Below are 53,158 nucleotides of genomic sequence, written 5' to 3'. Positions count from 1 at the left end.
GGCTCTACAGTGGCTCTACAGTGGCTCTACAATGGCTCTACAATGGCTCTACAATGAAGACTGACCAAAGATTAATTGAATACTAACTGAATAACAATTGAATTTAGAATGTTACTAATATCAATCAAGAGTTGAATTAATTGATGTGAGAAGAGTGTAGCTTACGCTACAGAAATCTTACAAATCTTTACAAATAAAACAAATAGTCAGTAAGCTACCCGAAAGTCTCGCAAAGACTTCACGAATTACACAGATTTAGCACAGATAATTCTTTTGTAAAACATCATTATTCTGCGGATTGCTCAGTTAAAGCCGAGGGGAAAATTAGCAGATTAGCAAATTTGTGAATTTGCTAATTAGTTCGTACCTTTGCGCCCTGAAAATGTTAATTATTAACTGTCAATCGTTAGTTAAAAATATATGACTTCGCAAGAAATAAGAGAACAATTCCTAAAATTCTTTGAAAGCAAAGGGCACACTATTGTTCCCTCGGCTCCTATGGTGGTTAAAAACGACCCTACCCTGATGTTTACCAACGCTGGTATGAACCAATTTAAAGAGTTCTTCCTTGGTAATGCTAAACCTAAATACAAACGCGTAGCCGATACTCAAAAGTGTTTGCGCGTATCGGGGAAGCACAACGATTTGGAAGAGGTAGGTCGCGACACGTATCACCACACGATGTTTGAGATGCTTGGCAACTGGTCGTTTGGCGATTACTTCAAAAAAGAAGCCATTAGCTGGGCGTGGGAATTGCTCACCGAAATATACAAAATTCCCAAAGAAAACCTCTATGTAACCGTTTTTGAAGGCAGTGAAGAAGACGGCGTGCCTTTTGACCAAGAAGCCTATGATATATGGAAAGAACGGATTGCTGAAAACCATATACTTCTCGGAAATAAAAAAGATAACTTTTGGGAAATGGGTGACCAAGGTCCTTGTGGTCCTTGTACCGAAATTCACGTGGATATCCGTTCAGATGAAGAGAAAGCCAAAGTGCCAGGTCGCGACCTTGTGAATAACGACCACCCTCAGGTAATTGAGATTTGGAATAATGTGTTTATGGAGTTCAACCGCAAAGCCGACGGCAGTCTCGAAAAACTACCTTCTCGCAACGTGGATACAGGTATGGGTTTTGAACGCCTCTGTATGGTATTGCAGAAGAAACAATCAAATTACGATACCGATGTGTTTACCCCACTCATTCACAAAGTGGAAGAGATTACCCAAAGTAGATATACCTCAGGCGACCGTGTAACTCCTGAACAAGAAGAAGTAAATATTGCGATTCGTGTGATTTCAGACCATATTAGGGCTGTGGCTTTTGCTATTACCGACGGTCAGTTGCCCTCTAACAATGGTGCTGGTTATGTGATACGCCGTATTTTGCGCCGTGCTATTCGGTATGGTTTTACTTTCTTAAACCAAAAAGAACCGTTTATCTACAAATTAGTAGAGACACTCTCTAACCAAATGGGAGGTACTTTCCCCGAATTGGAAAAACAGCAATTCCTGATTATGAGCGTCATAAAAGAAGAAGAAGCCTCTTTCTTGCGCACGCTTGAACAAGGTTTATTGATGCTAGACGTAATGATACAAAACAGTCCTGGCAAGCAATTATCGGGCGGTAAAGCCTTTGAATTATACGACACTTACGGCTTCCCCAAAGATTTGACAGCGCTCATTCTTTCGGAGAAAGGGCTCACTATGGACGAAGCTAGTTTTGAAGAACAATTACAAAAACAAAAAGAGCGTTCACGTGCAGCAGCTCAAATAAAAGCTGACGACTGGGTAATACTCCGCGACGACGATGAAGAGGAGTTTATAGGCTATGATACCTTAGAGGCTGTGGTGCGATTGGTGAAATACCGCAGAGTGGAAAGCCAGAAAGACGGTACTCATTTTCAGCTGGTATTCAACACTACTCCTTTTTATCCGGAAGGAGGTGGACAAGTGGGCGATAAAGGTACTCTACAAAGTGCTAACGGTGAGCTTATCTATATTTTAGATACCAAGAAAGAAAATAACCTTATCATTCACATTTCAGAACACCTGCCTACTAATTTAAACGACCCTTTCAAAGCAGAAGTACATTCAATATCACGTGAAATGGCAGAAGCTAACCACAGTGCTACCCACCTATTACACCAAGCTCTACGCGAAGTGTTGGGTACACACGTTGAACAGAAGGGCTCTCGTGTAGCTCCTGAAACTTTGCGCTTCGACTTCTCACACTTTGCTAAACTTACTGAGGAAGAACTCAAAAAGGTAGAGCAATTGGTAAACAAACGCATTTTTGAGAAAATTCCTTTGCAAGAGCATCGTAATATTCCTATGCAACAAGCAGTGGAATCAGGAGCTATGGCACTCTTTGGTGAAAAGTACGGCGACCGTGTGCGTATGATTCAGTTTGGTGATAGCAAAGAGCTTTGTGGGGGAACTCACGTAAAGAACACAGGTGATATTTGGTATTTCAAAATCATCTCAGAAGGTGCTGTAGCAGCAGGTATTCGCCGTATTGAAGCGATTACCCGTGGAGGAGCTATGATGTATTTTACAGAACAAGAACAGCTGGTAGAACAAATAAAAGAAACGCTGAAAAACGCGCAAGACCCTGTAAAAGCGATTAGGCACTTGCAAGAAGAAAATGCAGCTTTACACAAAGAGCTTGAACAGTTGAAAAAAGAGCAAGCTAAGCAACTTAAAACAAGCATCAAAGCTGAATTTACAGAAGTAAATGGTGTTCAGTGTCTCGTAAAACAAGTAGATGCAGAAGTGGCAACTCTCAAAGACCTTGCTTTCGAGTTAGGTAATGAGGTAAAAAATGCTTTTGTATTCTTTGCATCAGCTCACGAAGAAGGCAAAGCACTCTTGTTATGCTATATCAATAAAGAATTGGCACAAGCCAAAGGATTAGATGCTGGTAAGATAGTACGAGAACTGGGCAAATACATTCACGGAGGAGGTGGCGGACAGCCATTCTTTGCAACCGCAGGAGGTAAAAACCCCAGTGGTATTACCGAAGCACTCTCTAAGGTAAAAGATTATTTATAATGAACTTTTTGGCTCATATTTACCTTTCGGGCGAAGGCGATGAACTGCTCACTATTGGCAACTTTATCGCCGATACCGTACGAGGCAAGGAATACTTACAATACCCCGAAGCAATGCAACGGGGTATTTTATTACATCGCAGAATAGATACTTTCACTGATGCACACGCCATTTTCCGGAAAAGTAAACACCGATTGGTGCCTACTTACAACCATTACGCAGGGGTACTGGTAGATATTTTTTACGATTATTATCTTGCTAAACATTGGAAAGAATATTCTGATAAATCCTTAGAACAATATGTTCAGCACTTTTACGATGCCTTAGAACGCCATCAACAATTGCTCAACAATAAAGCTCAAACTTTGAGTAAATACATCATTGCCGAACGTTGGTTAGAAAGCTATCAAACCTTTGAAGGTATCTCTTCCATATTATACCGAATGGATAGGCGTACAGGCTTTGTTTCGAAAATGCAATATGCCATAGAAGATTTAAAAAGAGATGAAAAATTATATGAAGAAGAATTTACTCAGTTCTTTAAAGAAATACAAATGATGTAATTACAAAAATTTTTCAGTAGAATCGATTGTTTCTTAGTAATATTTCTACCTAATACAATATCCATATAATTATCTAATAAACAAATAGATACACAGTTACAAATAAAAAAACATCTTCAAAAATCATAAAATTATTTGGCTAATTCAAAGATTATTTGTAATTTTGCCATAATTTTTTTAAGGGCATAGAGTATTAATTTATCATTATTGTTTCATTCTTTCCTATTAGAAATAGCCCTACTAAAATACTCTCGTTCCTAATTAGGAAATACAAATTTTATTATCAGCAAATGGCTGAAAACACTCAAAATCCAGAAGAGTTCTTACAGAACTTTGATTGGGACAAGTACCAAGAAGGTATTGACAGCGTACAAGAAGACCAATTGAAAAACTTCGAAGAATTGGTTAAAAACAATTTCGTTGACACTCAAGACAATGAAGTAGTAGAAGGAGTAGTAACTCGCATCACTGACAGAGAAGCGATTATCGACATCAACGCTAAATCAGAAGGCGTTATTTCTCTCAACGAGTTTCGCTACAACCCGAACCTCAAAGTAGGTGACAAAGTAGAAGTGCTTATCGATATCCGTGAGGATAAAAACGGCCAGTTAGTACTTTCACACCGCAAAGCACGTACGCTTAAAGCTTGGGATAGAATTAACTTGGCACACGAAAACGGCGAAATCGTAAACGGTTTCGTAAAAAGCCGTACCAAAGGCGGTATGATAGTAGATGTATTTGGCATCGAAGCATTCTTACCTGGTTCTCAAATCGATGTGAAACCTATCCGCGATTACGAACAATTCGTAAACAAAACAATGGAATTCAAGATTGTGAAAGTAAATCACGAGTTCAAAAACGTAGTGGTTTCTCACAAAGCGCTCATCGAAGCAGATATCGAAGAACAGAAGAAAGAAATCATCAGTCAACTCGAAAAAGGACAAGTACTCGAAGGAGTTGTGAAAAATATCACTTCTTACGGTATATTTGTAGACCTTGGTGGCGTAGACGGATTGATTCACATCACCGACCTTTCTTGGGCTCGTATCAATCACCCAAGCGAAGTGGTATCGGTAGACCAAAAACTGAACGTAGTTATCCTCGATTTCGACGACAACAAATCACGTATCCAATTAGGTTTAAAACAGCTTAGCAAACACCCTTGGGACGCTCTTGCTGATGACCTTAAAGTAGGCGATAAAGTAAAAGGTAAAGTAGTGGTAATTGCCGACTACGGTGCTTTTGTAGAAATTGCTGATGGTGTAGAAGGTCTTATCCACGTTTCTGAAATGTCTTGGAGTACTCACTTGCGTTCTGCTCAAGATTTCGTAAAACTCGGCGACGAGGTAGAAGCTGTTATCTTGACTCTCGACCGCAACGAGCGCAAAATGTCTTTGGGTATTAAACAACTTACTCCAGACCCTTGGATTAACATCACTGAAAAATATCCAGTAGGTTCTAAACATACAGGTACTGTTCGCAATTTCACTAATTTCGGTGTATTCGTAGAACTCGAAGAAGGTATTGATGGTCTTATACACATCACCGACCTTTCTTGGACTAAGAAAATTAAACACCCATCAGAATTTGTAAACTCTGGTGATAAGATTGAAGTAGTAGTACTTGAATTAGATGCCGAAGGACACAAATTGTCATTAGGACATAAGCAAACCACTCCTAACCCTTGGGACAAATACGAAACTGAATTTGCGGTAGGTACAGTTCACAAAGGTACTATTTCTAAAATGGTAGATAAAGGTGCTACTGTTCCTTTCAACGACGATATCTTAGCGTTTGTTCCTTCACGTCACTTAGAAAAAGAAGACGGAAAGAAATTGGGCAAAGGAGACACTGCTGATTTCAAAGTGATTGAATTTAACAAAGAATTTAAACGTGTAGTAGCTTCTCACACTGCTATCTTCAAAGAAGAAGAAGAGAAAATAGCCAAAGAAGCTGCTGTAAATACCAGCTCATCTACAGTCGAAAAATCAACACTTGGTGATCTTGAAGCATTACAAGAGTTGAAAGACAAGATGGAAAAAGAGAAGTAATTTAGTTTTTTTCATAATTTTTTGTTTTAATGAGGAAAAGTCGTTGCTGGGAAGTGACGACTTTTTTTATTATTTATGATATATCTATTATTCATAAAAGAAAGCCTCAGTATTTTTATATACTGAGGCTTTCTTTTATTAAATATTGGAGATTACTTAAACTCCTTTTCGTGGCGTTTGCGTTCATTCTCATCTAAGTAGATTTTACGTAAGCGCATATTTTTAGGAGTTACTTCTACATACTCATCTTTTTGGATATATTCCAAGGCTTCTTCTAAAGAAAACTTAATAGGCGGTGCTAATTTTACTTTTTCATCAGAGCCCGCAGCACGTACGTTAGTAAGTTTTTTAGTCTTCGTTACATTTACTACTATATCTCCACTACGAGAGTTTTCACCGATTACTTGTCCTGTATAAATATCTTCACCAGGGAAGATAAAGAATTTGCCTCGGTCTTGCAATTTGTCGAGAGAATAAGGAATAGCAGTACCTTGTTCCATAGAAATAAGCGAACCATTAATACGCCCTGCTATTTCACCTTTGAAAGGTTGGAACTCCAAGAAACGGTGGTGAATAATAGCTTCACCAGCAGTAGCTGTAAGCAATTGGTTACGCAAACCAATGATACCGCGAGAAGGAATGATAAACTTAATAATCATACGTTCACCTTTAGGTTCCATACTTAGCATTTCGCCCTTGCGAAGGGTAACTAAATCTACTGCTTTACCACTTACATTCTCAGGCAAATCAATAGTAAGTTCTTCTATAGGTTCGCATTTTACGCCGTCAATCTCTTTGATGATAACTTGTGGCTGACCAATTTGCAATTCATAACCTTCACGACGCATTGTTTCAATGAGTACTGAAAGGTGCAATACCCCACGACCATAAACGATAAACTTATCGGCACTATCAGTAGGTTCTACACGTAAAGCAAGGTTTTTTTCTAATTCACGCTCTAAACGTTCTTTGATATGGCGAGAGGTTACAAACTTCCCATCTTTACCAAAGAAAGGAGAATCGTTGATAGTGAAGAGCATACTCATAGTAGGTTCATCGATAGCAATAGTAGGAAGTGCTTCGGGTTTTTCGTAATCGGCGATAGTATCACCAATTTCAAAGCCTTCTAAACCTGCAATCGCACAAATGTCGCCTGCTTGTACTTCTTCTACTTTCTTACGACCTAAACCATCAAAGAGGTGTAGCTCTTTAATTTTAGATTTTACAATTGTTCCGTCGCGTTTTACTAATGAAATATTCATACCCGATTTTAGGGTACCACGGTGCAAACGACCAATAGCAATACGTCCTGTAAAACTAGAATAATCTAATGAAGTAATAAGCATTTGCAAGCTACCTTCTTCTATTTGAGGAGCTGGAATATACTTTACCACCATATCGAGTAGGGGTGCAATACTATCAGTTCTCTTATGCCAATCTTCTGACATCCAATTTTGTTTAGCTGAACCATATACCGTAGGAAAATCTAACTGCCAATCTTCAGCACCGAGTTCAAACATAAGATCGAATACAGCTTCGTGTACCTCATCAGGAGTACAGTTTTCTTTATCAACTTTGTTGATTACCACAATGGGTTTCAACTTCATCTCTATAGCCTTTTGGAGTACAAAGCGCGTTTGAGGCATAGGACCTTCAAAAGCATCAACAAGCAAGAGCACGCCATCAGCCATATTGAGTACACGCTCCACTTCCCCACCAAAATCGGCGTGGCCAGGTGTATCGATAATGTTTATTTTGATGTCTTTATAAACTACTGAAACGTTTTTAGAGAGGATAGTAATTCCTCGTTCGCGTTCGAGGTCGTTATTATCTAATATCAGTTCGCCTGAATCTTGATTTTCGCGGAAGAGAGCGCAGTGGTGTAAAATCTTGTCTACTAAAGTAGTTTTGCCGTGGTCTACGTGGGCAATAATAGCTATATTTCTAATAGCGGTCATAGATATAATTTGTGTTTTAAAAATTTGAGGGTGCAAAAGTACGAAGTAATTAGCAATTTAGCAAATTCGTAAATTGACAGTTATTGTCTTTTCTGAAATTATTGGAATTATTTGGTATTTATTTACTATCTTTGCTCCCTATTCAAACCGTTATGTTTCAATCTATAAAAAAAGAAGCCTTATTGCTGTTGCGCGATGTGGGGGCACTTATCATTCTCTTTGCAATGCCATTGCTATTGGTGGTAACCATTACACTTTTGCAGGACGGGGCTTTTAAGAATATCAGTGAGCAGAAAACAGCCGTTCTGTTAGTGGATAACGATGGCGGTGAAATTGCCGAAAATATCAGTAAGAGTTTAGAAGGAAGTGCTTTCGAAATGGTGAAAACGTTGGACGGTAAACCTATTAGCGAAGCTATGGCGCGTGAGCAGGTGTTGAAAGGCAACTACCTACTGGCTATTGTAATCCCTGCTGAACTCTCCTCCAGCTTGCAAAATAAAGTGCAACAGAATGTAGAGACAATTATCAACACTTTTGCAGGCGAGACAGTAACGCCTACTGAAACGGCTTATACTACCAAAGAAATACGCCTTTATTTTGACCCGACTTTGCAGACTTCGTTTAAAGAAAGTGTGAAGAGAGGCATTGACAAATTGCTATACCAAATAGAAAATCAGTATATTTATAAAGCCTTTGAGAGTCAGTTAGAGGAAGGAGTGAGTTTACCAAAAACTGAAGTATTAGTGAGTTTTAGAGAAATCAATCCTAATACGGCTACTGCTGCTATCCCCAACGCTACCCAGCACAACGTACCCGCGTGGGCTCTCTTTGCTATCTTCTTCATTGCCATACCGCTATCGGCGAGTATTGTAAAGGAAAAAACACAAGGCACAGGACTCCGACTCTTCACGAGTCCCCTACCCTACTGGGCATTACTCACCGCTAAAATCATTGTTTTTCTGATGATTAGCTTACTACAATTCGCTTTGATGGTAGTAATGGGCGTATTCGTATTTCCTTACTTAGGCTTACCAATGTTAGAAGTGGGAGGTAAACTTTTACTCTTGTTGTTAGTCGCCATAGTCTCAGGGCTTTCGGCTATAGGTTTGGGGGTACTCTTAGGGACTTTAGCAAAAACCCAAGAACAATCAGCACCCTTGGGAGCTACCCTCACAGTGTTTTTTGCAGCTATTGGGGGCGTATGGATACCCACCTTTGCAATGCCCCACATTATGCAATTGCTTTCTAATATTTCCCCTATGAACTGGGGATTACAAGCCTTCTACGAGGTATTGCTAAGAGGCGGTTCTGCGAGTAGTTTGCTGCCTAAAATAGGAGCTTTACTACTCTTTTTCATCAGTTGTATTCTTATCTCTATTTATTATGACAAAGCCAAAAGAAACGTATAAACCTGTGAATTTATCTGAGAATCTTATTATTACGGTGCGCTTTAGCGAAACCGACCCACTTGGTATTGTGTGGCACGGCAACTACATCAAATATTTTGAAGACGGAAGAGAAGCCTTTGGGAGGAAATACGGTATTTCTTACCTTGATGTAGAGCGCGAAGGCTATGCAACTCCTATTGTGAAGAGTGTATGCGAACACAAGAAGATGGTGCGCTATGGCGAACGCTTGCGCATAGAAACTCACTATATTCCTACCAATGTAGCGAAACTCATCTTTCAGTATTTTATATACAACGAAGCTAATGAGTTGGTTTGTACGGGAGAAACTGTACAAGTATTTACTTCTCTAAAAGATAATAACTTATCGCTGTATAAGCCTAAGTTTTTTGAAGAATGGGAAAAACAAATAACAAGTAACAAGTAACAGGTAACAATACACTTTGTCAAAGTCTTAGAGACTTTGACAAAGTGTATTGAAGTTAAAAGTGTTGTAATTATTATTATTTTTTAAGGCGTTTGATGATGAGCTTTCCAAAGGATTTAGCGGTTTTAGCAAAGCCCTCCCCTATACGTGATTCATTGCTGAAATTGTTACCCAACTGGTCACCTGGTGCCTCAATAGAACGCAACTGAAATAGTTCGTTATCTCTATTTTGTGTTTCTACAAATTTCAAGACCATTGTTACTTTAGCAGCTTGTTTCATTACCCAAGCATCCCAACCTGGATATATCCATTGTACATCTACAATGAGAGTATAAGGGGCATCAGTTGCTCCTTCTTTAAATTCAATACCCTTAGACGATGTAATAGTCTTTACCATAAGCTCTAAAAACTTGGGTTGCCAAATGCCTTCTTTAGCATTTTCCCACTTCTTGAACCAAACATCGCCATTCCCCTTATCTTTATTATTTAGGTACTCACGACGTTCATCTACGTATTCTTTTTCGGTAACATTGTCTTTCATTAGTCGCAAATTATCGTATTTGAACTCTACATTCACGACTTTTTGATCTTTTAGAAAAGATAAATTACCTCTTTCTTCTTGAAAATCTTGGGCTGTTACAGCTAAAGTAACGCACAAAAATAAGACAGCTAATAGATTTTTTGTCTTCATATATAATTAATTTAATGGTTTGCGTTTATCTACAAATTTCATCGGTTTGCGACTGCCCAACGGGTAGAGCTGTTGCTCAATAAGGGCTATGTCGCAGAACTCAATCTTAGGAACTACCCTGAGTTTAGCGCGAAAATGATGACTTATTTGCTCGCGAAGGGCTTCGGTAGGAGTTTTTGTCCCTATTTTGATAAGGATTTCATCGGTTAGGATATCATTCGTATTGATTTCTATAATGTAATTCTCTATAGCCTCAAAGCCTGTAAGTAAATCCATTAGGGCTGGCGGGTAAAGAGTAGTTCCTTTGTATTTAATCATCTGCTGCTTGCGACCCAGTACAGGACTCACTCGTGCCGTATGTCGCCCGCACTTACAAGGGGTACTGTGCATCGCTACTATATCGCCTGTGCGAAAACGCAACAATGGCATACCTTCCACTCCCAAAGTAGTGATCGTGAGCTCTCCACTCTCACCATCGGGTACGGGGTGTCCTTCGTCGTCTAATACCTCGGTGATGATGAGCTCTGGGTGGTGATGCCCTCCGTGTTGGTACTCACACTCGGTGAAAGTAGTGCTCATCTCGGTAGAAGCATAAGTGGAGTAAAGTTGCAATCCCTGCCATTTTTCGGTAATCTTTTTCGCTAAGAGTGTAGGGCTAAAATCCTGATTGCGCAACGCCTCGCCTATACACACCACTCCCTTTACGGAAGAAGCGCGATAGTCGATACCATTCTTTTCGGCATATTCTATCATTTTCAGCACAAAGGAAGGAACCGCAATAAGATATTTAGGTTCGTACAATCGGATAGAATCCCATTGCAATTCGGGTATTCCTGCCCCTACCCTAATGATGCTTGCCCCCATTTTGCGTATGCCTAAGAAATAAGCTAAGCCTGCCATAAAACGGCGGTCGATAGTGGTCATCAGTTGAACTACATCGCCTTTTTGAATGCCTGCACAAGCTAATGAGATAGCTTCATTGTACGCCAAACGGTCTAAATCCTTATCGGTGAGACCGAAAGTAACGGGCGTTCCCATAGTGCCTGAGGTAGAAGCATAGTCTACAATAGCAGTTTTAGGCACACAAAGAAAAGCATCGTTTTCGCGTTGCAAATCGTCTTTATGGGTTGTGGGGATTTTTTGTAAATCGGCAAGGGTGTAGATATCCTCTATACGGATATGGTGCTTGCGGAAGAGATTTTGATAAAAAACCGATTTTTCATTGAGATATTGCAATAGCTCTCGCAGTTTTTCTTCTTGAAAAGCTACAATCTCGGCTTCCGATTGGGTTTCTATGGTTGGAATAAGTGCACTCATTATATTTTGTTAATAAAATTTTGCCAAAGGTTCTAATGCCCGTGTGGCTCGCTCCTTTGGCAAAGTTGTATGTAAATTTCCTTATTTAAAAAGTCGTTTTAAGGAATTTAAGAATCCTTTTTCTACCACATCGATACCGATACCGAAGTTGCTATCAGCCATAGTGTGATAATCTTCGCGAATAGGTTCCAATTTATCTAATGGCAATTCGATATTCGTGAGCGGATTGTACTCCACAATCACCTTACCAGAGTTTTTAGTGATAAACTTTTGGGTTTTATGGGTGAAATACTCGTTTTTGATATCGCACTCTTGTACGGTGTATTTTTCCTTAGTATCGATATTCTCATCGGTTTTGAGTTCTATTTCGTAACGCTCGCTATCGAAGTTATGCCAAAAGCTCGCATCGCTGTGCTGGTGTTCACGAATGCTGTTTTTCAACACACTACCATCGTAGTACATCAAGAAACGACGACCTTCATTGTCTATAAAATAAGGCTGTTCAATAGTTGCTTCGTACTTCACTACAAATTCATTTTCCACCTTATCGTCCTTCACTATTTGCAAAGTAGCATCTTTGAAAATCTCGCGGAAATCTTTGCCTTTGCGGTCGTTCACATAGTTGAGCGCATAAAACAAAGAGTTGTTCCAGCTGTCCAAACGTTCGTTTTTGTTGCTCGACTTGAAGTAAGCTCGCATAGAGTTTGCACGATTGTAACGATAAGTAGTAAGCAGTTGTATTTTGCCCGTATTGCCTTTGGCTTCTAAGGTGATGTGCTCATCTATACAAAAATTGTCGAAATAGGTAGGTTTGCGCACTTGTAATTCTTGGTCAGGCAATATCTCCATAAAGTGACAAAAAGAAATCACTGCGCGTTTCTCCAATTTACCAAACTCGTTACGAGCAGTTGCATCTACAAAGTATTCTTTACCTTTGTAGTTAATTTTCACCACTACGTGATTAAACGAAAGCAACGAAGGGAGATAGAATTGCAAGTAATAATCAGAATTGTAGTTCACCAATATCACTGAAGCCTCTACACCGAGATAGTTGAGGATAGATTTCAACAATACGCATTTCGCTTTACAATCTCCTTGCTTATTTTGGTAAGTAAGTGCAGGTGCTTGTGGTTTGTGTCCATTCATCTCATCGGCGTTGTACACGTAGTAGATGTTGTTTTGCACGAACTCTATGGCGTATTGCAATTTCTCGTCGAGGGTAGCCATACCGTTGAGTTTCTCCACCAAATCGGGGGCAAAATCAGCAGGTTGTGCTTTGAACACTTCTTCGTAAAGCGGATAGATATAGTTAGAAAGTTCTTTCCAAGTACTATCAGTAGCGAAGTCTATAAAAGGGAAGATTTCGCGGTTAGGGTCTACTGGATTTATGTAGTTTTCTTGTACTATCTCAAATGCCTCTCCTTGTGCTAAGTACTTCACCTGACTTGGGATTACGTTACCTTGCTCGTCGCGGAAGAACACATCTTTATAAGCCACGCGTTTGTCGCGATTATTGATGAGTTTGAAGTGGTATTTACCGTACGCCCAATAAGTATCGGGGGTTACATATACGTATTTCATAAAGTCCCGACGCAAGAACTCTTTCTCAGTAAATACCTTTTCTTTGGTGTCTTCCAAAATAAGGATATCGTCTAAGTGAAGGTCTTTGATAGAGAAGTTCAGTTTTTTAGAACTGCTGATAATACCACGACCGCTTTGCCCTTCGTTATCCAATACTTTTATAGTAGTATCAGCTGTTTTGTCAATCAGCTGACCGTTGCGATACACACTGATGCGGTGTATACTGAAATACTCATTTTCTTCGAGTATCATATCATACATCGAAGCGCGTTCCAAGTTTTCGGGTTGGGTAAGGGTATAAGCCATCAACGTATAGTCAGAGGCACTATTATCGTCTATTTTGCTGTATTTATGTAAGAAATAGCAGTAGTCACGTCCCTCGTCGGTTTGCTCTCGAGAGAAATCAGTCTCTACTAAAAGTTTTTCCATTTCACTATCTGAAAGGGAATTTGTCCAATCTCCCGCTTCTACAAAGCGGTACAATTCTTTTTCTTCTGTTTGCACTTTTTTAGTTTAAAGTTTAAAATTAAGAGTTATAAGAGTATTTTAGTGGGCACAAAGGTACTACTTTTTTACCATTTAACCAAAAAAACTTATGTATATAATCGGCATATTTCTTTTGTCAATCTACTTTTTCTCCTGCAAGTTCGCATTTTACTAATTTAGCCGTCAACATCTGTTACTTCTTTTTTCATAGATATCCTTTTTTTGAGTACAGAAGAAAATATGCTACCCTATTTGTAAAACTACGCTTCTTCGTCGTGAATAAAGCGTTTTTTAGCCAAAAGTTCTTCTTCTGTTTCTTGGTAGGCATCATCGGGCACACAGCAATCCACAGGACATACAGCAGCGCATTGGGGTTCATCGTGAAAACCAATGCATTCAGTACACTTGTCTGCCACGATAAAGTAAATATCATCACTGATAGCTTTCTGGGGCTCGTCTGCGTCTACTTCCAATCCGCTCGGTAATACCACACGTCCCTTTAAGGTCGTACCATCGCTATAACGCCAATCGTCAGCACCTTCATAAATAGCATTGTTAGGACATTCGGGTTCGCAAGCCCCGCAATTGATACAATCGTCAGTTATTATTATAGCCACTTGAGTTTTATGTTTTTAGTTATGAATTATCAGTTAAAAAGGGTGCAAAGATAATACTTTTATTTCTATTATTCAACAACTACCCATAATCACCTTCTACAAACTCCACTTTTTCTACTATTTTGCAAGCCTTATCCTTCATCATTTCTCCACCTTTCCTTCGTCTTTTGTTCATTCTTTCTTCGTCTTTTGTTCGTCTTTTGTTTATATGCCTGTGCGGCTCGCACCGTCTTTTCTCTAACTGCCTGTCGTGCTACGACTGCCTGTGCGGCTCGCACCTGCCCGTGTGGCTCACACCTGCTTGTGTGACTCACACCGTCATTAACTTGGTATTATTGGCATTTTTGGCATTATGGTATAAAAAAAGACTGCCAGATATTCTCTAACAGTCCTTTTTACCTTTTACCTTTTACCTTTTATCTTTTACCTTTTACCTATTTACCTGAATCCGACCATTCCACTTTCCGCGATACGTACATCACAATAGCCAAAATGGTAAATAAACCTATACTTCCCACTAATAAAGCATAACTTTCCAGCTGAATAATCACGTAAATAAAACCGTAGAGTGCTGCTAATGAAAGTCCTATAAAAGTAGGGAACTTCTTGTTTTTCAGTATAGAAACCGAATACAAACTGATAAGTCCTACCGTCATTACCGACGATATAAAGTAAGCAAACGAGAAGCTACTGTGTTCTGTAATCGATATGAGCAAAGTGTAAAACAACACCAATGCCAAGCCTATCATTGAGTATTGGAAGATGTGAATCTTTATCTTGCTAATGCTCTGTATTAAAAAGAATATCAAGAAAGTGAGGAATATCACCAAATAACCGTATTTAGTAGCGCGTTCATTCTGCTGATATTGGTCTACGGGAATGATAAAATCTACATCGTAAGTGTATTGCGAAATGTTCGGTAAACTCCCAAACGATTGTTGTGCAAACGGACGGTTGATGTGCAATACCTTCCACGAAGCGTTAAACCCATTGCCGTTTATCTGTTTGGTGTAAGGCAAAAAGTTACCTGTAAAGCTGGGGTTAGCCCAGTTAGAGGTAAGGGTACTCTCAGTAGTCTTCCCTATGGGCACAATGGCTATTTTCTTACTACCGTCGTACTGCACCGTAAAACTAAACGAAGGGTTAGCCAAAAACTCCTGATAGTTGATAAAGCCTGTTTCAAGCGATGCCACCTCATTAGCTTTACTATCATTCTCATAGTAATAATCCTCGTTGTCTTTTTGCTCATAGATAGGTTCAAAAGCGTGATCCTTGCCACCTAATTGAATGCTTACCCCATTCTTAATACTCGCGAGGTTAGTAGTGCGAATGAGAATCGTAGCCTTATCCCAACTGATATCTTCGTTAGGAATTCCTTTAGTTACAAAATTAGGAGCTACATAACTACCCGTAAAGTCCATAGACGCATTAAACACCACCGATTCGTAGTTGTTGCGCTTCTTCACCTCAGTCTTTACATTCGAAGTATTTTTCAGTTCCTCGGGGAAAAAATAAGCGTACTGTGTCTCAAAAGCGTTTTTATTCTTGTCGCTGTACACTTTGTAAGGAATTTTGAGGATAGGTCCATAGAAAAAGACCTCGCGCCCCCACTTGCTATCAATCTCATTGATAACCTCCTGCTGACGTTCTTTGCGCTCTCTCACTAAGTTTTGCACTAATAAGAGCGGAATGAGCAATACCAAAGTAAGTGCCCCAATAAGCACCAAACGAAAAGTGTTTGATTGCCATACATTAGATGTTGTTGATGGTTTTTCTGGATACATAATATTTGAATTTACAATTAATAATTAACAATAATAAAAGCACTTTGCGTTTCAAAGTGTATCTATAAAAAAGAAAGGAGTTAATATTTCTCCTTTACGGATTGTCCCCTTCGGGGGTTCGGAAGCAAATTGACAAATTGGCAAATTTGCTAATTTTCTAATCTGCTAATTTCCCAATAATCTTCTCGAGTGCATTCAAATGTTCTTGAAACGCCTCTTTCCCCTTTTCAGTTACCTTATAACTCGTATTCGTCTTCCTTCCCACAAACGATTTTTCAATAGTGATATACTCCTCAGCTTCCAAGGCACGGGTATGGCTTGCCAGATTGCCATCGGTTACCCCTAAGAGTTCTTTCAGGGTATTAAAGTCGGCACTGTCATTCACCATCAACACCGACATTATGGCTAAGCGAATGCGGTGGTCAAAAGCCTTATTGATATGTGCTAAAAAAGTCTTCATTTTTATCCGTCCCACCCTATATCAGTGATTTCTTTATTGTCAAAATCTATTTCTAACGAATGGTCAGGGGTGAAAATATCCCCAGCAGATATATGAGCAGCGACTCCTGTACTCCAAACATTCATACGACCTCTATATACCTCTAAAGTATCATACCAATTATCATCAGCTTGAGGTGTATATTCAGTACAATGCTCATTATAATAGCTAAAGAGTGTCTCCTTAGCATCTGAAAGCCACTCTAAGTATTCTTTTATACTATGCAAACAACTTTCTAAAGGAGTATCTTTGTTTACAAAGAATGAAAAATACTCTCCTTCTACCTCTTTGTTAAAAATAACTACTTTTTTCTTTGAGAGTATATACTCGTATTCCGACTTAAAATCTTCTACTTTCTTGAAATCACTAATTTGAAAAGGTTGCTGTTTTTGCTTTGCTCTCAGTTTGCGAATATCCTTGATACAAAAAGTATTTTTATGCGTTTTAGCTTTATCTTCTAAAACTAATAGTTTGCTTTTCTCCTTATAATTAGTAAGGTCGGCAATACGTGCGAAAGTCTCATAAGCCGAAAGATGGTATTCTAATAAGGTGTACGTATCAGCGAGGATACGCTCCTCTTCTTTAGTACGTTCTGTTTTGGCTTGCAAATCGTACAACAAGTCGTATAATGCGATAGCTCCTTCGTGAGAGCCTCCTGCTTTGCGAAAATCATTAGAAGCATCTATATAACGTTTTAAGATTTCGGTCATAGTATCATACTCTATTCTACTCCTTTTGTAGATTGTCCTCCTTCGGGGGTTCGGGGGCTCGTTCATATTTAAAGTGCATTACGCCACCATAGAGAATATGGCATACACCAAAGCCCAATGTCCAAAACAAGAGTCCGTAACCAGGGAAATATACCGCTAACAAGCCTAAAACAATCTCGGTAATACCGAGATAATGTACATCTCCAAAGGTGTATTTGCTCACATTCACACACGCCAATCCGTAGAAAATAAGCGTCATTGGCGCAAGCAGTCCATAGTACCCATTTTTGATGAGCAATACACTGAGTAGCCCACCCGTAAGTAGCGGAATAGCAAAGTTATACAAAGCCCTTTTAGCGGTAGCATTCACAAGGCTTTCTCCACTGCGCTTCGCCTTACGCGCCGAAAACAAGTAAGCCGTCACCAATGAGGCTACTAACACCGCTAATGCAATTGCCATAATAGCTTTAAAGGTACGACTTTCTATAAGCACATAAGGATAATAGATGTAATGATATTCCAACAACATATATACTCCTGCTGCACCTATTAGGGCATACACACCTGCCAATACCCCCGAAAGTCCGCTAAGCGAAAGAAAAAGGGTAGACTTACGCATCATCTGGCGTATCTCGTGTAGGTCGTTTAAGTATTTATTCTCTTCCATAATGAAGCACTTTGTGGCGCAAAGTAAAGGATAATAATAATAACTACCAAATATTTTTATCACAAATCTTTAAAATATTTTAGATGAGTATTGTAAATGAGTGTATTATATATAAATAATCAGTGTTAAAGTCGCACGACTTTAACACTGATTATGAGAAATAAAAATATTTTCTTATTCTAATATCCGAAGAGTTCTTCTAATGAAAGCTTCTTAAAGTCTCCTATTTTTTGGAGGTCATCTTTTGAGAGTTTCTTTTCAGAAGCTAAAATCACATAAGTATAAGGTTTTTTAGAGAGATATTTATCGTGGAAAGCTTTGATGTCTTTCATTGTAATACCATCTACATTTTGATATACTTGCTTGCGTATATCGTCTTTAAGACCCAATTCTTGTGTGGCTAAATAGCTATAAATAATACCGTCTTGTGTAATGCGCTCGGTTTCTATTTCTTGCTTGATTTGTAGTTTAGCTAATTGGAGATTAGCAGGCAATTCAGGCATTGTATTGAGCAGTTCATTCATTGCTTCAACGGCTTCTTTAAACTTATCAGCTTGTGAACCTACATAGGCAAGCATATAGTATTTATCAGCTTTCTTTCTTGGGGAAACGTAGAAACCATAAGTGCTATATGCCAAAGCTTTACTTTCGCGAATGGTTTGGAATACCAAAGAGCCCATACCCCCACCGAAGTAGTTATTGAACGTACTAATTACAGCGCTTTCAGCCGGATTGAAAGGAACGGTATTGCGTATCCAACGGGTTTCAGCTTGTACCATTTCATAATCGGCAAAGAGCACTTGGTTTTTTGTTTGCTCTACTTGTTTAAACTCTTTTTTAGGAGCTACCTTGGCAAACTTAGCAGGCACTTTATGCAAAGTTTTTAGTTTATTAGTAAGTTCTGAAAGGGTAGCAGGTCCATAATAAATAACTGTTTGTTCTACATTGTTTAGGTTTTTGAGTTTATCTACCAACTCTTTCCCTGTAATAGCCTCAATTTCGGCATCAGAGAAGGTGTAGTTAGATTGGTTCTTAGCCCCATACATTGCGTAGTTTGTTAAGGCTTGCATAATAGCATTTCTATTAGCTTTGGCATCTATACGCGATTTAACTACACGCGCTTTCAAGGCTTTAAGCGCTTCTTCATCTACTTTAATATTGGCAATAAAGTCTTCGTAAAGTTTCACTGCTGTCTCAAAGTTTTCTTGCAAACCTTCTATATTTACAGTGGTATACTCTCTACCCGATGAGATTCTAAAGCTTGAAGCTATTTTATAGAACTCTTTGGTAAGCTGTTCAGCTGATTTTTTATCAGTACCCAAAAACTGACTATAATTAGTAGCCATTGCTAATTTCAAATCATTAAGAGTACCTACTTTATAACGGAAAGTAAGGCGATACAATTCATTGTCTTTGTTTTGCACGTAAAGTATTTCTGCTTTGCCTAATTTTCCTTTTTGTAGGTCTTTATTATAATCTAAGAAAACAGGCTTTACAGGAGTACTTGGCATCTCGTTCACCATTTTCACAAAAGCTGATTGTTTATCGGCATTAGTCTCAACGGGAGTAATAGCTGGTTTTTCAATCTTCTCTACATTAGGGCGAGTTCCTTTCTCTTTATACACAGCTACGTAGTTATTGCCGAGGTATTTATTGGCAAAAGCTACGATATCAGCTTTGGTGAGTTTAGAAAGGTTATTCACATACGCTACTTGGTCTTTCCAGTCTAAGTTATCAGTAAAAGCTGACATTAGCATATTAGCGCGGTTGCCATAAGACTCAGTCCCTTGAATGGTTTGCTTTTTCAAGTTGTTGATGATAGAAGGAATAAGGTCATCATCAAAGTTACCTTTTTTGAGGTTTTCTATTTCCCCCAACATAAGGTCTTTTACTTGTTCTAACGACTGCCCTTGTAGAGGTCTTCCAGAGAGATATAATACGCCATAGTCTATAAGCGTATAAGCAAAGGCACTTGCCCCAAGGAGTTTTTGTTTTTTTACAAGGTTCAAGTCAATAAGACCTGCTTTACCATTAGTAAGAATTTCCCCTACTAAATCGGCTAAGAGAGCATCTTTATCTTGGTTACCAGGCAAGCGGAATGCCATCGAAACGCTTTCGGCATCAGGTCCTACTACCTTCTTAATGATAGGTGCTGTAATAGGAGCTTCTTTCTCAAAAGTATATTGAGGCACTGCTTTGGGTTGCATATAGCTAAATGCCTTATCAATTTGAGCAATAACAGTATCAGGGTTGAAATCTCCTGCCAATATTACTGCCATATTGTTGGGCACATAATAAGTATGGAAGTATTTGCGAATTTCTTTCAGTGAAGGATTTTTCAAATGCTCTACTGTACCGATAGTGGTTTGCAAGCCATAATTGTGCTTTTTGAATAGCTCAGAGAAGAGAGTTTCAAACACCTCGCTATTATCGCTATCCAAAGAGCGGTTTTTCTCTTCGTATACAGCTTCCAATTCAGTATGGAAGATACGCAGTACAGGGTTGCGGAAGCGTTCAGCTTGTACAGTAATGTACTTATTGATAGCATTAGCAGGCACATCGTCAGTATACACTGTTTTTTCAAACGAAGTAAAAGCATTGGTACCTTGTGCACCCATAGCAGTCATCATCTTATCGTACTCATTGGCGATAGCATACTTACTAGCTACTCCTGAAACCGAATCTATCAGTTTATAGATAGCTTTGCGTTTAGCAGGGTCTTTGGTGTGATTGTACTCTTCGTAGAGGGCGTCGATTTTGTCGAGTTCTACTTTTTCCTTAGCCCAATCAAGTGAACCGTATTTATCAGTTCCCTTAAAGAGCAAATGCTCTAAATAATGTGCAAGCCCTGTATTAGTTGCAGGGTCGGTTTTACTACCTGCTTTCACAGCTACATAGCACTGAATGCGAGGTTCTTTATTCGTAGGACTCAAAATAACTGTAAGTCCGTTTTTCAAGGTATAAAACCTTGCATTGGTGGGGTCGTGTGTTACATATTTATAAGTGTAACCGCCTCCTTGAGCTTCTTTCCACTCATAGTTTTGAGCGGAAGCACCGAATGTTATAGCTACTGTAAAGAGCCATAAGAATAGATTCCTTTTTAACATATTTGGCGAATTAATATTTAAACAGTGCAAAAGTAGTAATTTAATGCTCAACTACAAAATACTTCTCAATATTTTTTATCTTTCTTATGCAAATGGTGCTAATACTACTTCCAAACCATCTATTTCAGGTGTAATCGGAATTTGGCAACCTAATCTACTATTAGGTTTCACGTAAAAAGCCTCCGAAAGCATTGCATCTTCTTCTGCTGACATCTCAGGAAGCGACACCTCTTCTGCATTCTGAATATAGCACTGGCAAGAGGCGCACATTGCCATACCACCACAGATGCCTATCTCGCCATCTTGGGCAATTTCATAAGCACGCATTACCTCCATAAGGTTCATATTCATATCAGTAGGGGCTTCTATTTCGTATAGAAGCCCCTCGCGATCGGTTATTTTAAGATGTATCTCGTTCATTTATTTTGCGGGGAAGTACTCTATTCTGCGAACGCGAGCGCAAACGGGCTTGTCGTTCTCAAACATTATAATCTGTGTCCAGTTACCCATTTTATCAAAAGTATAACGGTATCTATAATTGAAATCAGGAGTAGTATAAGCAGTAAGCAAATTGTGCTCATCATACACTTTGGTCGAGGCTACCCCTTTCCGTGTTTTAATAATCTGCGTCTCTCCAAATTTGTTAAACATATAATTCGTCTCTACGTAAAAGTTAGGGTCATCATTAGCCGTACAAATGGTCTGTATGAGTTGCCCTGCTTTGTTGTATTTGTGCTGGCATACGGTCTCTTGTCCTGCTTGATTAATATACGTCGCTTTGGTTAAATTCTTATCCTTGTCGTATTGGTTCTTTGTTTTTAAAAACACATTCTTGTTAAGCACTTTTTCCTCTGTCTCGCTCACCTTGTTCATATTGTTGTATTTATACGACTTCTCTTTGGTGTACTCCGGACGTATTTTCTGTTCCAATACAAGGTTCTTCTGCTCATATCGTTGAATATCTTTCTCCAATGCCGATACACTAGCTACCTTATTCTTCTCAATGCAGTTACCTAAATCGTCGTATTTATACGTGATAGTGATAAGCCACTCATTGGTCACCCCATCATTCTCATCAATCTTTACCAACTGATTCTTCTCATTGTAAAAATACTGTCGGTTCACCGTCAGTTCTCCGTCTCCCAAGGTAAACACCGACTGACTTTTATTAATTTTTCCCTTCTTGTCATAAAAGAAGCGCATTCCTCCAAAAGGTCGATTTTCAGCATTATAGGTTTTAATTTCAAGATTGCGCCCTCCGTTGTCAAACAGATAAGATATATTAGTTTTAGAATACTTCTTTTCGTCTTTTTCCACCTTCCATTCTTCGGAATAAGGAAAAACGTTATAAGTGTTCCCATCAAAGGTTTTAGTACCTTTCGGACTCGCTTCCAGAAGAAATGAATAATCCTCTACTTTCTTTACTTTCCCTTTCAGTTGTAGGGATTTACTACCCAAAGTATCTATCTGGGCGTGTAGCGAAACACCACCTGCCAATAAGACACTTGTTAATAGTACATTTATGCTCTTCATTTTATATTTAGTTATTAGTATTTTTTATCTCTCTTACCTCATCTAAATCGCTTTCACCACTGCCTTTTCAGCCTCTTTCCGAGACCCATCAAAACCGTCTATACCCACTACCGTAGTGTATTTTAACACGTATTTTTTATTAGGGTAAATGCGGTTGTACACACTTTGGCACATTAAGGTCGCTTCGTGAAAGCCACAAAGTATTAGTTTCAGTTTCCCTGGGTAAGTATTTACGTCGCCTATGGCGTATACTCCCTCTATACAAGTTTGATAGTCTAAGGCATTGTTCACCTTCACAGCATTTCTTTCAATCTCCACGCCCCACGTAGCAATAGGTCCTAATTTAGGAGTAAGTCCAAACAAAGGTATAAAAGCATCAGCTACAAGAGTTTCTCTTTCGCCCCCTTCCTGCTCCAATACTACCGACTCCAAATGCTTTTCTCCACCTAATCCCACTACCTCATAAGGCGTTTTTAAGTTGATTTTCCCCGCCTCTTTGAGGGCTCTCACTTTCTCAACCGAATCCAATGCCCCGCGAAACTCATTACGTCGGTGCACTAAGGTAACCGAAGCCATTGCTACTTTCTCGGCTAAGTAAATACTCCAATCGAGTGCAGAGTCGCCTCCTCCGGCTATCACCACGTGTTTACCTGCGTAACTCTCGGGGTGTTTCACAAAGTAAGCCACTCCCCTATCTTCGTATTGTTCAAGGTTCGGCAGTTCAGGCTTGCGAGGTTCAAAAGTACCCAATCCTCCTGCAATAGCTACAGCTTTCCCTTTTATTTGGGTGCCTTTATCAGTAGTAACCACAAAAGTATCATCATCATTTTTAGTAAGAGTCATCGCTGTTTCGCCAAGCGTAAATTCAGGCTGAAACTGCTTGATTTGCTCCATTAAATTATCCACTAATTCCGAAGCCCCTACACTCGGGTATCCTGGTATATCAAAAATAGGCTTCTTGGGGTACAACTCAGTAAGCTGACCGCCCACCTGAGGGAGCGTGTCTATCAAATGACATTTTAACCTAAGCAATCCTGCCTCAAACACAGCAAACAATCCCGTAGGTCCCGCCCCTATAATGATGATATCCGTTTCTTTCATTCATTGTTATTTTGGGTGCAAAATTACTAAAAAAAACTGAAAAGCAAAAAGCAAAACAGCAAAATAAGTATATTTCTCGTATTTCTATTCACCAAAATACCTATTGATTACCAGCATCTTCTTAATACACGTTTTGCATACTATCCCATAAGGTTCATCTTTTGTCTCTCTGTCCGTATATTGTTCGTCTTTTCATTATATGCCTGTCGTGCTACGACTGCCCGTGTGGCTCGCACCTACCTGTGTGCTCACACTGTCTTACCTTTGTTTTTGCGTCGCTACACTCTCTTTTCTCAGTATGGACTTTGCCAAAATTTCAGACTTTACCAAAGCTGAAAAGCTCCCAATAGTCTCTTTCTTACCTCCATTATATCCTTAATTTAAATTTGTTATTTGTTCGTTCATTGTTCGTCTTTTCTTCGTCATTTGTTCGTCTTTTGTTCGTCTTTTGTTCGTCTTTTGTTCGTTGTAGACCCACTGTAGAGCCACTGTAGAGCCACTCATCGTTCGTTTATCTTATAAGCTTTATATAATCCTCTCCCAATTTCTCCATTAACCATTAACCACTAACCATTAATCATTAACCATTAACCTTGCTTCTAAAGTGAATAACAAAGATTTTTAAACATCTATCTTTTTGGTCAATGAATATTATTTTATTACTTTTGCACCCGTTAAGTTCAATATTGAAACAGAAACCGTTCTTTATGAAACGCACATTTTTAGATTACTTTTTTATCACCCTCAAAGGGCTCGCTATGGGTGCTGCCGATGTAGTACCAGGAGTCTCAGGGGGAACTATTGCCTTTATTTCGGGCATCTATGAGGAGTTAGTCGATTCTATCAGCAAAGTAAACTTACAAGCCTTCAAACTCCTTTTTACAAAAGGTATAGTTGCTTTCTGGAAACACATCAATGGGAACTTTTTTGTAGCTCTCTTTGCAGGGATAGGTATCAGTATCCTCTCACTTGCCAAAGGTATGAAATGGCTGTTAGAAAATCACCCCATAATGGTATGGTCTTTCTTCTTCGGACTAATGATTGCAAGTGTCTTTTTCCTAACAAAAGAAATAAAACGTTGGAATCTCGCCGCTGTCTTAACTATGATAGTTGGAGGGATTGTTGCTTATATTATCACCGTCGTTCCTCCTTTGGTAAATGGCAGTAACCAAAGTATTATCTTTATCTTTTTCTGTGGTGCCTTAGCCATTTGCGCTATGATACTCCCAGGTATATCAGGAGCTTTTGTATTGGTGCTTCTGGGGGCTTACCACACTGTTTTAGATGCGCTTAGTTCTTGGAATTTTAAAGTGATTGGCGTTTTTGCTATTGGGGCTATCACAGGTATTCTTAGCTTTTCAAAAGCCTTAAAATGGTTATTTGCTAAATTCCGAAACCTTACCTTTGCAGGACTCACAGGCTTTATTATTGGGTCACTAAACAAAGTATGGCCTTGGAAAGAAACTCTCGAAACAGACCCTACTAATGGCAGTGTGATATGGGAAAAAAGCATATCGCCTTGTGCTTTCAAAACAATCACCAATACCAATCCGCAAATCCTAACCGCTATCTTATTGGCTATTATAGGTTTCTGTGTGATTTACTCTATTGAAAAGTTAGGCGCAAAACGCACTCAAAATTAATATGAAACCATTAGAACGAGGACATAAAAAACTACTCAATGCGTGGGCTTTTTACGATTGGGCTAACTCTGTCTATTCTCTCACCATTGTCTCTACTATCTTCCCTATTTTCTACGGATTGTTATTTCGCATTGCAAAGCTCACCCATATTGAGCTCTTTGGAATGGTGATTAAAAGCACTTCTGTGATTGCTTTTGTAACCGCTTTAGCTTTTGCAGTAGTGGTAGTACTCTCCCCTATCCTCAGTGGTATCGCCGATTACTTAGGGAATAAAAAGAGCTTTATGCGCTTTTTCTGCTATTTAGGAGCTATCTCTTGTGTAGGGTTATATTGGTTTTCCTTAGAACATATTTACTTCGGACTCTTGTGCTATTTTTGTGGCGTAGTAGGCTTTTGGGGGAGTATCGTATTCTATAATTCTTATTTACCCGATATCGCTCTCCCTGAACAGTACGACGCTGTAAGTGCCAAAGGATACAGCTTAGGGTATACAGGTAGTGTATTATTGCTTATTTTTAACCTCATAATGGTAATAAAACCACAATGGGTAGGCTTTGCTACTGCTGATGCTGAAACGACTCTCACCACTATGCGCATCTCGTTTATTACAGTAGGAATATGGTGGATAGGTTTTAGTAGTATCCCCTTCTATTATCTTCCCTCTTATAAAAAAGGCAGAGGGGAGTTCAGCAAAAGCATTCTTTTCAACGGTTTTAAAGAACTGCGCAAAGTATGGCAATCTCTCTCAGCTTCTCCTCGTTTGAAGTGGTATCTTATTGCTTTCTTTGTGTACAGTATGGGTGTACAAACCGTTATGCTGATAGCCACTTATTTTGGAGAGCAAGAAATACAATGGGCAAACTCCGAAGAAAGCACTATGGGGCTCATTATAAGTGTACTCATTATTCAATTAGTAGCTATTTTAGGAGCACACCTTACGGTTTTAACAGTGCGCAAATGGGGTAATATTGCAGTGCTCATTGGGCTTAATGTTATATGGGTAGGCATCTGTTTGCTTTCATATTGCGTATATAAACCTACTGAGTTTTATGCAATAGCTATTTTAGTAGGGCTTGTAATGGGGGGCATACAAACGCTATCACGTTCCACCTATTCTGCTTACTTACCCGAAACTAAAGATACTACTTCCTTTTTCAGTTTTTACGATGTAACTGAGAAATTGGGTATTGTAATAGGAATGGGTGTTTATGGTATAATAGACCAATTTACCAATAATATGCGCAATGCTACTATTTCACTAATAGTTTTCTTTGTTTTAGGAATGTTACTGCTTTTTAAAGTCCGAAAAGTAAGTCGTGTAGCTAATGAATAATTATGAAGATATTTTCTGAATTTAGGTTTTTCCTTGAGAAATACGGCTTTGCAGTATCATCGCGTTTAGCCGAGAAGTTAGGAATGCGTGCTAAAGACGTTCGTATTGTTTTTATTTACGGTACCTTTGCCACCTTAGGAGCTTGGTTTGGTGTATATTTGCTTTTAGCATCACTTTTGAAAATTAAAGATTTGTTCTTTGCTAAACGCACCTCTGTATTTGATTTGTAATTATTTTTTTCTTTAAATTTGCACCTTTCAAAAATACTTTGTATATTTGTGCGTTTATTAGAGTATAACTACTAATAACTTCAATCATAAGTAAAACTAAAATTTATTATATTATGGCAAAAACAGGAAACATATTATTAGGATTGGCAACAGGTGTTGCTATTGGAGTGGGCTTAGGTATTCTCTTTGCTCCTGATAAGGGTAAAGTTACCCGCGAAAAGATTAAAGGTACCGTAAGTGACAAGGCTGAAAAGCTAAAAGAACAACTTGACCATTTAACTGAGAATGTAAAAGAAAAATCAGCTGAGCTAAAAGGCTCTTTGGAAGAAAAAGTAGACACCCTGCTTTCCAAATCAAGCTATAAAGCTGAAGACGTGATTACTTTCTTAGAAAAGAAATTAGCCGCCTTAAAAGCAGCTAACGCTAAATTGCAGAAATAAGCACATATGTCTATCCACTCTATCAAAGAAACTTTTGAGGAAGTTCCTACAAAAGCAAGTTCTGCTCTCAATTCGCAGATAGCTTACTATAAATTATTCCTTTTTAGGTTTATAGGTAAATCGTCTTACGGACTTATAACCTTTTTTATAGTAGCCTTTACGAGTTTGTTGGTATTGTTCTTTTTGTCTTTCGCCGGAGCGTATGCTATTGGTGAAGCACTTGGTAGCAATGCCTTAGGTTTTGTTATTGTAGGAGCTTTCTATGTGTTGATTGCGGTAATAATATTGGCTTTCCGCAAAAAACTTATTGAGAAGCCTCTATTAGAAAAACTCTCTGAAATCTATTTTAAAACTGAACCCGATGACGAAGAATAAAATCTATAGCTCTTTTGAAGAAATTGATAACGACCTTAAAATACTGCGCTTAGAAAAGGAAATAGACCGACTATCTCTTACCAATCAAGTATCGGCAGTGGCAGAGAGTTTAACTCCTAAAAACTTACTTGCTCATACGTGGCTTTCTTTTTTGTTTAACGAAAGAAGATGGCTAAACTTAGCTATTGAATACGCTATGTTTTTCCTTTTCAGAAGAAAACGCAAATAACATACTTATAACTTACAATGAGACATAGCCTTGTAAAGAACCTCGATTGGACTTCAGTAATACTATACTTACTATTGGTAATGTGTGGTTGGATAGCTATCTTTTCCACTACTTACAGCGATTTAAACGTTACTTCTATCTTCGACCTCAATCAGTTTTACGGAAAGCAGTTGCTTTTTATTGGGCTTAGTTTCTTGCTTATTATCTTTATCTTAGCCATAGATAGCAGGTTTTATATCAACTTTTCAGTAATATTCTACATCATTTCTATTATACTATTAGCTGGACTGTTCGTCTTTGGTAAAGAGACGAATGGAGCTAAAGCTTGGTATGCCTTTGGCTCTGTTACGGTACAACCCAGTGAGTTTGCTAAAGTAGCTACAGCTCTTGCCTTTTCGCGTTATGTGAGCGATATCCACACCGATATTCGCCGTACTCCTGACCTCTTACGGGCTATTGCAATTATTTGTATTCCTGCCGTACTCATCTTATTACAACCCGACGTAGGGAGCTTATTAGTGTTCTTTTCATTAGCTTTTGTACTTTTCCGCGAAGGTATGCCCTCTGCCCTACTCTTCTATCTATTTCTTTCAGGAGTAGTATTTGTTTCCTCACTAAAGTTTGGAACGACTTTCACTCTGTTTGCTTGTGCAGCTTGTATTGGATTTTACGGCTTTTGGCATAAGAGAAGAACAAAACGCATTCCGTTTCAAAATATATTTATCTTATCGGTTATATGCTTGCTTACGGCGTTTGTTACGCACCCAGTATACGATAACGTACTCAAACAACACCACCGCAATCGTTTGAACTTATGGCTACGTCTTGAAACTGACCCTCAGAAGATAGCTGCAATGAAGCGCGACTTTGCCTATAATACTAATATGGCTGAATCGGCGATAACCTCAGGAGGTACTTTTGGAAAAGGTTTCTTGGAAGGTACTCGTACCAAAGGGAGCTTTATCCCTGAACAACATACCGACTATATCTTCACAACCGTAGGTGAAGAATGGGGCTTTATGGGTACTGCCTTAGTGGTCATACTCTTCTCATTTTTACTATTGCGACTTATAGTACTTGCCGAGCGACAGAAATCTAAGTTTAACAGGGTGTATGGGTATTGTGTGGTATCAATACTGTTTGTGCATTTCTGTATCAATGTCGGTATGGTGATTAGCTTAATTCCTACCATCGGGATTCCGTTGCCTTTCTTCAGCTATGGAGGTTCTGGGCTTTGGGCGTTTACTATTCTGCTGTTTATCTTTTTACGATTAGATGCTAACAGACTGAACGATTGGATTCGATAATAATGACGAATGACAAATTACGAATGACAACAAATTCATATAAAGAAAAACTTTCAGAGGCAACACAGCAATACCTAAAACTTACTAAACAATACAACCAAATTAGCTTCCTCCGATTAGCTGAAATGCTACTTATCATTTGGTCAGTATACAAACTTATAAAAGCTCCATCAGTAGTAATGGGGCTATTTTGTATGCTTACTATTGTGGTTTTTCTTCTTTTGATAGTAAAACACAAGAAAATAAGTGCGTTGCGCAGTATTGCCCAAACTAAAATACGCCTCAATGAGCAGGAAATTGCATTTTTAGAACAACATACTTTCTTCACCGATAACGGCAAAGATTTTCAAGAAGAAAACCACCCTTATGCTTACGATTTGGATATTTTAGGTGAACATTCACTTTATCATTATCTTAACCGTACGCATACTTTCTTAGGCAAAAAACTTTTAGCCAAGCGACTTCTCTCTCCTTCTTCTGAGGAGATTATCAACACACAAGAACAGATAAAAGCACTCACTCCCGGCCTAAACTGGCGACAAACCTTTACTGCTTATGCTCAACAAATAGATGACAGCAAAGATTTTTACATCAAACTACGCACTTGGGCAAGCAGTACTGCAAAACTATTGAGCAAAACAATGCAATATACTCTCATTGTTCTACCTATATTCCTCATCATAAGTCTTTTGATAGGATATGGGAACGACAACGAACTACTAAAAAGCGTTGGAAAGCTCTTAATCACTGTAAACTTACTACTGTTTTTCTCTTTTATTGGTAAAATGACGAAAGAAAAACTCGGTTTTGAACGTACTTATACGATGTTATATGCTTTTAAGGAGTGTATTGCGCAAGTAGAAGCGCGTTTCCCTGAGAAAAACAAACAAGCAAGCGCTAAAATAGCTCAACTTTCCCGATTGTTAGACGATTTGGACAACGTGAGTAATATTTTAGTCTCTATACCCCTAAACCTTTTCTCTTTTTATCACGTACATCGCTATCAGCAACTTTTGCAATGGAAGGCGCAATATGCAAGCTGTATTGAAGAATGGTTAGAGTCGGTGGGGGAAACGGAAGTGTTGTGCAGTTTTGCTAATTTTAGTTATAACAACCCTGAATTTGTTTATCCTACCCTCAATAATGATTATGAAATAGCTTTTGAAGCCGTAGGACACCCACTTATCCCTTCTGAACATCGGATTACCAATGATATTACACTGGGAGAACACGCTTTTGTATTGCTTACAGGCTCTAATATGTCGGGTAAGAGTACTTTCTTGCGCACTTTGGGAGTTAATATGTTGCTTACCCTTGTTGGGTTACCTGTTTGTGCGCGCAAAGCCAATGTACACCCTTTGCGTTTACGCGTCTCTATGCGTCTTGCTGATTCGCTTAACGACGGCAAATCGTATTTCTTTGCTGAAGTCAATCGTATACAGCAGATAATGGAGACCTTAGAGGACGAACGTTGCTTTGTGCTCTTGGACGAAGTACTACGGGGTACTAATTCAGAAGACAAACAGTACGGCACTATCAAGATTATCGAACGATTGCTTTCCTTACAAGCTTTGGGCGTGCTGGCTACTCACGATATAGAAGTGTGTAAACTTACTGAACAATATCCTCATCAACTTCAAAATAAATGCTTTGAGTCTGACATCACCAATGGAGAACTCACTTTCGACTATAAGTTAAGAGAGGGCGTTTGCCAAAACAAAAATGCTACTTTCTTGATGAAGAAATTGGGAATCATTGAAGATAGAAATGATTAATGATTAATGGTTAGTGGTTAATGATTAATAATAGAATGTGGGTGGAGAGGCTTGAAGAGTTTGGGTGACTTGGAGGAGTTCGGAAAATATCGGAAGAAGAAAATAAAAGAGTTGCTAAAAGGAATAAAACGCCGTATTTTCGATAAAAAGATGAAAAGTACCGGAGAAGGGATTGTGATACAGTTAGCTTATAGGAAGCTTATAGGATAAACGAACAAAGAGTGGCTCTACAGTGGCTCTACAGTGGGTCTACAACGAACAAAAGACGAACAAAGAACGAACAAAAGACGAACAATGAACGAAGGAAGAGTGTAGGTAAGTTAGTACTAAGTAGAAGAATACTTGAACGTGTAAGGCAAGTTTCTTCTTTTTTTTATGTCTTTAAACTAACATTTTAGGCTTTAAATATTGTTAGTTGGTAATTATTCACTACCTTTGCACCAAATTAAATAGAAATGGCAAATACCAAATATATATTTGTAACTGGGGGCGTAACTTCTTCTTTGGGGAAGGGCATCATTGCGGCTTCGCTTGCCAAGCTCTTGCAGGCTCGTGGCTATAGGGTGACGATACAAAAATTTGACCCTTACATCAATGTAGACCCTGGTACGCTCAACCCTTATGAACACGGCGAATGTTTCGTGACCGAAGACGGTGCTGAGACTGACCTCGACTTGGGACATTACGAACGTTTTCTAAACGTATACACTTCGCAAGCTAATAATGTAACCACAGGGCGCGTTTACCAAAGCGTTATCGAGAAAGAACGCCGTGGTGAGTTCTTGGGCAAAACGGTGCAAGTAATACCACACATTACCAACGAAATTAAGGAACGCATTCAGATACTTGGCAAAACAGGCGAATACGACATTGTGATTACCGAAATAGGCGGTACGGTGGGCGACATCGAATCGTTGCCTTATATAGAATCAGTAAGACAGCTTTTGTGGGACTTGGGAGAGCACAATGGCATCGTGATACATCTTACCTTAGTACCTTACCTTGCTGCGGCGGGTGAACTGAAAACCAAACCTACGCAACACAGCGTAAAAACCCTGATGGAAAGCGGTATTCAAGCCGATATACTGGTTTGCCGTACCGAACACGAACTTTCGGACGAGCTTCGATACAAGCTGGCGCTTTTCTGCAATGTGAAGCGAGAGGCAGTAATCCAGTCTATTGATGTGCCTACTATTTACGATGTACCCAATATGATGCTTTTAGAAGGGTTGGACAAAGTGACACTCAAGAAGTTAGACCTCCCTTGTAAAAACGAACCCGACCTCACCCAATGGAACACTTTTTTGCAACGCTACAAGAACCCCAAACACCGCATAAAAGTAGGGTTAGTAGGCAAATACGTAGAGTTACAAGATGCGTATAAGTCGATTTTAGAAGCCTTTATACACGCTGGAGCGGCGAACGAAGTGCGCGTGGATGTGGAGAGTATTCACTCAGAACACCTCAATGAAGAAAATATAGAAGCCAAATTAGGTCATTTGGATGCTGTGCTCGTAGCCCCAGGTTTTGGCGGTCGCGGTATTGAAGGCAAGATAAAAGCTATTGAATACGTGCGTGAACACCGCATTCCGTTTTTGGGAATTTGCCTTGGGATGCAAATGGCAGTCATTGAATTTGCGCGACACATAGCTGGACTTAAAGGCGCTAATTCTACCGAGATGAACGAGCAAACACCTTATCCGGTAATCAGCTTGATGGAAAGTCAGAAGGAAATTACTCACAAAGGAGGCACTATGCGCCTGGGGGCTTGGGCTTGTGAACTTAGCAAAGGCAGTAAGATATACGAAGCCTATGGCAAGAAAGAGATTTCGGAACGACATCGCCACCGCTATGAGTTTAACAACGACTACAAAGAACAGCTCGAAAAGGCAGGCTTGCAGTGTACCGGTATCAACCCCGATACGGGTTTGGTGGAAGTGATAGAATTGCCAAATCACCCTTGGTTTGTGGGCGTACAGTATCACCCCGAATACAAGAGCACCGTTGCCAATCCGCATCCGCTATTTGTAGCTTTTGTGAGGGCAGCCTTAAACAATAAACTAAAAAAGAACTAAAACACGGATAAAAACACTTATATGGAAGAAAAAAAATTCGATTTAAAGAGTATTATAGGTTTTACCTTGATTTTTATACTTTTGATGTGGTTTATGAATAACAATAAACCAAGTGAAGAAGAATTAGCTAAACGCAAAGCTCAACAAGAACAACAAGCAAACCAAGCTACTAACACCCAAAAAGACACCCATACCGCTACCTTCCAAGGTATCCCTACTGATTCGGTAGCCTTAGAAAAGTACAAAGCCAGCTTAGGTGCTTTTGCCTATTCGGCTACTCTACCGTCGGCAAAAGACGGGGTAACTGTATTGGAAAACAAAGACATCAAGCTCACTATCAGCAACCGTGGCGGACAACCCAAGGAGGTTTTACTCAAAGAATTTAAAACTTATGATTCTTTGCCTGTTTACTTAATTAAAGATTGGAATGCTACTTTTAACCTCAGTTTTACTACCGCTCAGAACCAAACCCTAAGTTCTAAAGACTTATACTTTGAGCCCACGCTAAGCGAAAACAACAGCAACAAAGTGCTTTCGATGAAGCTCAAAACTTCAGAAAACGCTTATTTAGAATATGTGTACACCCTACCAAAAGAAGGTTATATGTTGGACGTGGCAGTGCGCTCACAAGGTTTATCGGGTGTTGTGAATACTTCTAAGCCTATGAACATCGACTGGAAGTTACAGGCACGCCGTATGGAGAAGAGCGTCACCTATGAAAACCGTTATACGCAAGCGACCGTGCAGTACGACGGCGACCGCATCAACCGCTTAAGTCAAGGAGGTAATGACGAGCAAAAAGAAGAGAAAGTGAACTGGGTGGCTTACAAACAGCACTTGTTTACATCGGTGCTCATTTCTGACAACCCGTTTGCCAAAGGCGATTTCGTTTCTCACAATATCGCTATGAGCGAAGGAAAAGATGTAAAATACACCAAGAACTTCCTCACTTCTTTGCCTATACAAGCAAAAAGCGGAGAGCTAAGCGAGTCGTTGCACTTCTATTTTGGACCTAGCGATTACAACGTGCTCAAACAGTACAACGACAAGTATGAACTTACTGAGCTCATTCCGTTAGGCTGGGGTATTTTTGGTTGGCTCAACAAATGGTTGTTCATTCCGCTTTACAACTTCCTCACTGATTATTTCTCGGTAGGATTGGTGATTATTTTGATGACCATTATCGTGCGTTTATTATTGTCGCCTATCGTTTACAAATCGTACGTATCACAGGCTAAGATGAAGGTATTGCGCCCTGAGATTGAGGAAATCAACAAGAAATATGAAGAACCTATGAAACGCCAACAAGAAACTATGGCGCTCTACAACAAAGCAGGTGTGAACCCGCTCAGCGGTTGTATTCCTGCTCTGTTACAGTTGCCTGTGTTCTTAGCACTCTTTAACTTCTTCCCTACCGAATTTGGGTTGAGACAAAAGAGTTTTTTATGGGCTCACGACCTATCGTCATACGATGCTATTTTTGAACTTCCTTTCTCTATACCGTTCTACGGAAGTCACGTGAGTCTGTTTCCATTGTTGGCTTCTGTGGCTATTTTCATCTACTCAATGATGACAATGGCACAGACTGCACAACCTCAGCAACCTGGAATGCCTAATATGAAGTTCCTCATCTACTTATCACCAGTGATGATGTTGTTCTTCTTTAACAACTACGCCAGCGGACTGAGTTTGTACTACTTTATATCTAACCTATTGACCATAGGCATTATGTTGGCTATCAAGTATTGGATTATAGACGAGCAGAAGATTCACGCACAGATACAAGAAAACAAGAAAAAACCTAAGAAGGAAAGTAAATTTCAAGCTAAGATGCGTGAGATGATGGAGCAAGCCGAAGCCCAACGCAAGGCACAACAGAAGAGATAACCAAAAGATTAAAAAATAATTATAAGGTACTCCGAGCCCTTAACATAAGGGGGATGGAGTACTTTATAAGTTGTGGAGAATATCCCAAAAGCCTTTAACAGAGTAGGAAAGAAGATTAATAATTAAAAACAAATGAGAAAAGTTATTCTTATAGCAGTAGCAGTGCTAGTAGCACTGACTGTTAGCAATTGTGGGAAAGGGGGCGATGATGCTCCTAAGGAGCCAAAAACTAAGATTTACGAGAATTTTGAAATTACTGAAGATGGCTCAACATTAGTGAAATGGCTTACTGATGAAGAAACTACCATTGATATGGCAGCAGACGAGATGCTGAGCAAAGTAACTGCTATCTCAGATTATGCTTTTGCAGAACACCGAGAAATAACCTCAGTGACTTTGCCCAAAGGCTTAAAGAAAATGGGGAAATGTGCTTTTAAGAGCTGTTCAAAATTAACTTCCATTGTTATTCCTGAGGGGATAACAAGCATAGAAGAGGGTACTTTTGCGTGGTGTGGAGCCTTAACTTCGGTTACTATCCCGGGCAGTGTTACAAGCGTAGGATATGCGGCTTTCTCCCAATGTACAAATTTAGCCAAAATTACTATTCCTGACAAAGGTTTAGTAACCATAGGAGAGCGCGCTTTTTCGTGCCCTGCCTTAAAATCGTTTACTATCCCTACTACGGTAACAAGTATAGAGAAATGGGCTTTTTTTGATTGTCAAAAGCTTACTTCGTTAGTTATTCCTACTTCTGTAAGAAGCATAGGAGAGGGTGCTTTTGCAAACTGTAAGGCTATAACCTCTATAATAATTCCTAAGGAAATAAAAAAAATTGAAGATTCAACTTTTATGAATTGTGAAGCCTTGACCTCGGTTACTATCCCTAATACTGTAACAAGCATAGGTAGTGGTGCCTTCAGTTCTTGTAAGTCCTTACCTTCTATTGCCATTCCTAATACTGTAACAAATATAGGAAAAAGTGCTTTTAGTTCGTGTTCTGCATTGAAATCGTTCACCTTCCCTGATAATAATAGTATTACTAGCATTGAGAATGATACTTTTTTAGGAGCAGGTTTAACTTCTATTACTATTCCTAATACTGTAAAAAGTATAGGAGATGGTGCTTTAGCTGGATGCTCAGCATTAAAGTCGGTTACTTTAAAAGGAGGTACACCTCCCTCCATAAACATTAAAGATTGGTATGGTACTTTTATCGATACTGAGCTTAATGCTATTTATGTGCCTGCTAATAGCGTAGAGACTTATAAAAAGGCTGATGGTTGGAACAAATTTGCCGATAAAATACAAGGTATTAAATAAGTTATTTGATAGATAACCTATTTTTTCTTGCTTTTTAGCAATACAATTTGTATCTTTGGTACATTATATAAAAAAGCATACAATGACACAGATATTAAACCACACTGATATTGAACACAAGATAAGACGGATTGCTTATCAGATTTACGAAACACACCTCAATGAAGAGGAGATTGTGCTGGCAGGCATTAATGGCAATGGCTATGTGTTTGCTGAGAAACTTGCAGTAGCACTTGCAAGTATAGCCCCTCTGAAAGTAGTTTTATGCCAAATTATAATGGATAAGAAGAACCCATTGGCAGGCACTGCTACTTCTATTCCTGCGGAACAATACACCAATAAAGCAGTGATAGTGGTAGACGATGTGCTCAATTCAGGACGTACGCTCATCTATGGGGTAAAACACTTCTTAGAAGTCCCCTTAAAGCGACTTACTACCGCTGTATTAGTTAATCGCAATCACAAGGACTATCCTGTAAAAGCCGATTTTAAAGGCATATCACTATCTACTTCACTGCAAGAACACGTTTCGGTAACATTCGACACAAGTAAGTATAGTGTTGATTTATCAAATTAATAAGCTAATCTGTTCATTTGCTAATTAACTAATTTGTTATGTATACCACTCTTATCATTCTTTTTATATCGGCTTTGTTTTTTATGAGCGGGAAGGTGCGCTCCGATTTGGTAGCTATGTGTGCCTTAGTGCTCTTGGTGCTCTTTGGCATATTAACCCCTGAGCAAGCTTTATCGGGCTTTTCGGACAAGGTAGTAGTGATGATGATAGGGCTCTTTGTAGTAGGAGGCGCTATCTTCCAAACGGGATTAGCAAAGATGATGAGCAGTAAAATCTTACGCTTGGCAGGCGATAGCGAGGTAAAACTCCTTATCTTGGTAATGCTCGTTACGGCTTTTATTGGGGCTTTTGTAAGCAATACAGGTACGGTAGCCTTGATGATGCCCATAGTGGTGAGTATGGCAATGAGTGGTAACATCAACAGTAGTCGCCTGCTGATGCCTATGGCTTTTGCCAGTAGTATGGGCGGTATGATGACGCTCATCGGTACGCCTCCTAACTTGGTAATCGATGGAGAGTTAGTGAAAAACGGCTACGATAAACTCACTTTCTTTTCCTTTACTCCAGTGGGATTGGTGTGTTTGGCAATAGGACTGTTAGTTTTAATTCCCACCAGTAAGTTTTTTCTTTCTAAAAAAGGTGATTCTAAGCAAGAAGGGAACCGAAATGGCAAATCACTTACCGATTTGGTACGTGAATATCAACTCTCTAACAACTTATACCGCGTATTAGTAGAAGGAAACACTCTATTTATAGGTAAAACGCTCAAAGAAATCAACCTTTCGCAACGTTATCACATTTCGGTATTAGAAATCAGGCGCAAACCTACTTCTAACAATCCTTTTTTCAAAACAGGCAACCAAGAGGTAGTAAATGCTGATACCGTAATTTATGAAGGAGATATTCTTTATTTGCGCGGTAGCTTTGAGTCGATTGAACAAATGAACGCCGAAAATCACTTAAATTTTCTCGACACACACCACCCCGAACAACGCTTACCTAACGAGTTGCACTTCCACGATATAGGCATAGCCGAAGTACTGATAATGCCTGCTTCGAAATTGGTTAACACCCGCATCAGTGATAGCAAACTGCGCGAACACTTTGGGCTCAATATCTTAGGTATTCAGCGCAAAGATAACTATATTTTGCAAAACTTAAAAGACGAAAAGATGCACGCTGGCGACATACTATTGGTGCAAGGAACTTGGGAGCACATTGCTAAAATGGACGCTGAACGCAGTCAGTTGGTAGTATTAGGGCAACCTCTTGCCGAGGCATCTAAGGTAACCCTCACCCACAAAGCTCCTATCGCTGCGCTAATAATGGTAGGAATGGTAGTCGCGATGATGTTTGATTTTATCCCCATAGCACCCGTTACTGCTGTGCTTATCGCCTCTTTATTGATGGTTATTTCAGGAGCTTTGCGCAATATTGAAGCTGCTTACAAGACGATTAACTGGGAGAGTATTGTACTCATTGCAGGTATGCTTCCTATGGCATTAGCCTTGGAAAAAACAGGAGTATCAGCCTTAGTATCGAATGCATTAGTAGGGAGTTTAGGCGATAAGAGTCCATATATACTCTTGGCAGGCGTGTATTTTACCACTTCGCTTATGACGATGTTCATCAGTAATACCGCTACAGCCGTACTCTTGGCACCCATTGCTATTAAAACCGCCTTATCATTAGGCTTACAACCCCACGCTTTTATGTTTGCAGTAGCCGTAGGTGCAAGTATGTGTTTTGCTTCCCCTTTCTCCACTCCGCCCAATGCATTAGTAATGTCGGCTGGGCGTTACACTTTTATGGATTACGTGAAAGTAGGCTTACCTCTGCAAATCATTATGGGGATTGTAATGGTATTCGTATTGCCATTATTATTCCCATTTCAATAAAAAGTTGTATCTTTGCCGAAATTTTTAAAAGTAAAGAATGAAAAAAAGAATTTCAGATTTTTTGTTAGACGTTTCTAAATACGTATTTGCGGGCTTATTAATCGCTCCACTATTTAACTCAACTTTCGCGTACAACGATGCTTATTGGTGCGCTTTTACTGTAGCTATTTTAGCTCTTATAGTAGGGCTTTTCCTCTCTAAACAGAAAAAAGGAGCGGTGAATAAAAACAACAATAACAACCGCAACAAAAACTATCGCAAGAACAATAATAGCAGAAATAATACAACTTCTAACAGAGCATAACTATTTCTTCCTCTCAAAACTATGAAAGTCTATTTCGATAATGCGGCTACTACCCCCGTCTATCCAGAGGTAATACAGAAGATGACGGAAGTACTGAGGGATACTTATGGCAACCCCTCTTCTACACACGCCTTTGGGCGTAAAGCCAAGTCGCTTATTGAATATAGTCGCAAACAAATAGCTAAACAACTGAATGCTTCACCCTCTGAAATTATTTTCACTTCAGGGGGTACTGAAGCTAATAACCTTATCTTGCGCAGTTGTGTGCACGATTTAGGTGTACAAATTGTCATTTCTTCCCCAATAGAGCATCACGCTGTATTGCATACCTTAGAGGTATTAGTCAAAGAATATCCTATAAAAATAGTTTACGTAAATCTTACTAACAAAGGGGTCGTAGACCTCTCTCATTTAGAATACTTGCTCCAGCAATATACTGAAAAAAAGGTATTGATAAGCCTAATGCACATAAACAACGAAATAGGAAACATTTTACCTTTAAAAGAAGTAGCTACACTCTGTAAACAATACAATGCTTATTTCCATTCAGATACCGTGCAGTCTGTGGGGCATTACTCTATCGATTTGGAGGAAATCCCTGCCGACTTTATCACGGCTTCAGCTCATAAGTTTCACGGACCTAAAGGAATAGGATTTGCTTTTATTAGAAAAGGCATTGCGCTACACAGCAGTATCACAGGGGGCGAACAAGAAAAAGGCTTGCGTGCAGGTACCGAAGCTGTTCATAATATAGTAGGAATGGAAGTTGCTTTTAGTCTATCATACACTAATTTAGATAGAAACACTGAAAAGCTCAAAGACCTGAAGCGTTATTTTATTAAACAACTCAAACATCATTTCCCAGAGGCGGTATTTAACGGAATGTCGGATACTTTAGACGAAAGCAGTTACACCATTGTGAACATAGGTTTTCCCTCATTGAAAAACCAAAATAGCACCCTGCTTTTTCAGTTAGACTTAAAAGGCATTGCTTGTTCCAAAGGGAGTGCTTGCCAGAGTGGAAGCGTGCAAACCTCTCACGTACTATCGGCTTTTTTACCTGAGGAAGCTCTACAATATCCCTCACTCAGATGCTCTTTTTCCATCTTTAACACAGCAAAAGACGTCGATTTTCTTATCGAAAGCCTTAAAGAAATCTCCCATAATAATCACTGATAATAAACTACTTACATTTCTATTACACATTAAGCAGAAAAATATTTACAGAAAAATAGTAGGTAATTCAAAATATTGTTGTAATTTAGTAGCGTTTTTAAACAATAGTTGCATTTAAATCTTAGATATGTCAGAGGAAAAAAACACATTAGCCATAGAGGATAACCGCGAGGACAACCGTTTAGAAGATGCGTCATTAGTAAACTATGAGGCAATGTCTCTTAGTGAATTAACCAAAGAACTAAAAGAACTACTCCAAACTGAGAAAACCCAAGCTATCAAAAAGCAAGTGGACGCTATTCGTTATGAGTTCGACAAAAAATACGACGCTCTTGTAGAAGAGAAAAAAGAAGAGTTCATAGCCGACGGAGGAGAATTGTATAATTTTTCTTACGAAATTCCTGTTTATAGAGAATTCTACACTGCTTTCAACGATTATCGCGAAAAGCGCAATCAATACTATAAAGAGATTGAGAAAACCCATAAAGAAAACCTTGCTAAACGCCGAGAAATCATCGAAGAACTCAAAAGCCTTCTCAATGCGGAAGAACATTTGGGTACTACCTTCAAGCAGTTTCAACAATTGCAAGAGCGTTGGCGCAAAGCAGGAGCCGTCTCTAATGCCGATTATGAGGATTTGTGGAATACTTATCACCACCACGTAGAGAACTTCTATGACTTTATCCACCTCAGCAAAGACTTACGTGATATCGACTTTAAGCGCAATTTAGAAGAAAAACTAAAAATTATTGAGCGTGCCGAAGCACTTGCCCAAGACGACGTAGATGCTCTCATTGCCTCTCGTGAGCTACAAGTGTTACACCGCATTTGGAAAGAGGAAATAGGTCCTGTAGATAAAGAACACCGCGAAAGCATATGGCAACGTTTCAGTGAACTTACTAAGAAAATACACGACAAACGCCAATATTACCTCAAAAACTTAGATAAGATATACGAAGAAAATGCAGTGAAGAAGCAAGGTATCATTGAGCGGATTAAGAAACTCGGTGAGAAAGAACCTACTACTCACAGTGCTTGGAAACAGCTTTCTAAGCAAGTAGAAGATTTACGTCAGTCGTTCCTAAATGTAGGAAAAGTACCTTTACAACAAGCTGATGAGGTATGGAAATCTTTCAATATAGCTTTACGTGCTTTTAACAAGAAGAAGAACCAATTTTACAAAACACTCAAAAAAGAGCAACAAGAGAACCTCACTAAGAAATTAGCCTTATTAGAAATAGCAAAAGCTAACCAAAATAGCACCGATTGGGAAACCACTACTGAACTGATGAAGAACATTCAGAGAGAGTGGAAAGAAATAGGAAGCGTTCCTCTTAGAAATACCGAAAAAATTTGGAAGGAATTCAAGAGAGCTTGTGATACGTATTTCAGTAGATTTGCTGAGACTATTCAGCATTCTAAAAATAAAGAGTCTGATGCGCTTGAACAAAAGAAAGCCTTTTTGGATAAGCTGAAAGAATATCAATTAGGCACCGATAGAGATAAAGAGATAGCAACCTTACAAAACTTTGTGAATGAATGGAATGCTATAGGAAACACTCATCATTCTAAGAGAACCATCGACATCAAATTCCATAAGATTATTGATGCACTGTACAAGAAACTCAATTTTGATAAGCAAGAAATTGAGCTTATCAAGTATAACAACAAGTTAGAACGACTTATCAACGATGATAACGAGAACTCCCTTAACAATGAGGTGATTTTTGTAAGACGTCGTATCGATGAGCTCAAATCGGAGATACTACAGTTAGAAAACAACTTAGCTTTCTTTGGTAATATCGACGAGAAGAACCCATTAGTACGCGATGTGATTAAGAACATCAACAACCAAAAAGAAGCTCTTAAAACGTGGGAAAATAAACTTCGTGAGCTAAAGCATTTGCAAAAAACACAATTAGCTGAAGCCTCTGAAGAAAAAATAGAAGAAAAGGAATAATTTTATTGTTTTCATATTTAGAGAAGAGGTTATGCTTGCTAAGTAACCTCTTTTCGAGTTTTATATCTGTATGAAATTAGTATTTGCTACCCATAATCAGCATAAATTAAAGGAAATACAAGCCCTTTTACCTAAAAATATCGAACTACTAAGTTTAAGCGACATAGGTTGCAATGACGATATAGCCGAGACTGCTACTACTATTGAGGGCAACGCTTTGCTGAAAGCTCAATACATCAAAGAGCATTATCATTGCAACGTTTTTGCTGATGATACAGGCTTAGAAGTACAGGCACTAAACAATGCTCCTGGGGTATATTCGGCACGGTATGCAGGTGAGCACAAAAGTGATGCAGACAATATGTATTTGCTACTAAAGAATATGGAAGGAATCTCACACAGAGAGGCTCAGTTTAAAACGGTTATTGTTTTATGTTTAGATGGCTCTATATATACTTTTGAAGGTATCGCAAAGGGACGTATAGGCACTACCCCTGTAGGCACTAACGGTTTTGGGTATGACCCTATATTTATTCCTGAGGGTTCTGACCAAACTTTTGCCGAGCTGACCCAAGAAGAAAAGAACCGTATCAGTCACCGTGGAAAAGCCTTTGAAAAGCTATTACATTTCTTAAACCAAAATATTCAGTAAGAAAAATGAGTTTATTAGAGATTAAAAATATCAAACGAGATTTTAGATTAGGGTCTGAAATACTGCACGTACTGAAAGGCATCAACCTATCTATAGAGAAGGGAGAATACCTTGCGCTTATGGGACCATCGGGCTCTGGTAAATCTACTTTGATGAACATCTTAGGGTGCTTAGATACGCCTACCTCAGGCGAGTATATTCTGAACGGTAAAGATGTAAGCAAGATGAGCGACTCGGAATTAGCCGACATTCGCAATAAAGAGATAGGCTTCGTATTTCAAACCTTCAACCTAATGCCACGTACTACGGCTTTAGACAATGTAGCTTTGCCTATGGTATACGCAGGCGTTAAGAAAGAAAAACGACACGAGCGCGCTAAAGAAGTACTGAAATTAGTAGGATTAGAAGACCGTATGCTTCACAAACCCAATGAACTATCAGGAGGGCAACGCCAAAGAGTAGCTATAGCAAGAGCTTTGGTAAACCACCCTTCAATTATCTTAGCCGATGAGCCTACTGGGAACCTTGACTCTAAAACTTCTTATGAAATAATGAACCTTTTTGACGAAATCTACCAAAAAGGGAATACCGTTATCTTGGTAACCCACGAAGAAGACATTGCTCGGTATGCCAAACGGATTGTCCGCTTAAAAGACGGACTTATAGAAACTGATAGCGCTAAGTAAATGAATATCGGAATTATTATCCCTGCTTATAACGAAGCTGAAAGTATTGGTATTACCTTGCAATCTCTGCTAAATCAGACCTATCTTCCCTATCAAATTATAGTAGTAGACGACGGTTCTAACGATACCACTGCTGAGGTAGTGAAGCAAATTGCTACCCAATATCCCGTAGTACAATTGGTGCAACGCAGTGAGAAGGGTGAACATCTACCAGGGGCTAAAATAGTGCAGACTTTCAACTATGGGCTTCCTTACCTAAAAGAAGCCGTAGAGGTGATTTGCAAGTTTGATGCCGACCTCATCTTCCCTAACAACTATCTCGAAACAATGTGCAAGCAATACAGTGAAAATCCACAGTTGGGAATGTTTGGAGGCTTTTGTTATATTGAGAGAAATGGCTCTTGGATACTCGAGAATCTCACTAATAAAGACCACCTAAGAGGTGCTGTAAAATCTTATCGGAAGGCGTGTTTTGAAGCGATAGGTGGACTTAAAATAGCTATGGGCTGGGACACCGCCGATGAGCTATTGGCACACTACCACGGTTGGACAGTACAAACTGACGATACTCTTCACGTAAAACACCTACGCCCGACAGGTGCTGGCTATAAAAGCAATGCCCGTTACCTGCAAGGAAGCGTTTTCTACCGTCTGCGATACGGTTTCTTCCTCACTTTACTCGCTGCCATAAAATTAGCCATAAGAAAACGCAATGGTAAACTCTTCTTAGATTATTGCAAAGGATTTTATAAAGCTAAACAAGAAAAACAACCTTACTTACTCACTCCTGAAGAAGGTAAATGGGTAAGACAATACCGATGGAAAGGGATTTTCAGTAAAGTAGTGAAAAGCAAAAAATGAAAAAGTAATAATATCAAAAATGCCAATAATACCAATAATACTAAATCGATGATGATGCGCAGTCGTAGCACGACAGGCAACTAAACAAAGTGCGAGCCGCACGGGCAGATAGAGAAAAGACGAACAATGAACGAACAAAAGACGAACAATGAACGAACCTAAGTAGAAGGTAAGTTAAAGCTAAGATAGACATAAAAAGAGAGTTATTAATAGATTTCAACATTGCCAAAGTTTGAAATTTTGGCAATGTTCATACAAATGACGGTGCGAGTAGGACGAGCAGATGAAGAATAAACGAACACAAAATAAAATAAGACGGAGGTAAGAAGAGAGACAATTGGGTGTTTTCAACTTTAGCAAAGTTTGAAACTTTAGCAAAACCCATACCGCAAAAGTAATAGTATACAAAGGATATCCCTACCCCACTCCTAATTAAATGCTTTTCAGTTATTTTTATGCGTCAAATGGCATATTTGGCAAAAAATTATTATCTTTGCCCCAACTAAGAAACTAAAAAAACAAGGTTCAAGAATGATAAAACACAAGTATGGCAGAACGCAAACCAGTTTGCCCACTGAAATTATCGACCTACTGAGCGACCAAGTGAGTAAAGAATTGGTATGTTCTATTCTTGACCCCTTCGAGTTCTACGACGAAAAAGATTCGCCTATAGCTCTTAAACTTATTGATAAACACATTCTTTTAGACGAAAAATAATGATTTTAGTAACTGGCGGAACAGGGCAGATTGGCAGTCGTTTACTTTTTCACCTTACCCAAAACAAGGCGCATAAAGTAAGGGCTATCTATCGCAATGCCCATTCATTAGAAAAAATCGAACAACTTTTTATACAACAATCCCCCAATGGAGCGGAACAATTCCGCTCTATTGAGTGGGTAGAAGCCGATATAAGTAACATTCCCGCACTCGAACAAGCGTTTACGAATGTTTCTTTTGTTTTTCACTGTGCAGGCTTTATCTCTTACCAACCTAAAGATTTTGCTCAGCTCATCAAAGTGAATGTCGAAGGAACTGCTAACATCGTAAACTTGTGTCTTGACTTTAAGGTAAAAAAACTCTGTTATGTGAGCTCTGTAGCTACCCTTTCGGCTTTGCCTCACACACCTATTGATGAGGAAAACGACTGGAATAGTGAGGACAATAACACCGATTACGCTATCAGTAAGAACGGTGGCGAAATGGAGGTATGGCGTGGCTCGCAAGAAGGATTGCCAGTGGTTATTGTAAATCCTTCAGTGGTGTTGGGTGCTGATTTCTCTGAACAAGGCTCTGGCTTGTGGTTTAAAAAAGTAGCTGATGGACAGAAATATTACCCCACAGGGGGTACAGGTTTTGTCGCGGTAGACGATGTCGTACGTGCAATGATTGCCTTACAATTCTCCGAAGTTACGGGAGAACGCTTTGTGCTGAATACGGCTAATCTTACTTATCAATCACTTTTTGAGAAGATAGCCAAAGGATTAGGAGTGAAAGCTCCTACTAAAAAGATTTCTCATAAAGTATTGCGTCGTTTGGCACGTTTAGACGGCTTTTTGAGTTTCTTGGGTATCAAAAAACGAACCCTCACTCTCCAAACAGCCGATGCTCTCGGCTTAATAAGGACTTATAATGGCAATAAAATAAAAGAGTTTATCAATTTTCAATACAGTGATATCGATGAAGTAATCCAAGAGATTTGTGCAAAATATCCACTATGAGAAAATGGTTAAAATATCTTTTTAAAATACTTCTTTCCCCTTTGGCGTGTTTGTATGGTGCAATAGTTCGTCTGCGCCATTGGTGCTACAACGTGGGTATCTTTAAAGAACATACTTTTGCCGTACCTACTATTTGTGTTGGCAATGTAGCAGTAGGAGGGACAGGTAAGAGCCCAATGGTGGAATACCTCATCAGACGATGGCATAAACAGCGTAGAGTGGGCGTGCTCAGTCGTGGTTATAAACGCAAGACAAGGGGCTTTATATTAGCTACCAAGACTTCTACGGTATTAGATTTAGGTGATGAACCTTCCCAATTTTGGTGGAAATTTAAGGATATTATCTTAGCTGTTTGTGCCAACCGAGTAGAAGGTGTAGAACGAATGCTCGCCTTGCCTATGCCTCCTGAACTCATTATATTAGACGACGCTTTCCAACATCGCCCCGTAAAAGCAAAAATCAACATAGTGCTCACCGCTTACGGACATCTGTTTACTGACGACTGGCTACTGCCAATGGGGCGACTCCGCGATGTAGTAAGCCGAGTGCAACAAGCCGATATAGTGGTTGTAACTAAATGTCCTTCCTCATTGTCAGAAAAAGAACGTACTCAACTCATAGCGCGTTTACAGAAGCATTGCCTTTGTCCTATCGTCTTTGCAACCATTGCCTATGATAAGCAAGTATTTTCAGAGATGGAAAACATATCTTTGACGACTTTCATTCAAGAACCTTTTACTTTGGTAACAGGCATTGCCAATCCGAATCCGCTACTCACATTCTTGAAAGAACAAGGAGCAGATTTTCAGCATTTAGCTTTTGCTGACCATCATCATTTTACCAAAAGAGAAATACAGCAATTGCAAGGCAAGCGAATCCTGACCACTGAGAAAGACTACGTGCGCCTGCAACCTCATTTGCAAGACTTGTACTACCTGCCTATCGCAATGCAATTCCTCACCCCCACTGATGAACATACATTTGGCACGGTTTTTGAAAATCTATAAGCACGAAAAAATTACAAACTTTTATCAGTATGACAAGAAAACTCATCGCTATTGTAGCTTTTGTTTTGGTAGCTACTGCTACTCTTGAAGCTCAGGAAATTAAATGGATGACTTTTGACCAAGCTATTGCTGCTCAGAAGAAAAAACCTAAAAAAATATTTATTGACGTATACACTAATTGGTGTGGACCTTGCAAAATGTTAGCGAACAACACTTTTAAGAACAAAGACTTAGTAAAGTATGTGAACGATAATTACTACGCTGTAAAGTTCAATGGTGAAGGTAACGAAGTAGCGAACTACAAAGGACAAAAGTTTGAGAACAAAGGCTATGACCCCGCATTGGCTGAACGCCGTAACGCCACACACCCACTTACCGGCTATATGCAAGTACAGGCTTACCCAACAATGGTGTTCTTAGACGAAAATAACGATTTGATAACAGGTATCACCGGCTATATGTCGCCTACTCAATTAGAACTCTACTTGAAGATGTTTAACAACAATGATTACAAAAAAATCACTACTCAACAAGAGTTTCAAGTATATCAATCGAAGTTCAAACCTACATTTAAAAACTAATAAATACACTTTTTCATAAACACACGTCAAAAACTCTTGGCAGAATGTCAAGAGTTTTTTATTTTTTTACTACCTTTGCGGAGTAATTAGCAGATTATTCAAATTGGCAAATGGAAAGATTGAATTTATGGCAAAAATACTCATCATAGAAGACGAATCGGCAATTCGCCGTGTACTTACCAAAATATTGGTAGAAGAAAGCAAAGAGTACGAAGTAGAAGAAGCAGCTGATGGTGTAGAAGGCGTTGAGAAACTCAAAAAAGAGGACTACGACTTAGTGCTATGCGACATCAAAATGCCTAAGATGGACGGTATGGAAGTACTCGCTGAGGTCAAGAAACTCAAACCCGAAATCCCCTTTGTGATGATATCAGGTCACGGCGACCTCGAGACAGCAGTAAACGCAATGCGCTTAGGGGCTTACGACTATATCTCAAAACCACCTGATTTAAACCGCTTACTCAACACTGTGCGCAATGCTCTCGACAAGAAGAAATTAGTGGTAGAGAATAAACACCTCAAAAAGAAGGTGAGCAAGAGCTATGAGATGATAGGAGAAAGTGCACCTTTGCAACAAATCCGTCAGATGATAGAAAAAGTAGCACCTACGGCAGCGCGTGTACTCATCACGGGCTCTAATGGTACAGGTAAAGAGTTGGTAGCTCACGCCATTCATTACCAAAGCGAGCGCAGTGAAGCTCCGATGGTAGAGGTGAACTGTGCCGCTATTCCTTCTGAACTGATAGAAAGTGAACTCTTCGGACATATCAAAGGGGCGTTTACTTCGGCGGTAAAAGACCGTGCAGGTAAGTTTGAAGCCGCTAACAATGGTACTATTTTCTTGGATGAAATAGGCGATATGAGTCTCTCTGCCCAAGCCAAAGTGTTGCGTGCGTTGCAGGAGAACAAGATTACCCGCGTGGGAAGTGATAAGGACATCAATGTAGATGTACGTGTAATAGCAGCGACCAATAAAGATTTAAAAAAAGAAATAGCCGAAGGTCGTTTCCGTGAGGATTTGTACCACCGTTTAGCAGTAATTCTCATCAGAGTACCGTCACTTAACGAACGCAGAGACGATATCCCACTACTTATTGATTATTTTTCAGCAAAAATAGCCGAGGAACAAGGTATTAGTCCGAAGAAATTTAGCAAAAAAGCAATAGAGCTTCTTCAAAAACAAGATTGGACGGGTAATATTCGCGAACTGCGTAATGTAGTAGAGCGACTCATTATCTTAGGAGGCAAAGAAATCTCAGAAGATGATGTAAAAGCGTTTGCAGGAAAATAGTGCGAGCCACACTGGCACTTTAAATTAGAAAATAAGTAAGCGTTACAAAATCTTACCGATTAACTATGAACAAAATAAAATTCCTCTTTATAACTATTCAGAAATAAAAAATGACGGCAAGGAGTTCTCTCTACCGTCATTTTCTTTATATATAACCCTTCTTATAGAATAAGCATCGCATCACCGTAAGAATAGAATTTATATTTCTGCTCTACGGCTTCTTTATAAGCACGCATAATGAGGTCGTGCCCCGCAAAAGCCGAGACCATCATTAACAAGGTAGATTTAGGAGTGTGAAAGTTGGTAATCATTGCATTGGCTATACTAAAATCATATGGAGGAAAAATAAACTTATTTGTCCAACCGTCAAATGGATTTAGAAAACCATCAGATGAAACTGAGCTTTCCAACACGCGCATTACAGTAGTTCCTACCGCACATACACGTTTTTTATTCACCTTAGCTGCATTAATGATTTTTGTTTGACTTTCAGGAATATGTATCTCCTCACTATCCATTTTGTGCTTAGAAAGGTCTTCTACCTCTACAGGATTGAAAGTTCCTAACCCCACGTGTAAAGTTACCTCAGCGAAGGTAATACCTTTTATTTCCAAACGCTTCATCAAGTGCTTAGAAAAGTGCAAACCCGCAGTAGGTGCAGCAACGGCACCCTCGTATTTAGCATAGATAGTTTGGTAGCGTTCTTCATCTTCAGGTTCTACCGGACGAGAGATGTATTTAGGCAGAGGTGTTTGCCCTAATTCTGTAAGATGTTGGCGAAACTCTTCATAAGTACCATCGTATAGGAAACGAAGAGTACGACCACGAGAGGTAGTATTGTCTATTACCTCGGCTACCAATTCAGCATTTTTGCCAAAATAGAGTTTATTACCTATCCGTATTTTGCGAGCAGGGTCTACAAGTACGTCCCACAAACGTTGTTCAGCACTGAGTTCACGCAACAAAAATACTTCTATCTTTGCCTTTGTTTTTTCTTTATTCCCATACAAGCGAGCAGGAAATACTTTAGTATTATTCAGTACAAACACATCTCCATCGTCAAAATAGTCGATTACATCTTTAAATAGTCGGTGTTCGATTTCTCCTGTTTTACGATGTATTACCATTAAGCGTGCTTCGTCGCGGTTCTCACTGGGATACTCAGCTAATAGCTCTTTAGGAAGTTCAAAATTAAAGTTTGAAAGTTTCATATATTTTCTATATAATAATCATCAGTTTATAAATGGTATCCTAACTTTTATGCTGAATTTAGAACAATCCATATTGTTCTCCACCATAAATATCCGTAGATATACATTCAAGAAATAGACGCTAAATAAGGGTAAAATAGAGATATAATAACAAAGGAAGATATACCTTATTCATTTCAAATAGCTATTGTATAAAAAGAAAAAGTCGGGATGACTGGACTCGAACCAGCGACCACACGCACCCCATACGTGTACGCTACCAACTGCGCCACATCCCGATTTTTAATTTCAGAGCGCAAAACTACTACCTTTTACAGAAACTACCAAATAAATAGATTAAAATATTTTACAACAAGGGCTATTTATTTGATATACTGAAAAGTCCTATTTTTCTATCTTCCCTAATGAAACTGTAAAGATTCCAAAATCATCTATCAGCATATCCTGCTTTTGCACTCCATTAAGAGAAAATATTCCGTCTAACTCTCGCTGACTACGGCGACGCATCACCCAATCTTTCTCTTGATGACTTTTTAGTACAAAGGCTATCGTTTTGAGTTGTGGGTGCCACGGCTGTCCTGTATAAATCAAAAAACCGTTTTCTGAAATCGACACAACTCCCTTTACCGCCTCATTAGCTAATTTATTATCACCAAAAAGTTCAAAAATACCAGATATGATAGTGATATTAGGATTATAGTCTAAACTTGTGTAGTTATCGGCTTTAAAACAATTGTAGTTAGTGAATCGTATATCTTGAAAGCCTCTTTCTCTGACGGTTTGCTCCCCTTTTTCTATATTAGCTGGTAAAAACTCATTGATGACAATTTCTACCTCTGGGTGCTTTTCTTTGATGTCAAACAAATAATTACCTACTCCTCCAGCAATATCAAGTATCTTTACTTTCTTCCCTTCGGCTTGCAAAGCTTGTATCGCTTTATCTACTTGCTCCAATAAGTGTGCTTTGCGTATACGTACGCCTCGCCACCCAATGGCATTGAGATAACTTTTGTCCATCAGTTTACCTATACCCCATTTCCCTTGAGAAATATTCTTGTAAACGTAATCCATTGAAGCTCCTGAATCAAATCCATATTCCAGTCCTATCGCCATTCCGCCACTGAGGTGTCCTAACTTACTCAGTGCCCATTTCTGAAATCGGTAATAGTACTTTTCTCTATTGGGAATGAGCTCGTATTGCATTATTTCGTACTCTTTTTGAGTAAAAGTATCGGGTTTCAAAGAAGGTGATACAAGAGGTGTTCCAAAAGCTCTACTGATAAACTGTTCAAGTAATTTATATACCTCTTCTCTGCCTTGCTCAAACAAAATGCCGTGGTGGAACCCGTCTAAGGTAACAAATTCTTTTATTTCAGAAGATAAGTTTACATAGAATTGTTTCTGCTGCTTGTTAATCACCACAAAGTCTTTTTCAGCTGAAAGCAGTAGTGTAGGAATAGTAATAGCAGCAGCATCTTCGACCAATCGCTTACCTGCATTAGCTAAATCTATAAGCAGTTTGCCGTTAATAGATCGCGTGATAAACCTATCTGTATCATAGGCGCGTTGCTGTTCAGGGTCACGAGTGAGCATTTTAGACTTAACATAGCTCTTTACAACAAGATTAGGTTTCACTTTTAGTGCTAATTCTATAGCTTGCTTGGCTAAGGGAACTATTAAATTGATTTCAAAAGCAGGTGCTAAAAGTGCCATTCCAGCAATACGTGGAGCAAAATCGTGTACCCAAGCCGATACAATCACCCCTCCTATGCTGTTGGCTACTACAAATATATCCTCCTCTTGCACGTCGTATTCTTGTTGCAAAAACTTAGAAAAAGCATCTAAATCTCGTACTGAATCCATAAAAGCAGGCGATACTGAAGCTTTAGTATGCCCGTGTCCTCTCATATCAAAAGCAAAAATATTATAGGACGCAAACAGCGGGTGCGTAGCAAATTCCTGTAAGCGCTCACCATACTCGTGACCGCGATGTATTACAATAAGTGTTTTTTGTTGAGGCTTGTAATTCCATTCGTAGAAGTATAACTCTGCCCCTTGATACCCCTTGAAAAAACCTGTATTCATCATCTTGTTATTTTATTGTGCAGGCAAAGGTACGCTTTTTAATGATAAAAACAATAAAAGTGAAGGATAATTACTTCATTACATTAATATTTAAGAAGTATGTAATAACAAAAAAATCACTACCTTTCTTCGTAAGTAGTGATTGAAGATTGTATTCATAAGGCTACCTAAACAAAAATTAGATAACTTTTTATTCTTTTATTCAGGGTATTTGCTGGTATCTTGATAGGTATTAAAAATACCTTTAATGATAATTTCTCTTTCTATATCATCTACTACATAGAATACAATGTAAGGGTATTTCTTCATAGGGACACCTCTTAAATTATCTTTGTATATTCGCTGAAAAGGGAAGTGCTTTATAAAATCCAAGATTTTTACAAACTCATTGATAAAGTTCTCAGCTACTCTATCATTAGCAACTTCTTGGTAATAGTTGATTGCACTCTCAAGCTCAGACTCAGCTCGTACTGTATTACTAATTTTGTAAGGTAAGTCCATATTTAGATGCAAGTCTATTAACCATTACATACGAATCTTCACATTGGTCAAAAGGAGTGTTATCAGCTTCCAACTCTTCCAAGTATTTCATTAATCTTGGCGTCATTTCAATAGGCTGAGGTATGTCCTCTTCTTGAATGATAGAGACATTTAAAGACTTTATAAAATCTTTTATTGAATTTAATTTATCTACATCAGAGGTAGCAAAGGTTACAGCTGTTTCCATAGTCAAAATATTTTTAAAGGTTACATAAAAGCAAAAAATCACTACCTCTCTTCGTAAGTAGTGATTGAAGATTGTACTCGGAGCGGGACTTGAACCCGCACAGGCATTACTGCCCACTGGATTTTAAGTCCAGCGTGTCTACCGATTCCACCATCCGAGCCTTCTATGATAAACATAAAAAAAGAGCGAAAAACGGGGTTCGAACCCGCGACCTCAACCTTGGCAAGGTTGCGCTCTACCAACTGAGCTATTTTCGCT

General features: G+C 39.1%; 46 protein-coding genes and 3 tRNA genes. 29 read left to right on the top strand and 20 right to left on the bottom strand.

Annotated features, from left to right (window positions below):
- The first annotated feature begins 420 nt into the window (after nt 1-420).
- The 3 genes from alaS (at nt 421) to rpsA (ending at nt 5,668) form a co-directional block, all read left to right on the top strand.
- On the top strand, nt 421-3,054 hold the full coding sequence (alaS, locus tag HMPREF9072_RS04285; protein ID WP_009410706.1) for an alanine--tRNA ligase: 2,634 nt from the start codon (nt 421-423) through the stop codon (nt 3,052-3,054).
- Nucleotides 3,054-3,617 (top strand): ACP phosphodiesterase, encoded by a 564-nt coding sequence (locus tag HMPREF9072_RS04280; RefSeq protein ID WP_009410705.1) that lies wholly within the window; start codon nt 3,054-3,056, stop codon nt 3,615-3,617. The genes alaS and HMPREF9072_RS04280 overlap by 1 nt, the downstream gene beginning before the upstream one ends.
- Nucleotides 3,618-3,907: 290 nt before the next feature.
- Nucleotides 3,908-5,668 (top strand): 30S ribosomal protein S1, encoded by a 1,761-nt coding sequence (gene rpsA / locus HMPREF9072_RS04275; RefSeq protein ID WP_009410704.1) that lies wholly within the window; start codon nt 3,908-3,910, stop codon nt 5,666-5,668.
- 152 nt (nt 5,669-5,820) lie between these two features.
- On the opposite strand, the gene typA is transcribed toward rpsA, so the two are convergent.
- Complete coding sequence (gene typA / locus HMPREF9072_RS04270; protein ID WP_009410703.1) at nt 5,821-7,626, bottom strand: translational GTPase TypA; 1,806 nt, start codon at nt 7,624-7,626, stop codon at nt 5,821-5,823.
- Between the two features lie 152 nt (nt 7,627-7,778).
- On the opposite strand from typA, the gene HMPREF9072_RS04265 reads away from it, so the two are divergent.
- Together HMPREF9072_RS04265 and HMPREF9072_RS04260 are read left to right on the top strand one after the other, a co-directional pair.
- A complete protein-coding gene (locus HMPREF9072_RS04265; protein WP_009410702.1) occupies nt 7,779-9,035 on the top strand; it encodes an ABC transporter permease in 1,257 nt (418 codons plus the stop codon).
- Nucleotides 9,010-9,459, top strand: a complete 450-nt coding sequence (locus tag HMPREF9072_RS04260) for a thioesterase family protein (RefSeq protein ID WP_009410701.1) — start codon at nt 9,010-9,012, stop codon at nt 9,457-9,459. Before HMPREF9072_RS04265 ends, HMPREF9072_RS04260 begins: the two co-directional genes overlap by 26 nt.
- Before the next feature lie 76 nt (nt 9,460-9,535).
- On the opposite strand, the gene HMPREF9072_RS04255 is transcribed toward HMPREF9072_RS04260, so the two are convergent.
- The 12 genes from HMPREF9072_RS04255 to HMPREF9072_RS04200 all read right to left on the bottom strand — a co-directional run bounded on the left by HMPREF9072_RS04255 (nt 9,536) and on the right by HMPREF9072_RS04200 (nt 23,552).
- A complete protein-coding gene (locus HMPREF9072_RS04255; RefSeq protein ID WP_009410700.1) occupies nt 9,536-10,150 on the bottom strand; it encodes a hypothetical protein in 615 nt (204 codons plus the stop codon).
- Nucleotides 10,151-10,156: 6 nt separating this feature from the next.
- On the bottom strand, nt 10,157-11,467 hold the full coding sequence (locus HMPREF9072_RS04250) for a phenylacetate--CoA ligase family protein (RefSeq protein ID WP_009410699.1): 1,311 nt from the start codon (nt 11,465-11,467) through the stop codon (nt 10,157-10,159).
- Nucleotides 11,468-11,548: 81 nt separating this feature from the next.
- Nucleotides 11,549-13,552: a hypothetical protein gene (locus tag HMPREF9072_RS04245; RefSeq protein WP_009410698.1), complete on the bottom strand. Its 2,004-nt coding sequence runs from the start codon at nt 13,550-13,552 to the stop codon at nt 11,549-11,551.
- Nucleotides 13,553-13,794: 242 nt separating this feature from the next.
- On the bottom strand, nt 13,795-14,151 hold the full coding sequence (locus HMPREF9072_RS04240) for a 4Fe-4S dicluster domain-containing protein (protein ID WP_002672952.1): 357 nt from the start codon (nt 14,149-14,151) through the stop codon (nt 13,795-13,797).
- A gap of 434 nt (nt 14,152-14,585) precedes the next feature.
- Entirely contained in the window at nt 14,586-15,935 is a 1,350-nt protein-coding gene (gene creD, locus HMPREF9072_RS04235) for a cell envelope integrity protein CreD (protein ID WP_009410696.1), read from the bottom strand.
- 157 nt (nt 15,936-16,092) lie between these two features.
- Nucleotides 16,093-16,395, bottom strand: a complete 303-nt coding sequence (locus tag HMPREF9072_RS04230) for a transcriptional regulator (protein ID WP_009410695.1) — start codon at nt 16,393-16,395, stop codon at nt 16,093-16,095.
- Nucleotides 16,396-16,397: 2 nt separating this feature from the next.
- Nucleotides 16,398-17,144, bottom strand: coding sequence for a hypothetical protein (locus HMPREF9072_RS04225; protein ID WP_009410694.1), 747 nt, complete (start codon nt 17,142-17,144; stop codon nt 16,398-16,400).
- Nucleotides 17,145-17,160: 16 nt separating this feature from the next.
- Nucleotides 17,161-17,811, bottom strand: coding sequence for a hypothetical protein (locus HMPREF9072_RS04220; protein WP_009410693.1), 651 nt, complete (start codon nt 17,809-17,811; stop codon nt 17,161-17,163).
- Between the two features lie 179 nt (nt 17,812-17,990).
- Entirely contained in the window at nt 17,991-20,918 is a 2,928-nt protein-coding gene (locus tag HMPREF9072_RS04215; RefSeq protein WP_009410692.1) for a pitrilysin family protein, read from the bottom strand.
- Between the two features lie 84 nt (nt 20,919-21,002).
- A complete protein-coding gene (locus HMPREF9072_RS04210; RefSeq protein WP_009410691.1) occupies nt 21,003-21,338 on the bottom strand; it encodes a 2Fe-2S iron-sulfur cluster-binding protein in 336 nt (111 codons plus the stop codon).
- The gene (locus tag HMPREF9072_RS04205; RefSeq protein ID WP_009410690.1) at nt 21,339-22,451 is read right to left on the bottom strand and encodes an RHS repeat protein; all 1,113 of its coding nucleotides are present in this window, start codon (nt 22,449-22,451) and stop codon (nt 21,339-21,341) included.
- Between the two features lie 42 nt (nt 22,452-22,493).
- The gene (locus tag HMPREF9072_RS04200) at nt 22,494-23,552 is read right to left on the bottom strand and encodes an NAD(P)/FAD-dependent oxidoreductase (RefSeq protein WP_009410689.1); all 1,059 of its coding nucleotides are present in this window, start codon (nt 23,550-23,552) and stop codon (nt 22,494-22,496) included.
- Between the two features lie 707 nt (nt 23,553-24,259).
- Here HMPREF9072_RS04200 and HMPREF9072_RS04195 point away from each other — a divergent pair.
- From HMPREF9072_RS04195 to HMPREF9072_RS04080, 24 genes are all read left to right on the top strand, one after another.
- Nucleotides 24,260-25,195, top strand: coding sequence for a DUF368 domain-containing protein (locus HMPREF9072_RS04195; protein ID WP_034556341.1), 936 nt, complete (start codon nt 24,260-24,262; stop codon nt 25,193-25,195).
- 1 nt (nt 25,196) lies between these two features.
- Complete coding sequence (locus HMPREF9072_RS04190; protein ID WP_009410686.1) at nt 25,197-26,528, top strand: MFS transporter; 1,332 nt, start codon at nt 25,197-25,199, stop codon at nt 26,526-26,528.
- Nucleotides 26,529-26,530: 2 nt separating this feature from the next.
- Nucleotides 26,531-26,758, top strand: coding sequence for a hypothetical protein (locus tag HMPREF9072_RS04185; RefSeq protein WP_002672970.1), 228 nt, complete (start codon nt 26,531-26,533; stop codon nt 26,756-26,758).
- A gap of 113 nt (nt 26,759-26,871) precedes the next feature.
- A complete protein-coding gene (locus tag HMPREF9072_RS04180) occupies nt 26,872-27,198 on the top strand; it encodes a YtxH domain-containing protein (RefSeq protein ID WP_009410685.1) in 327 nt (108 codons plus the stop codon).
- 6 nt (nt 27,199-27,204) lie between these two features.
- The gene (locus HMPREF9072_RS04175; protein WP_009410684.1) at nt 27,205-27,573 is read left to right on the top strand and encodes a phage holin family protein; all 369 of its coding nucleotides are present in this window, start codon (nt 27,205-27,207) and stop codon (nt 27,571-27,573) included.
- A complete protein-coding gene (locus HMPREF9072_RS04170; protein WP_002672980.1) occupies nt 27,560-27,802 on the top strand; it encodes a DUF6327 family protein in 243 nt (80 codons plus the stop codon). Before HMPREF9072_RS04175 ends, HMPREF9072_RS04170 begins: the two co-directional genes overlap by 14 nt.
- A 17-nt stretch (nt 27,803-27,819) precedes the next feature.
- A complete protein-coding gene (gene rodA / locus HMPREF9072_RS04165; protein WP_009410683.1) occupies nt 27,820-29,109 on the top strand; it encodes a rod shape-determining protein RodA in 1,290 nt (429 codons plus the stop codon).
- Nucleotides 29,110-29,111: 2 nt separating this feature from the next.
- A complete protein-coding gene (locus HMPREF9072_RS04160; protein WP_009410682.1) occupies nt 29,112-30,884 on the top strand; it encodes a MutS domain V protein in 1,773 nt (590 codons plus the stop codon).
- Nucleotides 30,885-31,339: 455 nt separating this feature from the next.
- A complete protein-coding gene (locus HMPREF9072_RS04155) occupies nt 31,340-32,959 on the top strand; it encodes a CTP synthase (protein WP_009410680.1) in 1,620 nt (539 codons plus the stop codon).
- A gap of 21 nt (nt 32,960-32,980) precedes the next feature.
- Entirely contained in the window at nt 32,981-34,846 is a 1,866-nt protein-coding gene (gene yidC, locus HMPREF9072_RS04150) for a membrane protein insertase YidC (RefSeq protein ID WP_009410679.1), read from the top strand.
- A gap of 132 nt (nt 34,847-34,978) precedes the next feature.
- A complete protein-coding gene (locus HMPREF9072_RS04145; RefSeq protein WP_009410678.1) occupies nt 34,979-36,166 on the top strand; it encodes a leucine-rich repeat domain-containing protein in 1,188 nt (395 codons plus the stop codon).
- Nucleotides 36,167-36,248: 82 nt separating this feature from the next.
- Nucleotides 36,249-36,743, top strand: a complete 495-nt coding sequence (locus HMPREF9072_RS04140; protein ID WP_002676355.1) for a phosphoribosyltransferase family protein — start codon at nt 36,249-36,251, stop codon at nt 36,741-36,743.
- 38 nt (nt 36,744-36,781) lie between these two features.
- On the top strand, nt 36,782-38,641 hold the full coding sequence (locus HMPREF9072_RS04135; RefSeq protein WP_009410677.1) for an SLC13 family permease: 1,860 nt from the start codon (nt 36,782-36,784) through the stop codon (nt 38,639-38,641).
- Between the two features lie 37 nt (nt 38,642-38,678).
- Nucleotides 38,679-38,945: a DUF6722 family protein gene (locus tag HMPREF9072_RS04130; protein WP_002673029.1), complete on the top strand. Its 267-nt coding sequence runs from the start codon at nt 38,679-38,681 to the stop codon at nt 38,943-38,945.
- A gap of 21 nt (nt 38,946-38,966) precedes the next feature.
- Nucleotides 38,967-40,121, top strand: coding sequence for a cysteine desulfurase family protein (locus tag HMPREF9072_RS04125; protein ID WP_009410676.1), 1,155 nt, complete (start codon nt 38,967-38,969; stop codon nt 40,119-40,121).
- Between the two features lie 127 nt (nt 40,122-40,248).
- Nucleotides 40,249-42,081 carry a DUF349 domain-containing protein gene (locus HMPREF9072_RS04120; RefSeq protein WP_009410675.1) on the top strand — a complete coding sequence of 611 codons (1,833 nt, stop codon included), beginning with the start codon at nt 40,249-40,251 and terminating at the stop codon, nt 42,079-42,081.
- A 70-nt stretch (nt 42,082-42,151) separates the two neighbouring features.
- Entirely contained in the window at nt 42,152-42,733 is a 582-nt protein-coding gene (locus HMPREF9072_RS04115; RefSeq protein ID WP_009410674.1) for a non-canonical purine NTP diphosphatase, read from the top strand.
- 5 nt (nt 42,734-42,738) lie between these two features.
- A complete protein-coding gene (locus HMPREF9072_RS04110; RefSeq protein ID WP_009410673.1) occupies nt 42,739-43,419 on the top strand; it encodes an ABC transporter ATP-binding protein in 681 nt (226 codons plus the stop codon).
- A complete protein-coding gene (locus HMPREF9072_RS04105) occupies nt 43,420-44,280 on the top strand; it encodes a glycosyltransferase family 2 protein (RefSeq protein WP_009410672.1) in 861 nt (286 codons plus the stop codon). It abuts the gene before it with no gap.
- A 531-nt stretch (nt 44,281-44,811) separates the two neighbouring features.
- A complete protein-coding gene (locus HMPREF9072_RS04100; protein ID WP_009410669.1) occupies nt 44,812-44,997 on the top strand; it encodes a hypothetical protein in 186 nt (61 codons plus the stop codon).
- Nucleotides 44,997-45,998: an NAD-dependent epimerase/dehydratase family protein gene (locus HMPREF9072_RS04095; RefSeq protein ID WP_009410668.1), complete on the top strand. Its 1,002-nt coding sequence runs from the start codon at nt 44,997-44,999 to the stop codon at nt 45,996-45,998. Before HMPREF9072_RS04100 ends, HMPREF9072_RS04095 begins: the two co-directional genes overlap by 1 nt.
- Nucleotides 45,995-47,005: a tetraacyldisaccharide 4'-kinase gene (lpxK, locus tag HMPREF9072_RS04090; RefSeq protein WP_009410667.1), complete on the top strand. Its 1,011-nt coding sequence runs from the start codon at nt 45,995-45,997 to the stop codon at nt 47,003-47,005. The genes HMPREF9072_RS04095 and lpxK overlap by 4 nt, the downstream gene beginning before the upstream one ends.
- Before the next feature lie 29 nt (nt 47,006-47,034).
- A complete protein-coding gene (locus HMPREF9072_RS04085) occupies nt 47,035-47,586 on the top strand; it encodes a thioredoxin fold domain-containing protein (RefSeq protein ID WP_002673044.1) in 552 nt (183 codons plus the stop codon).
- A gap of 127 nt (nt 47,587-47,713) precedes the next feature.
- Nucleotides 47,714-48,877 carry a sigma-54 dependent transcriptional regulator gene (locus HMPREF9072_RS04080; protein ID WP_034566153.1) on the top strand — a complete coding sequence of 388 codons (1,164 nt, stop codon included), beginning with the start codon at nt 47,714-47,716 and terminating at the stop codon, nt 48,875-48,877.
- Between the two features lie 161 nt (nt 48,878-49,038).
- Here HMPREF9072_RS04080 and queA read toward each other — a convergent pair whose 3' ends face one another.
- The 7 genes from queA to HMPREF9072_RS04045 form a co-directional block, all read right to left on the bottom strand.
- Nucleotides 49,039-50,088, bottom strand: a complete 1,050-nt coding sequence (gene queA, locus HMPREF9072_RS04075) for a tRNA preQ1(34) S-adenosylmethionine ribosyltransferase-isomerase QueA (protein ID WP_009410665.1) — start codon at nt 50,086-50,088, stop codon at nt 49,039-49,041.
- Nucleotides 50,089-50,293: 205 nt separating this feature from the next.
- Nucleotides 50,294-50,366: transfer RNA gene (locus HMPREF9072_RS04070), tRNA-Pro, on the bottom strand.
- A gap of 106 nt (nt 50,367-50,472) precedes the next feature.
- On the bottom strand, nt 50,473-52,173 hold the full coding sequence (locus HMPREF9072_RS04065; protein ID WP_034566151.1) for a bifunctional alpha/beta hydrolase/class I SAM-dependent methyltransferase: 1,701 nt from the start codon (nt 52,171-52,173) through the stop codon (nt 50,473-50,475).
- A gap of 198 nt (nt 52,174-52,371) precedes the next feature.
- Complete coding sequence (locus tag HMPREF9072_RS04060; RefSeq protein ID WP_009410663.1) at nt 52,372-52,674, bottom strand: type II toxin-antitoxin system RelE/ParE family toxin; 303 nt, start codon at nt 52,672-52,674, stop codon at nt 52,372-52,374.
- Complete coding sequence (locus tag HMPREF9072_RS04055; protein ID WP_009410662.1) at nt 52,652-52,900, bottom strand: hypothetical protein; 249 nt, start codon at nt 52,898-52,900, stop codon at nt 52,652-52,654. The genes HMPREF9072_RS04060 and HMPREF9072_RS04055 overlap by 23 nt, the downstream gene beginning before the upstream one ends.
- A gap of 74 nt (nt 52,901-52,974) precedes the next feature.
- A tRNA-Leu gene (locus tag HMPREF9072_RS04050) sits at nt 52,975-53,060 on the bottom strand.
- A 24-nt stretch (nt 53,061-53,084) separates the two neighbouring features.
- Nucleotides 53,085-53,157, bottom strand: a tRNA-Gly gene (locus tag HMPREF9072_RS04045).
- Between the last annotated feature and the right edge of the window lies 1 nt (nt 53,158).

This window comes from Capnocytophaga sp. oral taxon 324 str. F0483, assembly GCF_000318315.2.
Taxonomy (GTDB): domain Bacteria; phylum Bacteroidota; class Bacteroidia; order Flavobacteriales; family Flavobacteriaceae; genus Capnocytophaga; species Capnocytophaga ochracea.
Note: the sequence above shows the minus strand (reverse complement) of the source record. Positions and strands in the feature narration are given on the sequence as shown.

What these genes read in the sequence shown, in the direction of transcription:
- HMPREF9072_RS04170 (WP_002672980.1), top strand. Translation starts at nt 27,560, where the DNA reads ATGACGAAGAATAAAATCTATAGCTCTTTTGAAGAAATTGATAACGAC.
- rodA (WP_009410683.1), top strand. Translation starts at nt 27,820, where the DNA reads ATGAGACATAGCCTTGTAAAGAACCTCGATTGGACTTCAGTAATACTA.
- HMPREF9072_RS04175 (WP_009410684.1), top strand. Translation starts at nt 27,205, where the DNA reads ATGTCTATCCACTCTATCAAAGAAACTTTTGAGGAAGTTCCTACAAAA.
- HMPREF9072_RS04055 (WP_009410662.1), bottom strand. Translation starts at nt 52,900, where the DNA reads ATGGAAACAGCTGTAACCTTTGCTACCTCTGATGTAGATAAATTAAAT.
- HMPREF9072_RS04205 (WP_009410690.1), bottom strand. Translation starts at nt 22,451, where the DNA reads ATGAAGAGCATAAATGTACTATTAACAAGTGTCTTATTGGCAGGTGGT.
- HMPREF9072_RS04210 (WP_009410691.1), bottom strand. Translation starts at nt 21,338, where the DNA reads ATGAACGAGATACATCTTAAAATAACCGATCGCGAGGGGCTTCTATAC.
- HMPREF9072_RS04105 (WP_009410672.1), top strand. Translation starts at nt 43,420, where the DNA reads ATGAATATCGGAATTATTATCCCTGCTTATAACGAAGCTGAAAGTATT.
- HMPREF9072_RS04135 (WP_009410677.1), top strand. Translation starts at nt 36,782, where the DNA reads ATGTATACCACTCTTATCATTCTTTTTATATCGGCTTTGTTTTTTATG.
- HMPREF9072_RS04200 (WP_009410689.1), bottom strand. Translation starts at nt 23,552, where the DNA reads ATGAAAGAAACGGATATCATCATTATAGGGGCGGGACCTACGGGATTG.
- HMPREF9072_RS04250 (WP_009410699.1), bottom strand. Translation starts at nt 11,467, where the DNA reads ATGAGTGCACTTATTCCAACCATAGAAACCCAATCGGAAGCCGAGATT.
- HMPREF9072_RS04185 (WP_002672970.1), top strand. Translation starts at nt 26,531, where the DNA reads ATGAAGATATTTTCTGAATTTAGGTTTTTCCTTGAGAAATACGGCTTT.
- HMPREF9072_RS04120 (WP_009410675.1), top strand. Translation starts at nt 40,249, where the DNA reads ATGTCAGAGGAAAAAAACACATTAGCCATAGAGGATAACCGCGAGGAC.
- HMPREF9072_RS04155 (WP_009410680.1), top strand. Translation starts at nt 31,340, where the DNA reads ATGGCAAATACCAAATATATATTTGTAACTGGGGGCGTAACTTCTTCT.
- HMPREF9072_RS04260 (WP_009410701.1), top strand. Translation starts at nt 9,010, where the DNA reads ATGACAAAGCCAAAAGAAACGTATAAACCTGTGAATTTATCTGAGAAT.
- HMPREF9072_RS04085 (WP_002673044.1), top strand. Translation starts at nt 47,035, where the DNA reads ATGACAAGAAAACTCATCGCTATTGTAGCTTTTGTTTTGGTAGCTACT.
- rpsA (WP_009410704.1), top strand. Translation starts at nt 3,908, where the DNA reads ATGGCTGAAAACACTCAAAATCCAGAAGAGTTCTTACAGAACTTTGAT.
- HMPREF9072_RS04280 (WP_009410705.1), top strand. Translation starts at nt 3,054, where the DNA reads ATGAACTTTTTGGCTCATATTTACCTTTCGGGCGAAGGCGATGAACTG.
- HMPREF9072_RS04080 (WP_034566153.1), top strand. Translation starts at nt 47,714, where the DNA reads ATGGCAAAAATACTCATCATAGAAGACGAATCGGCAATTCGCCGTGTA.
- HMPREF9072_RS04225 (WP_009410694.1), bottom strand. Translation starts at nt 17,144, where the DNA reads ATGACCGAAATCTTAAAACGTTATATAGATGCTTCTAATGATTTTCGC.
- HMPREF9072_RS04180 (WP_009410685.1), top strand. Translation starts at nt 26,872, where the DNA reads ATGGCAAAAACAGGAAACATATTATTAGGATTGGCAACAGGTGTTGCT.
- HMPREF9072_RS04125 (WP_009410676.1), top strand. Translation starts at nt 38,967, where the DNA reads ATGAAAGTCTATTTCGATAATGCGGCTACTACCCCCGTCTATCCAGAG.
- HMPREF9072_RS04100 (WP_009410669.1), top strand. Translation starts at nt 44,812, where the DNA reads ATGATAAAACACAAGTATGGCAGAACGCAAACCAGTTTGCCCACTGAA.
- creD (WP_009410696.1), bottom strand. Translation starts at nt 15,935, where the DNA reads ATGTATCCAGAAAAACCATCAACAACATCTAATGTATGGCAATCAAAC.
- queA (WP_009410665.1), bottom strand. Translation starts at nt 50,088, where the DNA reads ATGAAACTTTCAAACTTTAATTTTGAACTTCCTAAAGAGCTATTAGCT.
- HMPREF9072_RS04255 (WP_009410700.1), bottom strand. Translation starts at nt 10,150, where the DNA reads ATGAAGACAAAAAATCTATTAGCTGTCTTATTTTTGTGCGTTACTTTA.
- lpxK (WP_009410667.1), top strand. Translation starts at nt 45,995, where the DNA reads ATGAGAAAATGGTTAAAATATCTTTTTAAAATACTTCTTTCCCCTTTG.
- HMPREF9072_RS04115 (WP_009410674.1), top strand. Translation starts at nt 42,152, where the DNA reads ATGAAATTAGTATTTGCTACCCATAATCAGCATAAATTAAAGGAAATA.
- alaS (WP_009410706.1), top strand. Translation starts at nt 421, where the DNA reads ATGACTTCGCAAGAAATAAGAGAACAATTCCTAAAATTCTTTGAAAGC.
- HMPREF9072_RS04130 (WP_002673029.1), top strand. Translation starts at nt 38,679, where the DNA reads ATGAAAAAAAGAATTTCAGATTTTTTGTTAGACGTTTCTAAATACGTA.
- HMPREF9072_RS04215 (WP_009410692.1), bottom strand. Translation starts at nt 20,918, where the DNA reads ATGTTAAAAAGGAATCTATTCTTATGGCTCTTTACAGTAGCTATAACA.
- HMPREF9072_RS04190 (WP_009410686.1), top strand. Translation starts at nt 25,197, where the DNA reads ATGAAACCATTAGAACGAGGACATAAAAAACTACTCAATGCGTGGGCT.
- HMPREF9072_RS04065 (WP_034566151.1), bottom strand. Translation starts at nt 52,173, where the DNA reads ATGAATACAGGTTTTTTCAAGGGGTATCAAGGGGCAGAGTTATACTTC.
- HMPREF9072_RS04220 (WP_009410693.1), bottom strand. Translation starts at nt 17,811, where the DNA reads ATGGAAGAGAATAAATACTTAAACGACCTACACGAGATACGCCAGATG.
- HMPREF9072_RS04160 (WP_009410682.1), top strand. Translation starts at nt 29,112, where the DNA reads ATGACGAATGACAAATTACGAATGACAACAAATTCATATAAAGAAAAA.
- HMPREF9072_RS04230 (WP_009410695.1), bottom strand. Translation starts at nt 16,395, where the DNA reads ATGAAGACTTTTTTAGCACATATCAATAAGGCTTTTGACCACCGCATT.
- HMPREF9072_RS04095 (WP_009410668.1), top strand. Translation starts at nt 44,997, where the DNA reads ATGATTTTAGTAACTGGCGGAACAGGGCAGATTGGCAGTCGTTTACTT.
- HMPREF9072_RS04195 (WP_034556341.1), top strand. Translation starts at nt 24,260, where the DNA reads ATGAAACGCACATTTTTAGATTACTTTTTTATCACCCTCAAAGGGCTC.
- yidC (WP_009410679.1), top strand. Translation starts at nt 32,981, where the DNA reads ATGGAAGAAAAAAAATTCGATTTAAAGAGTATTATAGGTTTTACCTTG.
- HMPREF9072_RS04265 (WP_009410702.1), top strand. Translation starts at nt 7,779, where the DNA reads ATGTTTCAATCTATAAAAAAAGAAGCCTTATTGCTGTTGCGCGATGTG.
- HMPREF9072_RS04145 (WP_009410678.1), top strand. Translation starts at nt 34,979, where the DNA reads ATGAGAAAAGTTATTCTTATAGCAGTAGCAGTGCTAGTAGCACTGACT.
- typA (WP_009410703.1), bottom strand. Translation starts at nt 7,626, where the DNA reads ATGACCGCTATTAGAAATATAGCTATTATTGCCCACGTAGACCACGGC.
- HMPREF9072_RS04060 (WP_009410663.1), bottom strand. Translation starts at nt 52,674, where the DNA reads ATGGACTTACCTTACAAAATTAGTAATACAGTACGAGCTGAGTCTGAG.
- HMPREF9072_RS04140 (WP_002676355.1), top strand. Translation starts at nt 36,249, where the DNA reads ATGACACAGATATTAAACCACACTGATATTGAACACAAGATAAGACGG.
- HMPREF9072_RS04110 (WP_009410673.1), top strand. Translation starts at nt 42,739, where the DNA reads ATGAGTTTATTAGAGATTAAAAATATCAAACGAGATTTTAGATTAGGG.